Source organism: Kribbella sp. NPDC002412, from assembly GCF_053592935.1.
Genome location: NZ_JBSFBL010000044.1, coordinates 32,101 through 78,615, shown reverse-complemented (window position 1 = coordinate 78,615; position 46,515 = coordinate 32,101). Strand labels below are relative to the sequence as shown.

Below are 46,515 nucleotides of genomic sequence, written 5' to 3'. Positions count from 1 at the left end.
ACTCGGCGGCCAACCACCCACCAGCCGACTGTCACCAACCTCATGACCGAGTACAGCTAGAGCGCGTCCAGCTTGGCGATCAGGGTCTTCGGCGCGATCTGCCGGTAGGCGCTCTCGACCAGGTCCTCGAGGTGGTCCCAGTCCACGCCGTCGACGTCCAGGTAGACCCCGAGCCAGCCGCGATGACCGACGTACGGCGGCCTGAAGAAGTGCTCGGGATCCTCCTCGACCAGCGCCTCCTGCACCCCGGGCGGCGCCGCGCACCAGAACCCGATCCGGTCGTCGTGGTGCTGGTTCGCGAACATCACAAACACTTTCTTGTCCCGCACGAACCACGTCGGCTCCCCGTGGCTCGGCCGCTCCGTCGTCTCCGGCAGCGCGAGACAGAGACCCCGCAGCCGTTCGAGCACCTCCATGCGTCCTCCCTCAGTGGCGTGGGCCCGGTGACACCACGCCGGCTTCGTAGGCGTAGACCACGGCCTGGGCGCGGTCCCGCAGGTCCAGCTTGGTCAGGATGTTGCTCACGTGCGACTTCACAGTCTGCTCGGCAAGCACGAGCTCCGCGGCGATCTGCCGATTCGACAGTCCCCTTGCGACCTGCCGCAGTACGTCGGTCTCACGCGGCGTCAGGTGGACCGGGTTGATCGGCACGACGGGCTGCACGCGGGCGAAGTCCTCCACCAGCCGCCGCGTCACCGACGGCGCCAACAACGCATCCCCAGCAGCCACCACCCGAACCGCATTCGCCAACTCCTCCGGCGTGGAGTGCTTCAGCAGAAACCCACTCGCCCCCGCCCGCAGAGCGGCATACACATAATCATCAAGATCAAACGTAGTAAGCATGACGACCCGAGCGGGTTCGGCGGGCTCGGCGGCCAGGATGTGGCGGGTTGCGGTGAGGCCGTCCATGACGGGCATGCGGACGTCCATCAGGATCACGTCGGGACGCAGTTCGGCGGCCAGCGCGACCGCCTCGGCCCCGTCACCCGCCTGGCCGACGACCTCGAGATCGGGCTGCGCGTTCAGCAACGCGGTGAACCCGGCCCGCACCATCTCCTGGTCGTCAACCACCAGCACCCGGATCGCCACTCGCCACCTCCTCCACCGGTATCGACGCCTCCACCAGATAACCGCCGTCGGGGGTCGGCCCGGTGCTCACACTCCCATCCACCAGTGCCACTCGCTCCCGCATCCCGACCAGCCCCTGGCCGCCCCCGGGCTGTCCTGCGGCTCGTCCCGGACCGTTCCGGACGATCAGCTTCAGCGCGTGGTCCTCTCGCCGTACCGTCACCTGCACCGCCGACCTCGGCGCATGGCGGACCGCATTGCTGAGCGCCTCCTGCACGATCCGGTACGCCGCCAACTCCACAGCCGGATCCAGTCCGCTCGGCACGCCGTCGTCCAGGTGCACATCCGCTCCAGCTCGCCTCGTGGTCGCGACAAGCTCGGGGAGCTGCTCCAGCCCAGGCTGCGGACCCAGCTCTCGCGTCGGCTCGTCATCGCGCAGCAACTGCAGCACTCGCCGCATCTCGGTCAGCGACGCGCGCGCCGCGTCGGCAATCTCCACAAACTCCTGTCTGGCGTCGTCCTGCAATGCCGGAAGCCGGTGCGGCGCGCTGTCCGCGCGGACGACCACAACAGACAAGTGGTGCGCGACGACGTCGTGGAGCTCACGCGCGATCCGCGCCCGCTCCTGCAGGCGCGCCCGTTCGGCCCGCTCCTCCTTGCTGATGACCTCCTGCTCCGCCAACCGGCGGCGCGTCTCGGTCCTCGACCGCAGTAGGTCGGCGACGACAACCGCGACCGCTGACAGTCCTGCCATGACGAGCAACGAGCTCCAGCTGCCACGGTCTGGTGCGAACGCGAGAGCAACGGCACCCACGACCTGCGTGGCTGTCCACCACACCACCAGTTCGCGTCGGCCCAGTCCGCGGGCGCCGGCGATTGCGAGGACGAACGACGTACCGAACGCTGCTGTCGTCCCCCACGGCCACGGCTCGCTTGGTGGGTCGGGCACGGTGATCGCGGCCATGATCGCGGTGACGAGCAGGGAGACAACGATGGCGGTTCGGGGGCGCGACCAGGCCAGCGCCAGCCCGAGGCCTCGCGCCAGAGCCAGCCCGGCTATGGCGCTCATCGGGACGCGGTAGTGCTGGTACAGGTCCAGGGCGGTCAGGAACACCAAGGCGGCGACCCCCAAGCCGGCGACCCACCTCCATCGTCGGTTCACTCTTCGGACCCTAGTCCGCGCGGTGTCACAGCTGCTGAATCCAAGCCCAGATCAGCCACATCCCCGCGCCACCCGCCGCAATAGTTGCCGGCAGCACCCATCTTTCGGCCAGCCCGTACAGCCGCCGCACCGAAGCCACGTGCAACCACTGAATCCCCCGAAACCCGAACAACAACCCGACGATGATCGGCACCGAAACCCCCGCGTGCACCACCCAAGCCCCCGCCTTGGTAGGCCCACCCCAAGTCCCCGCCCCATACGGCCCCTCGGTGACCACCCCGTAAAACGCTCCCCGGACCACCGCCATCCCCAACAGCACCACCAAAAACCAACTCACCACCCCCAACACCGCCGTCATCACCCCATGCCCAAACACCACCCCCGGCGCCAAACCCACACCACTCCCCGGCCCCGGGACCACCCCTGCACCACGCCCCGGCCCCGGCACCACCCCCGCACCACGCCCCGGCCCCGGCACCACCCCCGCACCACGCCCCGGCCCGAGCCCCGGCCCCGGCACCACCCCTGCACCACGCCCCGGCCCCCACACCGCCTCCGGCGCCAAGCCCTCGCCGGACCCCACGTCCCGCACCGCGCCGGGCTTCCGTCGCATCGCAACCTTCGCCGCCGACTTCCGCTCGGCCTCCGCCACCAACTGCTCCCGGCGGCCGGCCGTGCGGTCCTCCCCCAGCACCGCGTCGGCCATCGTCTGGGCGCCGACGAGCACGAGGCGAACGTCGTACCCGATCGACTGCACCAACCGGACGGCAAGCATGCTGCGCCCGGATACCGGTCGGCCCGCTTCGGTCCGCCGCGGGGTGATTGTGTCCGTCATGCCTTCTCCTCAGGTCTCAGCTCCTGAGATCGAGGCTAGAAATCAGCGGCCCGCCAGACATCCGGCCACGGAGCCAACCAGCACCCGCTACCCCGGTAGGGGGTGCGGCGTGATCGTACTGTGATCCACGTCACAGTGACCACCGTCCGTGTCACAGCGTTACACGGTCAGTGCCGGACGGCGTGCACTGGCTCAGTGCACTCCTGGGTGCCCGACGGCGCAAGCGGCCACGCCGCGCCCGACAGGAGGTTCGGACCCACATGCGCATTCGGAACCTGGTGGCGATCGCCACGCTGCTCCCGGCTGTGACGCTGGCCGGCTGCGGCAACGACGGGTCGTCCGACGTCGCGGCCTCCACCCCGGGCGCCAAGAAGGCCTCGAAGAACGAGCTCACCGAGCAACTCGGCAGCGCCGGCCAGGCCGACCCGGTCGTGAACGCCTACTACGAGTACCGCGTCGCCCTCGACACGATGATGCGCAGCGGCGGCAGCAAGACCAAGCAACTCGCGCCGGTGATGACACCGAACCTGTTCCAGGCGATCAGCGCCCAAGCGAAGTACTACCGCACCAAGAAGCTCCACAACACCGGGCCGACCAAGGTCCTGTGGGCCAAGCGCACCCTCGCCTCCAGCGGCGTCATCGTCAGCGCCTGCTACGACACCACCCAGGCGCGCACCGTCGACTCCAAGGGCCGAGCCGTCCTTCCCGCCACCACCCCGACCCGCTGGCTCGACGAGATGCGAGTGGAGCAACACCAGTCCCGCTGGCTGGTCGACGGCGGCCGCACTACCCCCAACGCCTGCTAGCTCACGCGTGCCGCACCATCTGGTGCAAGAGGGCTTCGACCGCATCGCGAAGGTCGCGGTCGTGCTCCGGGCCCGACCACACGACCACGCAGCCCTTGTCGCCCAACTTGCTGGCGACCAACTCACGGGCCGGCGTCGGATCTCCCTGATTCAGTACGACGACCAGCCGCCGACCGTCACGCTGCAGCCGATCCAGCAGCGGCGGCAGCGTCGAGCCGCGGAACACCCCGGGGTCGCTCTTCACTTTCGTCTCAACCATCACGCCACGCCCGCGCACCACCAGCAGGAAGTCGGCCCGGTCCCGGGTGAACTCGCGGTCGTGGTAGATCCGCGCCTTCGGCCAGAGCCGCTGCAGCGCGAGGTCGACGTCGGCGTCGTACCGAGCCGCCAGCCGGCTCACCCGCGAACTCGTCCCGCGCGGGCGGAACGACTCCGGCGTACGGCGACCGGCCCGTCGCCGCCCGAACAGGGGCGCCAACCAACGCCCGAACCTCGTGTCGATCATCGGCGGACCCCTCGACCTAGCCGGCACTTAACCCCAGTGTCCCCACCCGGCCGTACCGCCCAACCACTCCCACCCCGATCGTGATCCCACCGCCACAAACCCACAAAAGACGAGCCCCGCGGATGACTCCTGGTCACCCGCGGGGCTGCACTCTCCACGCCCGATATCCACCGGCCCGCCGCTCGACGCGGCCACCACGTGGTACCCGAGCTTGTCTCGGCGGCTCAGCTGTTCTTGATCGCCGAAACCTCGATCTCCAGCGTCACCTTCTCGCTGACCAGCACGCCGCCGGTCTCCAGCGCCGCGTTCCAGTTGACGCCGAAGTCCTTGCGGTTGATCACCACCGAGCCCTCGAGCCCGACCCGCTGGTTGCCGAACGGGTCCGTCGCCGATCCGGTGTACTCGAACGGGATGTCCAGCGACTTGGTCACGCCGCGCACGGTCAGGTCCCCGGTGACCGTGAAGTTGGCGTCGCCGTCCTGCTTGACCCCGGTCGACACGAACGAGATCTCGGCATGGTTGTCCATGTCCAGGAAGTCGTTGCTGCGCAGGTGGTCGTCGCGCTGGCTGTTGCGCGTGTCGATGCTCTTGGCCTGGATCGTCACCCGCCCGGACGAGTTGGCCGGGTTCTCGCCGTCGAGGTGCAGCGCACCCTCGAACTCGTTGAACGACCCCCGTACCTTGGTCACCATCGCGTGCCGCGCGACGAACCCGACCCGGCTGTGCGCGGTGTCGATCGTGTAGTCACCGGACAGAGCGGCGTACTCGCTGGCCATCTAAGATTCCTCCAGAGGACTCATTAGTTGAAGTTTGCATAGTACAGTTTTCACCCATTGCGTCCGGTTGTCCACCCCGGGTGTCGGCGCGTCTGGCCGTTGCCGGTAGCAACCAGCTGGATATTCGGTTGCAGGTCGCGCGGCGCGGCAGGTGTGATGGGTGGCCGAAGGATCGGAGGACCGTCGTGCAACCGCTCAGCGCCGAGGAGATCAGGCGCTCGTTCGTCAACTCGTCCAAGAGCCTGGTCAAGGCGATGACCCTGCCCCGCGGGTTCACCGAACTGCCCTGGGACTCCCTCGACTACCTCGGCTGGCGGGACCCGAAGGCGCCCAACCGCGCCTACCTCGTCGTACGGCGGGACAGCGGAGCGATCGGGGTCGCGCTGAACACCCAGGCGACCGGCAAGCCGCGCCGCGGGACCGGGCTGTGCGACCTCTGCAACACCGCTCACCAGGTCACCGACGTGGCGCTGTTCGCGGCCCGGCGCGCCGGTTCGGCCGGCCGGGACGGCAACACCGTCGGGCTGTACATCTGCGCCGACCTGGCCTGCTCGCTGTACCTGCGCGGGCTCCGCGAGCTCGAGGTGCCGCAGGGGGAAACCGCATCCCCGGAGATCCGCGCCGAGCGGCTCAGCGCGCGAGTTGAAGGATTCGTAAATCGCGTCCTCGCTTGAGGGCCGGGAGTGGGTACCTGGATCTACGCTGGAGTCAGCGGCAAGTCCACACGGGCGAAGAAGGAGAGCGAGTCGCGATGACCGAGTTCAGAATCACGCACGAGATCCACGAGGTTCACCCGGACGTCCGCGAGCGGCTCACCGCCACGACGATCGAGGCCATCAACGAGTCCAGCGCCCGCTCCCCCGAAGACGCCGCCTTGGTGCTGCGCCACAAACTCGGCGAGATCGGCGTCCACATGAGCGAAGCCGCCTGCCTGGCCGCCATAGAACGCATCCGCTCCGGCAAACAACTCCGCTTCGAAATAGAACGAGAAACCGCGGACGAACCCGAATAACGCCACCGCATCCCGCCACCTCACCCACCGGCAGGCGGGCTTGAACACCGCCCGCGGGCTAACACAGGGTCCGGTGGGCTTGCACGCGCGCCAGTGGGCTTGTACAGGGAATACCTTGTCCCAACACCCCAGAGCGTGTTCAAGCCCGCCGCGGGGTGCAGGCGGCGCAGGGCGTGGGGTGGGTTAGCGGGGTTGGGGTTGGTTGGCCTGGGCGGCTAGGTCGGCTGCGGTGAGGAGTGCGTGCAGCGTGAGGCCGGCGTCGGTGAGGGGTCTCGGGGTGGTGTCGTTGCGGTTGATGACGCAGACGGCGTGGGCGATGTCGGCGCCCCGGGACCGCAGTTCCTCGGTGGACAGCACGATCTGACCGCCGGTGGTAACAACATCTTCGACGATGGTCACCCGCCGCCCCGACGTCTCGGCTCCTTCGGCCAGCCTCCGCGTCCCGTACGCCTTCGCTTCCTTCCGCACAAACGCACAAGGCAACCCGGTACGACGCCCCAGCGCCGTCACCACCGGAATCCCACCCATCTCCAACCCAGCAAGCACCTCGGTGTCCGCCGGCACCAGAGGCACCATCGCCTCCGCAATCGCATCCAGCAACACCGGATCCGCCTCGAACCGGTACTTGTCGAAGTACTCGGTCGCAACCTGTCCCGACCGCAACACGAACTCCCCGGTCAGATGCGCACTATCCCAAACCCGCCGCGCCAACTCCCCAATCTCCACACCCGGACCCTACCCACATCCCACCCCCCACACGGCCTCACCTTCTCGCAACCACCCCCTCAGCCACCGACCAGCGCACCCATGTGGCTCGCGCTGGGTTAGGCGGGGTGGTGTTCGGGGGTTTTGGGGAGGAGGCGGCGGAAGTCTTCGGTGGAGATTATGGGGATGTTGTAGTCGCGGGCGGCTCGGGCCTTGACGGAGAGGCTGTCCACGTCGGCGGCTACGACGAAGGTGGTGTCGGGGCGGACGGCTTCCTGGGGAGCGAAGCCGGCGGCGACGGCGCGGTCCCACCAGACCTCGCGCGGCTCGATCATGTCGCCGGTGAACACCATCGTGCTCCCCGGCGGGAACCCCTGCGCGCCAGGACGAGCGGGTACGACGTACCGCCCGGAGCTCGCCCGTAGCAACGCGTCGTCCACGTCGGACACCCGATGACCGAGCATCACCGCGACCCGGTCGAGATCGCTGCGCTGGTCCGCTGTGATCTCACCATCGCCCCACGACACCGATGCCAGCGCGGAAACGTAGTACCGATGCAGCTCGTGCACCTGCGACCGCGTCAGCCCGAGCTCGGTCGCGACCTGGACGAGCTGGTCGGCGTCGGCCGCGGTGATCTCGCGGTTGGCGAGGATCCCGTCGAGCAGCGCAAGGTACGAGTCGGCCTGCGGCGGCTCGGGAACCCGCGGCAGCTGATCCACGATCCGGCTCATCCACCCATGCCGCCCACCCGCATGCACCGGCCGCACCGTCGGCGTGAACTCGGCCCCCGGCAACGCCGGCCACGGCAACCGCCGGATCTCCTCGTAAGCCCACTGCCACGGCGGCGGCGACGGAAACGCCTGCAAATACCGCCCGAACAGTTCCGCCGTCGCACGCGTGTCCGCCAGCGCCGAGTGCCAGCCCTCGAGCGAAATCCCAGCAGCCGCGCAGCACGCGCCGAGCGTCCGCTTCGCCCCCGGATACAGATAACCGGCCAGCGCCATCGTGCACATCGACCGCTCGGTGATCAGCGGTACGGCGACCCCGAGCCGCCCGAACTCCGCCCGCAGAAACCCGAGGTCGAACTCGACGTTGTGCCCGACAACCATCCGCCCGGCCAGCAACCCGCCGAGCTCCCGCGCGACGTCGCCGAACTCCGGCGCGGCCAGCACGTCGGCCGTCAGAATCCCGTGAATGTGCTGGGGTCCGAGGTCGCGCTGCGGATTCACCAACGTCACCCACTCGTGCTCCACCTGCCCACGCGCGTCGAGCAGCACCACGGCGATCTCGATCACCCGGTGCCGATGAGTGGGCAGCAGGCCGGTCGTCTCGGTGTCGATGACGGCATACATCCGTGGCGCCTCCTCCGGCTCGGTTACCGACCCGGAACAACCCAATCACACAGCGCCGACAGTTTTCAGACCGCCGGAATCTCGACCGCGATCTCCTCGCCCAGCCGGGCGCCGCGCGACAGCTTGAGATCGTCACCGCTCCAGAACCGCCCCGGGTCGTACCAGTTCGGCCTCCGCCCGTGCAGCAACCCCATCGCCTCATACGTCACCGCGACGACCTCGGCGCAGTACGCCGACTCCAGCTCGAGCTCCCGCGACCCGCGCCGGAACGCCGGAACGCGCCCGCGCACCCACCTCGACGCCAGCCGGGCCGTCGACGGGAACGGCGTACCGTCCAAGCGCGCGACGGTCTGCAGCACGGCGTCCTCCATCTCTCGGGTCACGGGGTGGTCCAGCTGGCGCAACCACGCCCGCTGACCGTACTTCCGCGCCCACACGAGCACCGCGTCACGCAGGTCGTGCAGCTGGACGCCGCGGTGGTGCGTGCCGGTCCACACGTCCGGCAGCGACCGGCCCAGCTCGGCGTGCCACATCAGCGGCGGCAGGTCCTCGACGACGATCGCCATCCCGACGTGATTGACCGGGCTGTTCGTGGTCAGCTGGATCGCCCGGTCGGCCGCGCCGGCGCCGCGGAACAGCCAAATGTCACCTGTTCGTGTCAGTTCCGTAGCGTCATCCAGTGAAATCCGCGTCTCCACGTCGCTAGGTTAGTCGCCATGAAGGTATGGAAGGTCGTAGGACTTGCGGGGCTCGTCGGCGTGGCCGCAACGGGCGTGGTGATCGCGCGGGGCGAGCGCAAGCGCCGCGCCTACACGCCCGAAGAGGTGCGCGACCGCCTCAAGACCCGGGTCAAGGAAGCAGCCAACGCCTAGTCCCCGGTACGACGTCAGTCGGCCGGGCGTGCGTGGGACGCCGTAACTCGGTGGTACGGCGGTCGCCACTGCACGCCCGGCCGCGTCCATGTCAAGACCGTTGCATCAGGCAACACCTGTCATAGGTTGTGTAGAGCAACCTCTTCCAGGCGGCCGGACGTGATCGTCGCCGTCTGGTACGTGCAGTACGGCTGGCGGCGGCGGTCCGTCGGCGATCCGGGGTTCAGCAACCGCAACCCGCCGGGGCTCGTCGTGTCCCACGGGATGTGACTGTGCCCGAACACCAGCACGTCCACCCCCGGGTACGCCTTCTCGCACCGCTCCTCGCGGCCCTTGGCCGACCCGGTCTCGTGCACCACCGCAAGCGACAGGCCGTCGAGCGTCACCCGGGCAACCTCAGGCAGCCGGGATCGCAGCTCCGGACCGTCGTTGTTACCCCAGCACCCGATCAGCCGCGCCGCCCGAGCCTCCAGCTCGTCCAGCAGCGCCACGCTGACCCAGTCCCCGGCGTGGATCACCACATCGGCCCGCTCGATCACCTCCCACACCGGCTCCGGCAGCTTCTTCGCCCGCACCGGCAGATGAGTGTCCGAGATCAGTACCAACCGCATGCCACCACTCTTCACGCCCCCAGCGACTCGATCAACTCCTTCTCCTTGGCCGGGCTGAGGCCGGCCTTACGCTCGCGGTCCAGGCCGACCTCGCGCTCCCACGCGAGCACATCCTCCAACAACGCCCGCCGGGACCGGTGGGCCAGACCGGCCGCCCGGGCCGCCGCGCCGCTGCGACTCGACCAGCCTTCGTACCCAGGCGCGGTCAGCCACATCGTCAGCGAGTCCGGACCCATGTACTGCTCGACCTTCTGGTCCTCCAGCCACTCCCGCGGCGCGAGCACCACCGGCCCGGTGTGCCCGCCGACCTGGCGCACCAACTCGATCCACTCCCCGAACGGCACAACCGGACCAAGCGTGTCGAAGGTCCCCGTCTTGCCCTCGGTCGCGCAGTCCAGCAACCAGGACGCCAGGTCCCGCACGTCGAGGACCGCCGTGGAGAGCTCCGGCGTGTCCGGCACCAGCATCGGCTCTTCAGGCGCGCGAGCCGCCCGGGCCACCCACGCCCCGGAGCGATCGCTCTTGTCCCCCGGCCCACCGATCAACCCGGCCCGCGCGATCACCAGCCGGTCCCCGACCACCTCGATCGACGCCGCCTCGCACGCCGCCTTCGCCTCGCCGTACAGCTCCCGGTCGACCACGTCCAGCTCGGTCGGAGCCCGCAGTACGGCGGACTCGTCGGCGCCCGGCGTGTCGTACTTCTCGTAGACGTTGACCGACGACACATAGGTCCAGTGCTTCGCCTTCGCGCCAAACGCAGCCAGCGCACCCCGCACGAACCCAGGCTGCCACGACACCTCGAACACCGCGTCCCAGTCCCGGTCGGGCACTCCGTCGTACGCATCCGGCCGGCTGCGATCGGCCGCGACCAGCGTCGCCCCGTCGGCCACCCCACCGCTCTCGCCACGCGCCAGACAGGTCACCGCATGCCCACGCGCCAGCGCCTGGGTCGCGATCTCACGACCCAGCCAAGCGGTCCCGCCGAGTATCAGAATCTCCACGTCCGCAAGCCAATCAGGCGCCACCGACAAAACCCAGGCCGCTCTGCTGACGGCAGAACCGAACGCTTCGTGATGCCGCGAGGGCAACCGGTCACCGTCGTCCTCGAACCCTTGCGGTGACGCCGATCCGGGCGCAGTGTCGTCATAGGGACCACCGAAAGTGGGGGCCATGGGCAAGGGGGAGAAATGGCTGCTTTCGTTCAGATCATCGAGTACAGGACGCAGAAGCCGGACGAGGTCGCGGCGCTCACCGAGGAGTTCCGCAAGACCCGCGAGGCGTCCGGCGAAGGTGCGGCGCCGACGTCCGCGATGACGTGTGCCGACCGGGACGAGCCGGGCCGGTACTTCGGCATCATCCAGTTCGCGTCGTACGAAGAGGCGATGGAGAACTCCAACCGCTCCGACACCAGCGAGTACGCCGCCAAGATGATGGAGCTGTGCGACGGGCCGGCCAAGTACTACAACCTCGACGTGGCGCAGGCCATGGAGTGACCCGCTGATCCCTCGGGCCCAGTCGCATCGCGAGTCCGGCTGGGCCCGAGTCACGCCCGGGGGTCGCCGTACCCGATGCCTTGGGCAACTGGGTGGGTTCGGTCGGCCGGTGCCGGAAGGGAGGAGTCGGCACCGGCCACCCGATTCAGACCGGGTCCGCGGCGCCGGACCCGGTCCGGCTCATCGGAACACCCGGTACGACGACCAGCCGGCCGGCGGCGCACCGCCGTACGAACCGCTGCTGCCGTCGCTGTGCAGGGGATCGGGGTCCTGTGGCTCGGGGGCGGAGTGCAGATCCGGCCAGGGTCTCGGTGGGAGGGACTCACGCGGTGGCAGTCTCAGGTCGGGGTCGGGCCCCTGCTCCGGGTCGAGCCACTCGACCTCGGTGGCGCCGCCGTGGCCGTGGATGGCGACGACGGACTCGATACCGTCCCAGACCGTCGTGGTCGGATAGTCGCCGTACCAGCGGAGCGCGACCGCTCCGTCGGTGAACTGGACGCCCTCGGCGACGGGCCCGGTGCCGCTGACACCGGAGACGTCATGATGGCGGATCAGCCGGAAGCGACGGGCCGTCATTTCGGGGCTACCTCCCAGAGCCGTTCGCCCGGCAGCGTGCGGTCCGGACCGGGGTCGGCGTCGGGGATCGGGTCACTGGTCACGCGCAGGCCGGCGAACCGGCGCGACATGGCCGCTGCGTAGCGTTCGGCCAGGTCGGCCTCCGCCCGGTAGTCCGCGACGACGTGGTCCCCGAACCACACCCGTACGCGGCGACGTTGAGGAACAGGATCGGACATCTCAATGCACCCGCCTACCCGGCCGGCGCGTTCCCATCAGCGACATCGAAGAACAACCGTCCATGCCAATCACTTCCACTTCCCTGTGGGGATGGGTTCACAGAGGTGACGGCTCACCCAACACTTCATGACGCGCTTCCCGGCCAGCTTTTCCGAACCCGAGAACCACACCGAGGTGATTCAGCCGACGACCCAGGCGCGCCAGGTGTCGATGTCGGAGGCGTCCGGCGTGATCTGTTCGGCGAAGATGTAGGTGCCTGCGCCGGGCAGGTGTGCTGCGACGAGGGTGTAGAGGTTGTGGACCAGGAGCATCGGAAGATCCGGGCGGGAGGTCACGAGCTTGTCGAAAATCAGGCGGGCTTCCGCGTGCAAGACATCCTCCCTGAGCCCACCCCGGACCTGGATCTCGATCGCATAGGGGTCCAGGGCCTGGATGTCCTCGGGCTCCGGATCCACCTCGACGTACCCATTCGGCTGAGCCACCACCCCGAGCCACTCGTCCACCGTCATCGCTCGGGCCCGCATCCGCACCGCGGCGCCGTCCGCACTCCCGCCCTCGAACCCGGCCACCTCACGCAACCACGCCGCCACCTGCCCCGGCGACTCCGCAGTGGCGACGAAGACACTGTCGACGACAGACATCTCATCCCTCCGTCAGCCGACGACCCACGGGCGCCAGACGGCGTCGTCTGGGACGTCGAGGGAAGTGCGAGGTGGGAAGGTGTGCACTCCGGCGCCGGGCAGGTACGACGCCACGACCCAGGACATCGCGTGGCTGAGAACCAGTGCCACCTCGGGTTGCGTGGCAACCAACTCGTCGAAGACAGCCCAGGCTTCCTTCGTCTGCCACTCCTCGTCCCGCACACCGGCAACACGGATGTCGATCACGCCCGTGTACCGGTCGATCGCGGAGACATCCTCAGGCTCAGGATCGACTTCCCCGTAGATGTTCGGCCCGAGCAGTACGACGATGTCGCCGTCAGCCGTCCGCGCACGCCCGCGCAACAGATAGGCGTCGTCCTTCAACTCCGCGTCGTCCACCCGCTCGAGCCCCAGCACTTCCCCCAACCACCCGGCCACAGCTACAAGCGGCTGGCCGGTAGCAAGAAAGAAGTCGTCGTCCATAGCCACCAACTCAGCCGACAACCCAGGGGCGCCAGGTGTCGATGTCCGGGTCGTCGAGAGTGGTTCCGGGTTCGAAGGTGTGGGTGCCGGATCCCGGCAGGTACGACGCGATCAGCAACTCCACGTTGTGCGACAGGAGCGCGGGTACGTCCGGAAGTGCGCCGGTCAGCGCTTCGAATGCCAGGCGGGTCTCGTCGGCCTGGGCTTGCTTCCGCTGGCGCGACTGGATTTCGACGACAACGCCGTACCCGTCCATGGCCTGGACTGCGTCGGGCTCCGGCTGGAAGTAGTTTGCGCCGATGTAGACACCGATGACGCCGTCGAACGTCCGTGCCTGGGACTTGTACTGCAGCTCGCCGGTGTCCGCCCGAAGATCTCCGTTGAACTCCAGCCCCAGAGCAGCGGCAATCTGCCCAGCCGCGTCCTCCAACGGCGCGTCCAGAGCCAGAAAGATCTCATCACTATCGGCCATCAAGACTCCTTGCCATAGGTCACGTCGGTCGTCCGCTCGCGGCTATATTCGCTCTCCTCCGGATCCGACGCCTGGAGCGACTCCGGCCGGAGAGTCCGTGAGAGCAAGTCATCCGCGACGAGAAGATGTCCTAGGTGGTAGGTATCGCTCAGCGGATGCGGTCCGCGATCTGGGCCGCGGTCAGGTTGTCGGAGAGGTCGACCGTTCGCATCGAGCCCGGCTCGATCAGGTGGAGTCCGCGCTGACCAGGCAGCACGCGACGAACGAACCACTCCGCAAACTCCGCAGCCGCTTCCACATCCGCCGGGTCCAAGGTGACCGCCTGCCCCGTCCCGCTCAACGCGACCCCGAGCTCACGTGGTCCCGGCTCGAACGGAATCAGAGCCTCGAGCGCCATCGACGACCCCTGGACCGCTCCTACCTCGATCCGCGCAGCCGGCCACCGCTCCTGCAAGGCAGCCGCAAGCTCCTCTGCACTCACCACCCAATCGGGCTCCTCCAGCGGTGCGACCAGGTACTCCGTCATGAGTCATCCCCTTGCTTCAGCGACACGTGCCCCGGAATGTCCAGCGACTGCATGCGATCCCGAAAGTATGCCGCCGCATCCTCGTCGTTCGTGATGATTTCGAGCCCTTCGACCGGGTTTCCCGTGTCAACGATCACCTCGCGGTACTTGAGCAGCATGTGGTCGTTCTTCTCCTCCGCGATCTTGCGCAGGAACGGCGGCAGCGAACTCGGCCGGTAGAAGGACTGATGCGAGCGGCTGCGGTCAGGTGCTGCCGTACTCCCCTAGATCGTCTTCGACCTCGCCTACGTCGACATCTGGCGCCGACGGTGCCGACTCGTCCGGCAGCCGCGGGTCAGCTCCTTCAATCCCTCGGAACTCAGGAAGATCGATGTCCACGACGATGGGGGCGGGGTGGTCGTCGGGGTAGTCGAAGGTGGCTTCTACGTGGGCGGGGGTGATGGTGAGTTCGGCGTGCTGCCAGGTTTGGTCTGCGGACTCGGCCATGGACGCCAGGAGGTTCTTGATCGGTTCGGTGAGGTCTACCTCGATCTGGAAGTCCTGGAGGAGGCGGTCCTCGCGTTTTCGGTCTTCTTTTTCGTTGCGTTCCTCGATGGTGAGGTCGCCGGTTTCGGCGACGGTGATCTCGATCTCGAGCTCTTCGGGGTCCTCGCGGTCTTCTTCGTCCTTCTCGCGTTGTTTGCGGAACTTCTCGAAGGCTTTGCGGGCGACAGTGACGAGTGGGGACTCGTCGTCGTCCTGCTCGGGGAGTTCGATGTCGTCGTAGCGGGCGGTAAGGCGTTTCGGGCGGCCCTTGGAGTCGCGCTCAGGGACGTCGTCCCGGCCGCGGGTGGCCTTGTTGCGGTCCGCGGAGTCGCTGGAGGGGCGGTTGGTGGTGCGGGAGTCGCCGACGAGGCGTTCGGCCCAGGCGCGAGCTTTCGGGGGCGCCATCGACAGGTAGTGGGCGGCGGCTTCGCAGGCGCGGGCGGCCGCGTCGAGTTGCTGGGCGGCGACCGTGGCGCGGCCGTGGGAGGCGGCGATCGCGGTCGCAGCGTTCTCGCGGCAGCGGTCCGCGGTGCGCTGCAGGTGCTGAACCACCTGCGGCACCTCGTCGAGGCAGTCGACCAGACCTCGGGCGACTCGCTGCAGGTCCGAAACCATTCAGATCTGGTCGGCGTAGCTCTTGCATCCGGCCGAGGCGATCTCCAGCGCCTCGGCGGCCTGCTCGACGGCCTTGCCGGCGGCGTCCAGGATCTCCGAGATGTCCCGGTCGACGCCGGTCGCCGTACCGGCGATCAGGCTCTCCACCTGCTGGCTGTGCTGGGTGAAGCGCAGCTTGAACCCGGCCAGGCCGCCGGCGGCCTGCTTGGCCTCCATCGACACCTGGTGCAGCTGTTCCTTGAGCCGCTGTACGTCGGACACGTCAACCCTCTCCCTCAACCACGCTTCTTCGGCAGCACGATCGCCGTACCGGACACGACCACGGGTACCAGGATCGCCAGCCACCAGGGCAGCCCGGCCGCCATCACCGCGACGACCACGACCGCACCTCCCCAGCCCCACCAGCGTGCGCCAGGCAGCCGCGGCAGCCCCAGCACCCGCGACGCCGCCAGCATCGTGACCGCAGCGATGGCTGCGGCCTCGACCCCGGCCAGGAACGACCGCGTGACCACCCACACCACCACGAACCCGACCAGTGTCAGTGCCGCGCTGATGGTACGGCGCTTGCGGCGCTCCTGCTCGGCCCGGGCCTCAGCGCGGACCTGTTCGAGCTGGTCGACCGCCTCACCGAGCTGCTTGGTGATCCGGGTCGCCGCCGACTCCAGGTCGGTCAGCGCACGGATCTCGGGGAACGCGATGTTCACCCGCTTGCCCTCAGCAGGCAGGCCCGCGCGCTGCAGACTGGCCGCAGCCTGTTCGGCCAGCGCGTTCAGCCGGGCCTCCACCTTGCGGCCGCGCTCGGCCATCGCGTCGGCCTCGGCGAGTGCTGTGGCCTCTGCGTTCGACTTGTGCGCAGTCACCCGGTCCTGCGCCTGCTGCGCGTCCGCTCGGGCTCCTGCGACCTGCCGGAGCGCCCGTGCGTACTCCGCCCACTGCTGCTCTTCCGTCTTCATCGCCGTACCAACTCCACCGCGCGGTCCACCTCGTCGGACCGCAGTGCGGCAAACGGTACGACGACCTGTGCCTCCGGGTGCAGGCCGTCCCACAGCAGTGCGCGGTGTGGTTCGGACGCCCAGCGCACCAGCGGACCGCAGACTGCACGGACGCCGTCCTGCGGGTGCCTGAGGAAGAGGTGCGTCGCCACGTTGGCCCGCCCGTACCCGAGCTGCTCGGTGCAGACGTGCAGCCGGTTCCACCACCCGAAGGTGATGAGCCCCTGCGACGGCCCGTCCCGGACGATGTCCTGCAGCGCGTTCGCCGGGCTCTCGAAGAACCCCTCCGCATGCAGCTGCATCTTCGGCACCCCGTGGAACCCGAACCCGAGCAGATAGGTCTCCCCACCGATCTGCCCGTTCCGCACCTGGTCGCGCAGCGCGAACAACCGCGGCGCAATATCGTCGTGCTTGTCGACGGTCTCGACCTCGCATCCCAGCTGCCGCAACGCCTGGATCAGCGCACCCTTGCCATCAGCAACCGCAGGCGACGAGTTGGTGCCGTCGACGAACACGAACCGCGGTGGGTCCACCGCGGCAGCGGCCGCGGACAACGCAAGCCCGCTCAGTACGCCGAGGGCGTCCGCCGGACCGTCACCCAGCACCAGTACGCCGGCTCCTGGCTCGGGACGCACCTCGACCGGCACCGGCGCCTCGGTGACCGCGATCGGCAGCCCGGTCCACGGCCGACCCAGCTCTGGCTTGACCGCAGCCGCGGTGTCCGCCAGCCGCGCCGGCTCGGCCAGGTGGAAGATGCGCGGCGGATGCGCCGCCTCACCGGCCCGTGTCCACAGCTCGCGCCGCAGCTCGTCCAGCACCGGCTTGTCCGCGAAGCTGACCAGCACGTGCTGGTTGTCGTCCGGCGAGCCGAAGTTCGCGTTCAGCACCGCCTCGCCACGGAACTGCAGCTCCGCCGCCGCCGTGTTCCCGCTCCGTAGGATCGCCTGCGCGTCGGCCGGCGTCGTCTTCAGCGCGATCCGGTACGGCACCTGCCCGAAGATCGAGTCCCGCTTGGTCGACAACCGCTTGACGCCCTCGATCGTCTGCGTCGCCAGGACGACGTGAACGCCATACGCGCGTCCCAGCCGGACCAGCCGCTCCAGCAACTTGGCCGCCTCGTCAGCCAGCTCGTCGTCATCCTCCAGCAGCACCTGGAACTCGTCGAGTACGACGAGGATGCGCGGCGGCCGATCGGGGCCGGCAGCAAGCTCCGCGATGTCGGCAACGTTGCCATGCGACTTGAAGATCTCACTGCGTCGCGCCAGCTCGTCCGACAGATGACGCAGTACGGCGAGACCGAAAGCACGGTCGCTGTGGATCCCGAGCACGCGCACATGCGGCAGCCAGTGCTCCCGCTCCGCCGCCGGACCGAGCGCGGAGAACTCGACACCATGCTTGAAGTCGAGCAGGTACATCTCCAGGTCTGCCGGGGCGTACCGCGCGGCGAGACCGTGGATCATCACCAGGAGCAGATTCGACTTGCCCTGCCCGACCGCCCCACCGACGAGCACGTGCGGCAGCGCGGGGTTGCCGCTGCGCAACCGCACCAGCGCCGGCGTCCGGTCGTCGTACCCGATGACTGTGCTCAGCTCGTCCTTGACCGGTTGCCACCAGGTCGAGCGGTCCGGCAACGTCCGGTCGAAGTCGATCGTCGGCAGTACGGCGATGTCCGCCAGCTCGGCCACCACGTCACAGATGCCTGCGGCAACGCTCGCGTCGAACTGCGGGTCGAGCTTCGCAGGTACGCCGGGAAGCTGAGCGACCTCGACCTTCTCACCGGAGATGGTCACCGGGGTGAGCATGTCGAGCAACTGCTTGGTGTCGACGTCGTTCTCGGGTGTCATCGACGGGTCGTGGTGGATGAGGAAGCAGATGCCCCGCTCACCACCGGTCGCGGCCAGTCGGAGCAGGTCGCGCTGGGCAAGCGTGTCGATGCCGGCTGGGTAGTCGAACAGGATGACCAGCCGATAGGGGTCGGTGACTCGGCCCGTCTCCCGAATGAGGTCCTCGAAGCGCTTGTGCCCCAGTTGTGCCTGCCTGCTGGCGCGCAGCGACGAGACATCGACCAGTCCGGACAGCACTGCGTGCAGCTGCTCGGCGGTGTGCGTTGCCCTCGGCACCAACTGCGGGTACTTCGTGGTCAGATGGCCGAGCAGGCCCATCGTCCCGGTCAGCCGCGGATCGAACGCGTCGATCCGGAGCCGGAAGGGTTCAGCAGCCGCAACCAGGCGCAGTGCGACACTCTGCAGCAGCCTTCGGGCGGACTCGTTGCGATCGGCGGTCACCCGCCAGCCGTTGGTCCGAAGCAGTGGCGCGGCGACCGGCGTACCGGGGTCTAGCTCGCCCACTCGCACGTACGACGGGATGCCTGCGCCAACCAGTTGCCGCGAGCGCCAGCGTGCGTCGTTGGGCGGTATGGACGCCAGCCCGGGCGCCAGCTTGTCCGCCAGCAGACGCGCGGTCGGCTCGGCAGTGGCCAGCGCCTCTGCCGTCTTGGCGTCGACCAGGGCCCGTGACTCGCGTCTGGCGACCGCAGTCTGTTCCTGCAGCTGACGATGCAGCTGCACGGCTCGCTGATGCTCGCCGTACGTCAGCCGACGGGCGTTCTCCAGCAGTTGCCCCAGCGCGTGTTGGAGACCGCGGATCCGGGCCTCCAGGAGCTCCGGTGAAACCGGTCCGGGCGTACTTCCCCCGTCAGGCTTCTCCGTCACGAGCACCGTCCTTCCACTTCTGCCCCGCGACACCACTTGCCTGGAGTAACCATGTCACACCACCAGACCCAGTGGTCACTCCAGGCATACCTAGTCTCACCAGTCAGTCCGGTGCGACGATTTCGAGCTCGTAGCCGTCCTCGTTGTGCAGGAAGGCGGCGTAATGCTGCGGGCCCCCGGCGTACGGGTGCCGGTCGGCGAACATCAGCGTCCAGCCGTGCCCGGCCGCCTCCGCGACGATCGCGTCGACCTCGGCCCGCCCGGCCGCGTTCAGGGCGAGATGGTTCATCCCGGGCCGGAGCCGGTCGTGCTCGCCGGCCGACATGGCCGGGCTCTGCTCGACGACCAGGTAGCAGCCGTCCGGGGCGATCCAGGTCATCCCGCCGGGCCAGCCGTCACCGTCCTTCCAGCCCAGCCTGGTGAGGACCCAGCCCCAGCTGTCCAGTGCCCGGGACAGGTCCGGGACCCAGAGCTCGACGTGATGCACCGCGGCGACCATCGGAGCATTATCTGTGCTCGTCGAAATGGTTCGTCACCGCCACCGAGACCAGCCCGGTCAGCACCAGCCAGACCAGCGCCGCGAGCAGCCACGGCCACCACTGCCGGCCCTGGGCGGCCTCGGCCACCGCCTTGCCGAACAGACCGCCGGCAGGCGCGAAGACGAGCACGAGCAGCACCCGCGCGATCGACGTCTCCCTGGTCATTTCTTCATTGTGGGAGCGGATCGCCCGGCCTGCAGAAACCTTGGCGTTTCGCGCCCCGTCATGTTTCTGTCCGTGGCAGGGTTTAGCGTCTGCGGTGGAACTTGGACAGATCGGGGGTTTGAGGTGAGCGGGACCCGGATCGAGACGACCGCCTACGGAGCGGCCGCTCTGGAGCGTCTGCAGGCCGTCGTCGCGCGGCTGAAGGGCGACGATCCGATGAAGCCTGTCACCTTGCTCCTGCCCAACAACCTGGCCGGCGTGGTCGCCCGCCGCCATCTCGCCGGGTCAGGGATCGCTGGGCTCTACCTGGCAACGTTGGAGCGCCTGGCCGAGCAGTTGGCCGCGGGCGTGCTGTCGCCGCGCCGGCCCGCGACCCGGCCGATCGTGGCGGCGACCTGGCGGACGGCGCTGTCCAAAGCGCCGGGCGTCTTCCAGGAAGTCGCCGAGCACCCGTCAACCATCCAAGCGCTTGCCTCAGCCCACAAGGAGCTCCGCGACCTCACCGATGCGGCCCTCGAGAGGGTCGCGAGTGCGTCCGCGCTCGGCCCCGATCTGGTCCGTCTGCACTGCCACGTGACGTCCGAGCTCGCCCCCGAGTGGTACGACGAGATCGACCTGCTCCGCGCGGCCGCGGCGCGGATCATCACCGATCCCAGCCTGGTCGCCGAGCTCGGCGCGCTCGTGCTCTACCTCCCGCAGGAGCTCACCCAGACCCAAGCAGCGTTCGTCGAGGCGCTGGGGTCTGCGGCGGCCGACCTCACGGTCATCGTCGGCCTCACCGACGTGCGGCGGGCCGACCGAGCCGTCCGCCGTTCCCTCGAACGGATCGGGATCGACCTGCCGTCGTCGATCTCGAAGAACTACCCGGTCGCGACCGAGGTGCTGAACGCGTCCGACGCCGACGACGAGGTGCGCTGCGTCGTCCGGGACGTGGTCGCCGCACTGCAGAAGACCCCGGCCCACCGGATCGCGGTTCTCTACTCGGCCGCATCGCCGTACGCGCGACTCCTGCACGAGCACCTCGCCGCTGCCCGGATCGAGGTCAACGGACCCGGCACCCGGCCGGTGCACGAGCGCGCGATCGCCCGGACGCTGCTCGAGGTGCTTGCGCTCGTCGACCAGGATCTGCCCCGCGCCGACGTCTTCCGTGCGCTCGCGAACGCGCCGACACGTGACTTCACCGGCGAGCGCATCCCGGTGCCGCAGTGGGAGCGGATGTCCCGGGCCGCCGGCGTGATCCGTGGCGACGACTGGGATTCGCGGCTCGCGCGGTACGCCGAGTCCGAGCGTCGTACGGCGAGCCAGGAGGAGGTGGCCGAGGACCCACGGCCGGCAGCGGTACGGCGCGCGCAGTACAACGCAGCCAACGCGGAACGCTTGCATGCGTTTGCTTCCGAGCTTCGCCGCCGGCTGGGCGCGATCGCCGTACTGGAGACGTGGTCCGAGCTGGCCGGTGGTGTGCTGCAGCTCTTCAACGACCTGCTCGGTGACTACTCGTCCCTGCCGGTCGAGGAGCAGTACGCCGCGGTCGCGGTCGAGGGGTCGTTGAAGGGTCTGTCGACGCTGGACGAGCTGGGTACGCCGGCGAGTTTGACGGTGCTGCGCGATGTGCTGGATCTCGAGCTGCAACAGTCGCTGCCCCGGGTCGGGACGTTCGGGACCGGTGTTCTGGTGGCGCCGTTGTCGGCGAGCGTCGGGCTGTCTGCGGACGTCGTGTATGTCGTGGGGCTGTCGGAGGACCTCTATCCGGGGCGGGTGCACGAGGACGCGTTGCTCCCCCATCGGGTCCGGGAGGCGGCGGCGCCCGAGCTGGCGTCGTTCCGGGATCGGTTGGACGAGAAGCAACGGCATTTGCTGGTCGCGTTCTCGGCGGGGTCGCGGAAGGTGGTGGCGTCGTTCCCGCGGGGCGATCTGCGTCGTTCGTCGCGGCGACTTCCGTCTCGGTGGTTGCTCGGGACGATGCGGTCGTTGACCGGGGACCACGCGCTCGCCGCGACCGAGTGGGACCAGGCCTCGTACGGCGATCGGCTGCTGACCTCGGCGTCGTACGCGGGATCGTTGACGACGGCAAGCATGCCGGCGACCGAGCAGGAGTGGCAGGTCCGGGCGGTGTCGGCGCAGTTGTGGCTCGACGACGAGGTCGTGGTCCGGGCGCGGGAGCTCTTGCGTGGGCGGGCGAGTAACGCGTTCACGCGATTCGATGGCGATCTGTCCGGGGTGTCGGGTCTGCCGGAGTACGCGGTGCAGGATCGGATCGCGTCGCCGACGTCGCTGGAGGCGTACGCGACCTGCCCGCATGCGTACTTCGTCGAGCGGCTGCTTCAGGTGGAGCCGCTGGAGGCGCCGGAGGACCTGCTCGTGATCTCGCCGATTCAGGTGGGGAACCTGATCCACAACAGCCTGGACGCGTTCGTATCGCGGTTGGCTGGTTCGCTGCCGTCGTACGGCGAGGCCTGGTCGGCCGAGCAGAGGTCGTTGCTGCTGGCAATCGGTGCGGATCTGGCCGATCAGTTCGAGGCCGAGGGGCTGACCGGGCATCCGCGGTTGTGGCAGCGGGAGCGGTTGCGGATCCTCGGCGACCTGATGGTGCTGCTGAACGACGACGATCACTGGCGGGCCGACCGGGACGCGTCGGTGGTCGCTTCGGAGCTGCGGTTCGGGTTCGACGGTGAGCCGCCGGTGGAGATCCCGGTCCCGTCGGGGCGGGTGCTGCTGCGCGGCAGCGCGGACAAGGTCGACCTCGGTCGGGACGGGACGATCTACGTGACCGATGTAAAGACCGGAGGCTTCTCAAGGTACGAGGCGATCGAGTCCGATCCGGTGGCGGGTGGGACGAAGCTGCAGTTGCCTGTTTACGCGTACGCCGCGCGCGCCCGGCTGGGTGAACAGTCGACACCGGTCGAGGCGTCGTACTGGTTCGTCCGGCGCGGTGGCAAGCGGATCCCGGTGCCGCTGACGCCCGAGGTCGAGGCCCGGTACGTCGAGACGCTCGACGTGATCGTGTCGTCGATCGCGGCCGGGTACTTCCCGCCAAAGGCGCCCGAGGTGCCGGACTTCCTATGGGTGCAGTGCCCGTACTGCAACCCGGACGGGATCGGGCACAGCGAGGTGCGGGCACGGTGGGACCGGAAACGGCTCGATCCGACGCTGTCTCGCCTGGTGCGGCTGATCGACCCGGGTGCGCTCGCGGAGGCCGGCGATGACCTCGAGGGTGGCCGGCGATGAGTGAGTTCTTGCTGGACAGTGCGGCTCGGGAGCGGATCCAGTCGGACACGTCGGCGACGTTGTTCGTCGAGGCCGGGGCCGGGTCGGGGAAGACGCACGCGCTGGTCGACCGAGTGACCACGTTGGTCCTGCGGGACGGCGTACCGCTGCGGACGATCGCGGCGGTGACCTTCACCGAGAAGGCCGGGGCGGAGCTGCGGGACCGGTTGCGGGTCGAGTTCGAGAAGGCCCGCAAGGGGCCGGCCGGGAAGCTGGCGGACGCGGCGCTGGACGATCTGGACTCGGCGTCGATCGGGACGCTGCACGCGTTCGCGCAGCAGATCCTGCTCGCGCACCCGATCGAGGCCGGGCTGCCGCCGCTGATCGACGTACTGGACGAGGTGGGTTCGTCCGTCGCGTTCGAGGAGCGGTGGGCGGAGCTGCAGCAGCTGTTGCTCGACGACGACTCGATCGCGGAGCCGCTGCTGCTCGCGATGGCGGTCGGGGTTGAGCTCAAGCACCTGCGGTCGCTGGCCCGGCTGTTCGGGAACGACTGGGACTTGATCGCCGAGCGCGTGTTGGTCGATCCGCCCGAGTTGGTGGCGATGCCGGATCTCACCGGACTGGTCGCGGCGGCCGCGAAGATCGGCGGGATCGCGGAGTCGTGCCTCGACGCGGAGGATCGCCTGCTGCCGAAGGTGCAGCAGATCCGTGAGCTCGGGGTGATGCTGGACGCCGCGACCGACCAGGAGACGCAGCTGTCGATTCTGCAGACGCTGCGCGGGCTGAAGGTCGGCCGGATCGGGCGCAAGGAGAACTGGCCGGACATCAACCGGGTGCGCGGCGACTGCACCGAGGTCGTGGAGGTCGCCGGATCGCTCGTCGAGCTGCTGCTGGACGCTTGCCTTCGGCATCTTTCCCACTGGATCGCGGAGCGGGTGCTGGAGTCGGCGGAGTTGCGGCGGGCCGAGGGGCGACTCGAGTTTCACGACCTGCTGGTCCTTGCACGTGACCTGCTGCGGCGGGACGCGTCGGTGCGGTCGGCGTTGCAGGAGCGGTTCGAGCGGCTGCTGCTGGACGAGTTCCAGGACACCGATCCGATCCAGATCGAGCTGGCGGTGCGGATCGCGGGTGGCGCCGAGGCGTCGGCTGAGGACTGGCGTGAGGTGGAGGTGCCGGAGGGCCGGCTGTTCGTGGTCGGGGACCCGAAGCAGTCGATCTACCGGTTCCGGCGGGCGAACATCGCGACGTACCTGACCGCTCAGGACCTGCTCGGCGAGACGGTCGCATTGACCACCAACTTCCGCACGGTGTCGCCGGTCCTGGACTGGATCAACGCGGTGTTCGGGTCGCTGATCCAGCCCCAGGAGGCGGCCCAGCCGTCGTACCAGGCCCTGGCGCCCCATCGTGCCGGTCCGTCCGCGGACTCTCCCCGAGCCCCCGAGCCGCAACCGGCCGATGTCAGCGGCGACCAACTCTCACTGCTCGGCGACCTCTTCGACTCCGTCGACGAGCCGGTGAACGACCTCGCGACGGTGCTTCCCTTCCGGCGCGCCACCTCTGACGACGCCACCCCTGTCGCCAACTTTGACTCCTACGACGAGCAGCTGTCAGGTCCGGCCGTCACCATCCTCGGCGCCGAGCCGCACGACGACCTCCCCCGCGCGCAGGCGTCCGTCCTCCGCGAGCGCGAGGCGATCGACGTCGCCGCCACCATCGAGCAGGCGTTGACCGACGGCTGGCTGGTGTACGACGACCGCACCCGCGGCTGGCGTCCAGCGGCAGCCGGCGACATCGCCGTACTGGTTCCGGCCCGTACGTCGCTGCCCTTCCTCGAAGACGCCCTCGACCGCGCCGACATCCCCTACCGCGCCGAGGCCAGCTCGCTCGTCTACCAGACCGCGGAAGTGCGCGACCTCCTCGCCTGCGCCCGTGCCCTCGGCGACCCGAGTGACCAACTCGCCCTCGTCACCACCCTGCGCTCGCCGCTCTTCGGCTGTGGCGACGACGACCTCTACGTCTGGAAGCGATCCGGCGGCTCGTTCACCCTGACCGCGCCGGTCCCCGACTCGCTGCTCACTCATCCGGTCGGCGAGGCGATGGAGTGGCTGCGTCGTACGCACTACGCCGCCCGCTGGATGACTCCGAGCGAGGTGCTGGCGAAGATCGTCGCCGATCGCCGGATGCTCGAGGTCGCCGCGATCGGGCCGCGGGCGCGGGACGCGTGGCGCCGGGTGCGGTTCGTGGTCGATCAGGCGCGGGCGTGGTCCGAGGTGGAGCACGGCGGTCTGCGTTCGTACCTGGCGTGGGCCGCGCACCAAGGCGAAGAGGCGTCGCGAGTCGCCGAGGCCGTCCTCCCGGAGACCGACGCGGACGCCGTACGCGTGATGACGATCCATGCCGCGAAGGGCCTGGAGTTCCCGATCGTCATCCTGTCCGGCATGACCGCCGCGCCGAACCGGCAGCGCGGTGTCCAGGTGCTCTGGCCGCCGGACGGCGGGTACGCGGTCAAGCTGAAATCGTCCGTGCAGACCGAGGACTTCGACCTCGTGCAGCCGGTTGACGAGCAGATGGACGACTACGAGCGCCGTCGCCTGCTGTACGTCGCAGCCACCCGGGCGCGCGACCACCTGGTCGTGTCGCTGCACCGGTCCGGCAACCGCCGCCACTCCAGCAACGCCGAGCTCATCGCGTCCGCCGGAGGTGTCGAGGCACCGCACGCCACGCTCTTCGACAGCCCACCTCCGGTCGAGCGCGAGCCGCGCTCGTCGGCCGACGTCACGCCGCCGATCGCCCGTACCGATTGGGAGAACCGCGTCGCCGCCGCCCGATCCGCCAGCCGGCAACGCTCGGCCCAGAGCGCCTCCGGTCTGGAAGGAACCGGCCCGGACGTCGCGTTGGCCGACGTCGATCCCGGCACGGCCAAGGCAGCCCGCGATCTCGAGCTCCCGCCGTGGTCGAAGGGCCGTTACGGTACGGCGATCGGTCGTGCAGTGCACGGTGTCATGCAAGTCGTCGACCTGAGCACCGGCGCCGGGCTCGACGCCGCCGTCGCTGCCCAGTGCGTCGCCGAGGGAGTCCTTGAGTACGCCGACGTCGTCGCGGCGCTGGCGCGGTCCGCTCTGGCATCCGACGTGGTGAAGCGGGCCGCCGTACGCGAGCACTGGCGTGAGTCGTACGTCGGCAGCCTGCAACCGGACGGCACGATCCTCGAGGGCTTCGTCGACCTCATCTACCGCGAGGACGACGGCCGTCTCGTCATCGTCGACTACAAGACGGACGCCGTACCCGCAGCCGCGTTGGACAACCGGGTCACCTACTACGCGCCGCAGCTCCAGGCCTACGCAGCCACGATCCCGAACTCCGGGACCCCGGTGCTGCTGTTCCTGAACCCGGCCGGCGCCGTCGAGCGTTTGCTCTAGGCAACCAGTCGCAACGCCAGTACGGCAATCACGACACTCGAACCGAGCGCGGTCAGCAACCGTCCGCGGTGGCCGGTCAGCACACGCCCGAGCAGCGCGCCACCACCGGCGAGTAACAGTTGCCAACTAGCCGAGGCCACGAACGCCGCCGCGACGAACACTGCGCGCTCAGCCGCGGTCATCGAGTTGGATCCGCCTAGCACCAGGGCGGCGAAGTAGATCACGGTCATCGGACTCAACAGCGTCATCCCGAGCAGGCCGACGTACGCCTTCAGCGCACCGACTGGCATCTCCTGCGCGATCCCGGTCAGCCGCTGCGCCCGAGACCGCCGTACCGCTCTCACCGCGCCGGTCAATGCGAGCGCTAGAAGCACCACGACCGAGACCCACCGCAACGGCACGACGATCGGCTCGAGCAACGGCGCCAACGCCGAGCCCGCAACCGCGGCCACCAACGCGTAGATCCCGTCTGCCGACGCGATCCCCAACGCCGCACAGGCCCCGACCCGCCACGAACTCCGCGCAGTCAACGCCACCAGATAGGTCCCCACGGGCCCGACCGGCATGGCAATCCCATACCCAGCCAACAACCCGGCGACCACCACCCCGATCACAACACGACCGGAACAGCCCCCCAACCACGGCCCACCTGCTGCTGCGCCGAAGCCGCCCACCCAGCAGCCCGCCGCAACAACATCACTCCAAGGGTCGTGTCCATACCCGCATCATCAGCGCCGGTCCCGAACCCAGCAACCCAATTAGACATTGCGCCGCCCCGTCACAGCACCCAGCCCGGTCACGGCAGCCCACCCCAGCCACCTGGCCGCACCGGCTGCTGCACCGCCTGGCGTTCACCCGTGACGACTCAATTGGATCGGTCAGGAATCGAGAAGCACCTGTATCGGGCCCGCTCATAGCGTTGCCACCAGAGAAACCACCGACTCTGGAGGCAGAAATGACGACCAACCAGCAGACCGCGAAGCGCAAGCCCGGCACACCCGGCCCGTTCTCCCGCTGGCTTCAGCGGACGATGAACGCCCGTACCTCCCGCAAGATCCACGCCGGCCGCGACAAGATGATGGGCATGGACGTCCTCGTCCTCCAGACCGTCGGCCGCCGCAGCGGCGAACCGCGCGAGACCCCGCTGGCCTGGTTCCCCGACGGCGACAACGCCTGGCTGGTAGTCGCCTCCGGCGGCGGCAGCCAGCACCCCGACTGGCACGCCAACCTCATGGCCCACCCCATCCAAGCCACCATCACCTTCGCCGGCGGCGCCCCCCTCCCCGTCACCCCCACCCCCCTCGAAGGCCCCACCCGCACCGAAGCCTGGCACCGCATCACCACCGCCCAACCCCGCCTAGCCAAGTACCAAGCCAAGTCCCCCCGCCAATACCCCGTAATCCGCCTAACCCCCCGCTGACCCTCACCTCGTCGCCCCAACAGAAAGCAGCCCAAATGTGCACACCAGGCCACGCCGGCCCACCCCACACCACCACTCCCCAGCCTGCCAACCAGCCAACCGCTACAGCCCTCCCCGAGGACCTACCGCCCCACCCCCTCAGCCCCCACTCACCCGACGCCCCCGCGCCCCTCCCCGCCGCTGCCAACGGCACCCGAGTCCCGAGCCACTGACCTCCAGCACCGCTCGCCCCCGACCACCAGCTCATCCACGGCAGTCGCCAGCCATTGGGTAGACAGCACGCTCCGATCCCGGCCACAAGGTGCCTCGGATGGGCGCGTAGGTGCAACTCCGCTCCGCAACTCCTGCACCGACCTCAGCTCCCGGTCTACCTCAGCCGCGCGAGGTGTCGCCACCTCACATTGTGATCGTCCGCGCACTCGGTCCCGCACAGATGACGATCCTCGCGCGACGGCACTCCGGAGGCCTCCCCTACTGCGCTTCCGTGGCCGTCCAGGAGGTCTTCGAGCGCCACCACTCGACGTCGCGATCGGCATCGCCTAAGCGGTCCAGGTACTCAAGAGCATGATCCACGAACTCAGCCGGCAACCGGACGTCGTGGTCAGCGACGTAGTGAACCAGTCCGTCAGGCCAGTACCAAACACCGTCACTCAATTCGAGCGCGCCGTTCTGACGACCACAGAACCGGCAGGTCGAGACTCCTCCAAAGGCTCGGAACACGAAGCCGCACCGGAGGTAGTCGGCGATCGTCTCGCGCTCCTGCGGGTCCCAGGACGGATCGATGAAACCCTCCGGATCCGGCCAGTCCGGCGCGGTCGGGCCAGCCCAATAGCCGATCAGCTTCAGCGTCGACGGACCGGTGTGAACCATCGCCATTCACCTCCGTCATAGATGTCCAGGGTCCTACCCGATCCCGAGGCGCCGATCTCGGTTGTCGGAGCCATGACCGTCACGCCGAGTTCATTCGCGAGATCCTGCGCAAAGGTCCCGCTGGGGCAGCCCGTCCAGCACGAGAGCAGCCGGATGTTCTGTCCGCCGGCACTCGGCGCGATCTTACGCGCTATCTCACTCGCCGACTGGCCTGCGATGTCGTCGGGGCCGCCGTGTCCTATGACGTCGTAATAGCCTTCCATCGGGTTCCGCTCCGAGTACTTCAGCATGTTCTTCACGGCTGTATCCCGACCGCCGAACATCGCGTGCCCGGACATTGTCGGCAATCGGCGACTGGCGTTTCCCACAACTGGGAGGCGACTCGCTACGGCGCCTACAGCTACGTCGGCGGCTAGTTGGGAGCAGTTGCCCTTCAGGACGCAGGCCTGGGCGTCGAGGACGCCGGCTGTGCCGGCGGAGGCTACGCCAGTGACAGCGCTTACTTGCAGGAGGATCGGGACGGCCGGGGCGCAGGGGCGGGCGATGGTGCAGATGACGGCGCCGGTGAGGGCGGCGGTGGAGGCCCAGCCGGTGAGGTGGGAGACGTCGGTGAGGGTGCCTTCTATGTCGGAGAGGCCTTGGAGGTCGGTGGTTTTGAGGGGGTTGCCGGAGGTGTAGGCGTACGGATTGGGGGATCCGCCTTGGTCTGGGGTGAGGAAGGTGCCTGTGGAGGGGTTGTACTCGCGTTGGCCGAGGAGGTAGTTGCCGCTGGGGAGCTTGAGGGCGCCGATGTAGCCAGGGCCGCCTGATGTGGTGCCGTTGGTGGTGGCGTCGGGGGTACGTGCGAGGCCGTACGGGTCGTAGGAGTGGTGGGTGGGGGTTGGGGTGGCGGTGGTTAGGAGGGTGCCGGTGGGGGTCGTGGTCAGTGGGGTGAGGGATGGGCCTGTCGCGAGCAGGCCCTTGCCGTAGAGGTAGCGGTCGGTGTTGGTGGAGAGGATCTGGGGTGAGAGCGGGTCCCAGAGGTAGGTGGTTGTTTGGGGGCCGGTGGTGGAGGTGGCTCGGCGGCCGTCACCGGTGTGGGTGTAGGTGGTTTTGGTCGTGGCGGTGGTTGAGGTGATGGGTTTGCCGGCGGCGGACCAGGTGTAGGTGGTTGTGCCGTCGGACGTCAGGTTGCCGTCGGCGTCGTAGGTGTAGCCGCGGGAGTTCGGCGGGTCGAGCGGGTACGTCGCGGGGGCGGTGACGGATGCGAGGAGCTCGCTGCCGGGGCCGTACAACGACCAAGTGCTCCCGGCAGGGCGTTGCTCCCAGGTGCGGTTGCCGATCGGGTCGTAGTCGTAGCGGATGAAGTCCCGGGCCTCGTCGGTGCACTCGTCGACGCCGTAGCAGACATCGGTCAGCCGGCTCAGGACGTCATAGATGTACGACGACTTGCCCGCAACCGAGTCGTTGGTGCGGACCACGTTGTCGGCGGTGTCGTACGACGAAGTGATCGACCGGACCGGGCTGCCACCACGAGTCACCGTCAGCGAGGTGGTTCGGTCCCGCAGGTCGAACGAGCGGGTCTCGACGAGTCCGCCCGGGCGCGTTGTCGTGATAGTGCCGCGCGGGTCGTAGCGGTACGACGCCAGCGGCTTCCCGTCGACCGATGCCGACGCAAGGCGGTCGACTGCATCCCAGGTGTAGGTCTCGGTACGACCGGCAGCGGTTCGCCTGATGAGATTGCCAACGGCATCCCACCGATACGCAACCGAACCGGCAGCGGTCAGTTGGTCGAAGGCGTCGTACCCGAAGCGGGTCGTGCCGAGTGCGTCGGTAATCGAGGTACGGCGGCCGACCGCATCCCACGTGAAACTGACGGTCGGGGTCTTGTCCGAGTACACGATCTTGGTCACCGCGCCACGCGGGTCCAAGGTGAACGACGCGGACTTGCCTGAAGGCAGGATCGTGCGGATCAGCCGGCCGGCCTTGTCGTAGTTGAAGCGCCAAGTACGACCGCCGAAAGTCGTGTCAGTCGTGCGTCCGGCGGCGTCGTACGTGAAGGTCTGCTCCCGGCCGCTCGCGTCGACACGCTTGGTCAGGCGCCCGGACGCGTCGAAGGTGGCGGTGGCCTCCGGCAACGATGGCCGGGTGACGCCGGCCAGGGTGCCGGCGTCGTCGTACCGAAACCGGGTGGTGTTGCCCCGGCCGTCGACCACCGTCGCCAACTGGCCTTGGCCGTTGTACGACTGCCGCGTCGTGACGTCCAGCGGCCCACGTTGCTCGAGCGGCTGGTCATCCGGTGTGTACGTGTAGGTGCTGACGCCGCCCCGCGGCGAGGTCGCCCTGACCAGTCGGCCCCAGCCGTCAACCTCATACCGAGCGACTCGCCCGGTCGGATCGGTGACGCTGACGAGGTCGCCATCCGCGGAATACGCGAATCGTGTGACCCGCCCTAGCGGATCGCGCGACTGCGTTACCAGGCCTCGGCCGTCGTACGCGACCGACGATGCCCGACCGCCGTACGTCACACCGACTGGGTTGCCACGGACGTCGTAGGAGTACGTCGTACTGCGGCCGAGCGGATCGATCGTCGCGACTACGTCGTTCAAGCTGTTGTAGGACCGCCGGGTGACATTGCCGCTGGCATCCGCCGACGAGACGACCCGGCCGAGGACGTCGTAGGTGTGGCGCGCGCCGTGGCCGAGGCTGTCGAAAACTCGGATGAGGTTGCCGGCCGAGTCGTAGTGGAAAGTGACCGTGGCGCCGGTCGGGTCGACCTGACGGACGAGCCAGTTCCGCTCGTACTCGTTGATCCACTTCCCACCGGTCGGGTCGGTCATCGTCGACGTACCGCGGACCCCGGCAGGGTCCCAGGACCAGGTCGACCTGCCGCCCTTTGCGTCCGTCTGGGCCACGACCCGCCCGTCACCGTCGTACTCGGTCACGAAGGATGGCTTTGCCGAGTCGCCGACTGTCTCCGACTGCAGGCGACCGTCGACGTACGCGTACCGCGTCCGCACACCGCCAGGCGACGTCACCCCGGTCAGCCGCCCGTCGTCGTACTCGTAGCGCACGGTCCGCGGCTCGACTCCCGGTCCGGACAACTGGACCGACGTGATCAGGCCGACCTCGTTGTAGTCGTACGACAACGAACGCCGGCCGTTCGTCACGGTTGCCACCCGGCCGGAGACGCGCTCGATCGCCACGCCCTGACCGTTCCGGTCGAGGATCGACACCAGCTCACCGGCCGGCGAGAACCGCATCCGCAACTGGTCGAAACTCGTCAGCAAGTACTCGTTGCCGACGCGCGCCAGGCGGAACCGTGCAACCCCGCGCTCGACGACGAACCCGGTCCCCTGCCGATCGAAGCCGATCTCCCGCCCGTCCGACGCCACGTACCGCGCCCCACGCGCGTCGAGCGTCAGCCGATCCGAGTACGACGGACGCCACCCACGACCAAGTGGACCAGCGGCCGGGTCGTTGGAGTTGTAGGTCCGCGTCACCGTCAGCGGGACGCCCAGCCCGTTCACGGAAGCATCTGACTCGGAAGCGACCAATGCGCCAGTCAGCGTGTTGACCGGGTCCGACTGCAGAGCAAACGGCCCGAAGAGACCCCGCGCCTGCAGATCCGGCAGGACGAACCCAGGAGCACCCGCGTAGATCATCACGTTGCCGCTCGCGGAGCCCTTGCCGTTGCTCAGGGACGCACTCAGCAACCCCGGCGAGCTCGTCAGCGCACAGTCGACCGGCACCGTGATCGACCAGGTCAGTGACTGGGTCCGCGCAGGTCTGGGCGCCGGATGGTTCTCGCACGGCCAGGCGGTCGCCGTCCAGGTGCGCAGGTCGGCGAGCTGGATGGTGCAGATGTTTCCTGACGGCGCGAAGGTTCGCGCCGTGAAGGTGAACTTCTGGCCGGTTCCTGCGTGGGCGAAGCCGGCGTCGTGGGCGAGCTGCGGGCCCTTGGTCAGGAGCTCGCCGCCGGCGGTCACCGCGACGTCTACGTGGACACAGGTGCCCGGCGGTGCAGCGGGCGCGGTTGGAGCGGGCGGGACCACCAGGAGCACACCGACCAGCGAGGCGAGCAATCGCCGGACAGGGTTCATGGTCGCCTCCGCTCGGTTGATCTGTTGTCACTGAGAGTTTACGGAGATTGGAGGCTCTCCGGAGCGGATGATTACCGGCTGTGGATAGCGGGAAGTGACCCTGGGGTGTGGGTGAGCGGGGTGTCGCCTACGATCTGCGGGAACGTGGTCAGGGAAACGTTCGGATGATGGTCTGCCTCCTGGCGGGTCTGCCACCAAGAGTGTGAGGGTGTGGCTCATGAACATCGGTACTCGGAAGATCGTCGTCGACGAGGCGATTGCGCAGTTACGGCTGTACGCCGAGACGAACGGCGCCGTGCTGCAGTACTACGACGGTCTGCCGGGGATGACGTGCGTCGGAGGGTCCGACCCGAACCGGATCACGCTGGAGGACCTGGCCCGGACGATGGTGGTCGGCGCCGACCTGCGCGCGATGGACATCCCGTGGCTGCTCGAGGTGGAGGCGGAGAAGGAGCTTGCCGCGATCCCGGTCGAGGCGCGGCTGGAGGACGCGACGCCGGGCAGCGAGCTGTTCGAGGCGGCGATGGCGCTGGACGAGAAGTTCACCGGCCACCGCGGCTTCGGCCACGCGAAGAAGTCGAAGTTGCTGCACCTGAAGCGGCCGTTCCTCTACCCGGTCACCGACAGCTTCATCCGGATGACCTACGGCTCGGCGTCGGCCGGCGCCGAGTTCCTGACCGCGGTGCACAACGACCTGGTCAACCCGGCCAACGTCCGCGACTTCAAGCTGCTGCAGGTCCGCCTGATCGCCGAGCCGCCGACGTCGGCCGCGCGGCTGCTCGGCGAGGTCCCGACCCTCCGCCTGCTCGACATCCTGGCCTCACTCCTGGGAGAGGCTAAATAACCCCGAGCCGCGCCAGCGGTTCCACCAGCTCCCGCTCCTCGTAGGACAGATGCGAGAGCAGCGTGTCGTCCAGTAGGTCCACGGCCGCCCGCAGACCGTCGATGCTGCCTGATCCGTCAACCAGCGCAACCAGTGCCTTGTCGACACCTTCCAGTACGTCGTGGATGATCCGGTGCTCCTCTTCCAGCCGGTCCACGACGGGCGCCAGCGCCGGATCGGCCCGCCGCAGGTGCGGGAACAACGACGCGTCCTCCAGCGAGTGGTGAGTGGTCACCAGCCGGCAGTACGACTCGCAGTACGTCCCCAGCGTCCAGTTGTTCTGCCGCATGGTCATCGTGTTGATGTGCGACCGCGCCTGCCCGACACCGATCGAGCCGGCGGCCACCTGCTCCACCAAGTCCCGCACCTGCTCGAGCTCTGCACGCAGATGGTCGTGTACGTCGATCAGATGCTGACCAGACTGCAGTTGGTACGGCGTATACGTCCGCCCCGGGTCCAACGCCGGCCCAGTCGGCCGCTCCGACTCATCCAGCACCTGTACGGCGCTTCGCCGTACAGCAGGCGGTGGAGTCGGCACAACGCCGAAGCCACCTTCGACAACCGGAGCACGCTCAACAACCGCACCGGAGCGAGCAGCGGACACAGCCTCGCGGACACCACTGGCGACCTCGGCAAAGCGCCGGATGTCATCGGGATTGTCTGAGCCCAGGATGTAGGTGCTCATGCCCTCGCCCAGCGTCAGTTCGGCGAGCTGGTCGATCCACAGCTCCTCTGGACCCTGCAAGAACCCGCCACCACGCCCGTCGAACCGTCCCGACAGGTTGTAGAGCCGCCGTACCGACGCAGGATCCCGCCCTGCCTCCACAGCGGCCTCGTCGATGATCTTGTTCATCGCGGCCAGCTGGTCCGGGCCGGCGTACGCGCTGCTCGGCAGCCAGCCGTCGGCAAGCCGCCCAGTGACCGCGAGCATGCGCGGCTTGTAGGCACCGAGCCAGATCTCGACGTCGTGTGCGGGCTGCGGACCACGCTTGGCGCCGGCGACGGTGTAGTGCTTGCCAGGAAGGCGGATGCCACCGCCCTCCGGTGTCCACACCTCGCGCATGATCGCAATGGCCTCTTCCAGCGCGGCGATGCTCTGCCCAGCCGTCAGCCGCGGACCGGCGTTCGCAGCGACCGCGTCCAGGAAGCCACCGGCACCGAGACCGAGCTCGACTCGACCACCGCTGATCAGGTCCAAGGTGGCGACGCTGCGGGCGAGGACGACCGGGTGGCGCAGCGGGAGGTTGGCGACGTTTGTGGCGACCTTGACCCGCTGGGTCTGGGCCGCGACGACGGACAGCAGGGTCCAAGCGTCCATCAGGCGTGGCTGGTACGGGTGGTCCTGAAAGGTGACCAGGTCGAGCCCGACCTGCTCGGTCAGTTGTGCGAGTGCGACCACCCGGGCCGGGGTGTCGACCGCCGGGGTCAGGAACGTGCCGAAGACCAGCTCGTGGCCGTAGTCCATGGTTCACCTTTCACCGTCTGTGTGACCACCAAACTACTTCGGCGCACAGATAATCTCAAGCACAGAATATCTGCAAGAGATCAGAGCAGGCGGAAGGCTTGTTCCGGGGACAGGGTGGTCCCTGCGGCGTGGGCGAGCTCGTAGTCCCCGTCTCCCAGCACAGCACGAGCAGCCGACTCCGCCCGGTCGTGGTCTCCCGACTCGGCCGGGGTGACCAGAAAGCCCTCAGCAGCGCGGGTGGCGTCCGCCGCGCCCAGCAGCTGTGCGGCAACACGCTTGTCCGGCAGGCAAGCTGCAATGCCCTCCAGCGACCAGCACATGCCGCGCACGGACTCGTACTCCTCAGAGATGCGGAAGGCCTCGAGGTGCAGCTCAAGGGCCGCCAAAGGCTCGCCACGTAGCTCCACGACGTACGCGAGCTCCGTCAACACCATCGACAAGTAGAGGACGGGGTCCTTCTGCCGGCGCGCAGCATCCACCAGCGCACGCAGACGCGACTCTGCCTCGTCCAGTGCGCCGCTACGGCGGGCCGCATAGGCCAACACGATCTCCGCAAGGGCCTGCGTCGACCGCTGGTCCTGCTCGGTCGCCAGGCGCAGCGCACGCTCGCCGTGCGAACGAGCGGCCTCGTAGTCGCCCTGCCTGATCTCGGTCCAGCCCAGCATGCCCAACGACCCGGCGAGCTCCGGCCAGAGCCCAAGCTCCTCGGCCAGCTGCGCACCTTCCCGCTGCAACTGCGCTGCCTTGTCGAAGTCGCCGACAAACTCCGCATGCGCACTGAGCCAACTGGTCGCCTGCAGCACACCCCACCGGTCCCCCAGCGTCCGGAAGATGCGCGCACTCTCGGCTGCATCAGCATGCAGCGCGGTGGCGTCCGACCGGACGTGAGCATGCTTGGCACGCGCCGCCAGCACAGCTGCGATACCCCACTGATCGCCCTCCGCCTCGAAGGTCTTCAACGCGACCTCCAGCAGCGCCTGACAGGTGACCAGGTCGCCGACATCGCTGCCTGCAAAGGCGATCCACCACTGCGCGCGAGCATCTGCCCCATCAAGCCAACGGTCCCGCTCCGCGGCAGCAGCACTGTCGCCCTGCACGTACATGAACCCGACTCGCCAAGCTCCGGCGCGAGCAGAGCCCGGCACAGCCTCCAGCGACCGCAACGCCTCGGCGATGCGCCCACGCAGGTACCAGTACCAGGCCAGTGCATCCACCAACCGCTCAGCCAACTCGACCTGGTCGGTGGCAACAGCACGGTCCAACGCAGACCGCAGGTTGGCCGCGTCCTCGTCCAGCAGCTGCAACCACCTCCCCTGCGCACCGCCGTACAGGTGCGGCCGCGCCTCCTCGGCAAAGGACGTGTAGTACTCCAGATGCCGCTGCTGCACGGACTCCAACTCGTCCGCCGCACGCAGCTTCTCCAAGCAGTACGCCGCCACAGACTCCAGCAGCCGGTACCGCGGCCCCTCCACTCCCTGCACCGGTACGACGAGCGACCGATCCACCAGCCGGATCAGCACGTCCAGTACGTCGAAGCCGCACACCACCGACGCAGCCTCCGCCGTGCACCCATCCGCATGTACGGCGAGCCGCCGCAACACAGCCTGCTCGTCCGGGCTGAGCAGCTCCCAGCTCCAGTCGATCATCGCGAGCAGCGTCTGCTGACGCGGAGCAGCCCCACGGTGTCCGGTCGCCAGCAGTCGGAAGCGATCGTCCAGCCGCGCAACCAGTCCACGCACACCGAGAGCGCGTACGCGCGTCGCAGCAAGCTCCAGCGCGAGCGGAATGCCGTCCAGCCGTCTGCAGAGCACGGACACGTCAGCAGCGTTCTCATCGGACAGAACGAAGTCACGAGATGCAGCCGATGCCCGGGCAACGAACAGCTGCACTGCACTGCGCTCGCTCAGCACCTCGAGCCCGTCATCCCGCGACGGCACGTCCAGCGTCGGCACACTCCACACGACCTCGCCGGCCAGCCCCAGCGGCTCGCGGCTCGTCGCCAATACCCGCAAGCCCGGAGCCGCTGCGAGTAAGCGGTCCGTCAGGTCAGCGACCTCCGACACCACCTGCTCGCAGTTGTCGAGCACTAGCAGCCGAGAGCCCATCACAGCCGCCAGCCGCTCCACCACGGTCTCAAACGGTCCGGCGATGTCCCGCACGTCCAGGGCAGCCTGCACGGCGTCCGTCAGCGAGCTACTCACCGACAGAGCAGCAGGAGTCACCGCCGCCAGCTCAACGAAGACGACACCGTCGGAGAACCGGTCAGCCACTTCTGCGGCCGTGCCCAGAGCCAGCCGTGTCTTGCCCACTCCCCCTGGGCCGGTCAGCGTGACCAGGCGCGCCCCGGCCAGACACGAGCTGACGTCAGCCAACGCCTCGGACCGACCGATCAACTCGGTCAACTGCGCAGGCAGGTTGGACCGCCGGCTGGGAAGCTCCTGCGTGAGGATCGACTGATGGAGCGCAACCAGCTCTGGACTGGGATCCAGCCCCAGCTCGTCCGCTAGCAGCCGCCGCAGCTCCTCGTAGCTGTCCAGCGCCTCACTCTGCCGACCACTCCGGTAGAGCGCACGCATATGACTCGCACGCAGCCGCTCACGCAGCGGGTGCTCAGCAACAAGCGCAGCCAGCTCATCCAACGGCGCATCGGCCCAGGTCTCGACCGCACTGAGCCGCTGCTCGTCCAGCCGGGCGACAGCCGTCTCCACGAACGCCTCGTCCGCGAAGTCGGCGTACGCCGGTCCACGCCACAACGCGAGCGCCTCGCCGAGCTGTCCCGCGCCGACACGGTCTGCAAAGGTCAGAGCGTCGTACGACGAGCTGTCGACGGTCAGTGAGTAGCCGGCCGGGCCGGACTTCACCAGTGCGCGGCTGCCGGGCTCGGCGTCCTCGAAGGCGCGGCGGAGCTGCGACACCTTGGCCGACAGCGTGCCCGCCGGGTTGCCGGGCAGCTGCGCGCCCCAGAGGTCGTCAATGAGGCGGTCGGCCGGGACCGGGCGGCCCTCGTGGACGAGCAGGTCGGCCAGCAGGGCACGGACCTTCAGGCCCTGGATCGTCACGGGCTCCCCCGCGTCCGTCCAGGCAGTGACCGGCCCCAGCACCCCGAAACGCATGGCCGCACCCTAACCGCTGTACCGGCCTTACGGCGCCACCGCGGCCGACCGGAAAGAAACCGTAAACGGGTTCCGGCAGAGTCAGGGACATCAGGAAGGAGGCAGCAAATGCGACTGGCAGTGATCATCGGCAGCACCCGCAACGGGCGATTCGGACCGACCGTCGCCCACTGGCTCGCCCAGCAGGCCGGCAAGCAGTTCGAGGTGGATCTGATCGACCTGGCCACCGCGGACCTGCCGCCCACACTGCCCGACACCGACGACGAGACGCCCGCCGAGGTCGCCGTACTGGCTCCGCGGCTCGCCACGGCAGACGCGTTCGCCGTGGTGACACCGGAGTACAACAGCAGCTTCCCGGCACCGCTGAAGACCGCACTGGACTGGTACTACGAGGAGTGGCACGCCAAGCCGGTCGCGATCGTCAGCTACGGCCGGGAGACCGGCGGCCTGTACGCGACAGCGCAGTTGCGGCAGGTCTTCACCGAGCTCCAGGCCGTCGCCATCCGCCAAACGGTCGCACTGCCCTGCTACTGGGAGCAGTTCACCGCCGACGGCGGCTGGCCGCGAGTGTCGGCCGGCTACGAGGCCCAGGCCAAGCTCATGCTCGACCAGCTCGTCTGGTGGGCCCAAGCGCTCCGGGACGCGCGCACCAAGCGTCCCTACCACCACTGAAACCACTGAAAGACCACAGCGAAGAAAGCAGGAAGAACCATGCGCAAGCTGATCGAGACCACCTTCATGACCACCAACGGCGTCATCGAGAACCCGCAGAACTGGTCGCCGCCCTACTGGGACGACGAGCACGCCGCCTACTCGCAGGCCCTGATGGAAGGCGTCGAGGCCCAGGTGCTCGGCCGGGTCACCTACGAGGGCTTCGCGGAGGCCTGGTCGCAGCGCAGCGGCGACCCGTTCACCGACAACTTCAACGCGATGCCGAAGTACGTCGCCACCCGCACCCTCACCGAGTTCACCTGGAACGCCCGCCCGCTGGAGGGTGACGACGCGGCCGAGGCGGTCAAGCGGCTCAAGGCGGAGGACGGCGGCGACCTGATCAAGTACGGCACCGGGTCGTTCTCGCAGACGCTGCTGGAGCACAAGCTCGTCGACGAGTACCACTTCTGGATCTTTCCGGTCGTCGCGACCGGGGAGAAGCTGTTCGAGGGCGCCGACCTCGACATCACGCACCTGGAGCTGCTCGGCACCACCACCTTCAAGTCCGGCATCGTCGTCCACAAGCTGGCCCCGAAGTCCTGAAACCCGCACCCGTCCAGCCGGCGCACCGCAGTCACGGTGCGCCGGCTGGACGCTTGTCCGCGCCCTGTCTGGGTACCGGCTGTGCCTCGGGGATGTGAGGCGGCGCTGGGGACCGCCTGCCTAGGGTCCTCGCGATCGATTTCCGGATCGCCAGGTCTGCACAGTGAATTCGGACTGGAGGTCTGATGGATACCGTCCTGACAGTCGTCATCGTCGCCGTCGTGGTGCTCGCGGCGGCCGCTCTGCTGTTCATGTACCAGCGCAAACGCTCGGGTGAGCTGCAGCAGCGGTTCGGCCCGGAGTACGAGCGCACGCTCGAGGAGTCGGGCGACCGGCGCAGCACCGAACGCGAGCTGCGCGAGCGCGAGCGCCGGGTGTCGAAGCTCGACATCACTCCGCTGAGCCATGACTCGGCCGAGCACTACCGCGCCGAGTGGGCCCAGGTGCAGCTGAGCTTCGTCGACCAGCCCGCGGCTGCCGTCGCCGACGCCGACCAGCTGGTACTGCGGATGATGCGTGAGGCCGGCTACCCGGTCGACGAGTTCGACCAACGGGTCAACGACATCTCGGTGGACCACCCCGAGGTCGCCGCGCACTACCGCGACGCGCACCGGGTCGCCGTGGCCCAGGCCAAGGGCGAGACCGACACCGAGGAACTGCGCCAGGCCGTCACCGCCTATCGCTACCTGGTCGACGCACTGCTGGCCGACAGCACGCCCTCAGCAGACGTGAAGGAGCAAGCATGAGTGCACGGGATGACCGTCCGACGGACCTGCGCGACGACGCGATCACGCCCGAGCAGCGCGAAGACGACCTGCGTACGCCGGGTGCCCGTGAGGACGAGCTGCGTAGGCCGGACGCCCGTGAGGGCGGCGTGAGCACGACGGGCGACCGTGGCGCGGAGTGGACGGCGCCCGACGGCACCCAGCCGTTGCTGGCCGAGGACCGGGTGGTCGACTTCAGGACCCGGTGGGAGGTCATCCAGCAGGGGTTCGTCGACGATCCGCACAGGTCGGTGAGCGAGGCCGACCAACTGGTCGACGAAGTGCTCAAGCGCCTGTCGATGAGCTTCGAGGAGCAGCACAACGGCCTGGAGAAGCAGTGGTCCGACGGTGAGCCGTCGACCGAGGACCTGCGCGCCGCGCTACAGAAGTACCGCGCCTTCTTCCATCGCCTACTGGCCATGTAGGTACGGCACGCGCCGGTACGACGAACCGTCGTACCGGCGCGGTGCCGTCAATGCCCGGCTGCAGCCTCCCGGAGGGCGGTTGCGACCGCGGCGACGACCGGTGTGCGGCTGCGGCGGGTGAGTAGGAAGACCTCGCGCCCGACCACGCCTTCGGCAGGCAGGCAGAGCGCGACTCCGGGAGCGCCGTACCCCAGAACCAAGTCAGGCAACAGCGCAGCTGCCCCGGTGGTGCGGACCAGCTCCAGCAGGATCAGGAAGTCGTCGGAGTGATAGCGCACGTCAGGCTCGAACCCACCGAGCTCTCGGCACACCCGCACCTGCATCTCGTGCTGACCGGTGCCCGGGTGGCAGGCAGCCCACGGTACGTCGGTCAGTCGCCCGAGCTGCACGCGATCGGCACCGGCCTCGGGGTGGTCGGTGGGCAACGCGACGTGGATGCGTTCGCGCAGCAGGCGCTCGCGATGCAGGTCCGCGTGCACTGGCCGTGGCTGTCCGTCGTACTCGTCACCGACAACCACGTCCAACTGCTGCAGCCGCAGCGCCGGCACGGCCTGCTCCACCTCGATCTCTGCGGCCTCGATGCGGATGTCGGGATGGCTCGCGGCCAACGCCCGTACCGCCGGAGCCACGATGCGCAGGAACGCCGACTGGAAGGCAGCGACCCGCACCACGCCGGCAGCACGCCCGGCCGCGACCGTGGCGAGCTCGGCTTCGGCCGCCTCCACCCCTTCGAGCAGTACGGCGGCATGCCGCACCAACACCTGGCCGGCCGGCGTCAGCCGGACGTTGCGGCCGATTCTCTCGAGCAGCGGCGTACCGGCTTCTCTCTCCAGCACCGACAGCTGCTGGGAGATCGCACTGGGCGTGTAGCCGAGCGCACGGGCGGCGCCGTGCACGGTGCCGCGACCGTGGACCTCGCGGAGCAGTCGAAGGCGGTGCAGGTCCAGCATCTGTTCAGCATAGCTACACGATCCTGTACATGAAGCCGCGATAGACCTGAACAGTCCTGAGCCGGGACCATCGATGCCGTGGGACGCCTCTTCTGCTTACTTTCCGCCGCCGGCTTCGGGGCGATGGCTGTGTTCGGCAAGCTCGCCTACGACGCGGGTGTGTCGGTGGATGCGCTGCTGCTGGTCCGCTTCGGGCTGGCTGGTGGGCTGCTGATCGCTATAGCGCTCGCACGCGGCGCACTACGCCGACTGCCTCGCAGGGCCGTGCTAGCCGGGCTGGGCATGGGCGTGTTCGGCTATGCGGCGCAGGCAGGGTTGTACTTCTCCGCACTGGCCCGGATCGACGCCTCACTGGTCGCGCTGATCCTGTACGTGTACCCGGTGCTGGTCATGGCCGGTGCGATCGCGCTGAGGCGCGAGCGGGCGTCGCGGCGGCGGGTGTGGGCGCTGGGAATCGCGCTGACTGGGATTGTGCTCGTGCTCAGTGGCGCGTCGACCGGGCGGTTCGACTGGCTAGGCGCGCTGCTGGCGCTGGGGGCTGCGTTCACCTACACCGGCTACATCCTGGTCGGCGACCGGGTGACTGCGGACGTGCCCCCACTCGCGTTGAGTGCGCTGGTGTGCACCGGGGCGTTCGGCACGTTCCTGGTGGCCGGCTTCCTGCGTGGCGGGACTGACCTGGGGTTTGCTCCGGTGGGGTGGCTGTGGCTGGTTGCACTGGCGGTGGTGAGCACAGTCGGCGCGATCCTGCTGTTCTTCGCCGGCATGGCGCGGGTCGGTCCGTCGGTGGCGTCGATCCTGTCCATCCTGGAGCCGGTGGTGACGGTGGTTGCCGCGGCGGCTGTGTTCGGGGAGACGCTCACGGTGACCCAGTGGCTCGGCGGGTCGCTGGTGCTGGCCGCCGTACTGGTCGTGCAGTGGCCGCGCCGTCAATCGTTGTCTGGACTTTCGGCGGGTTCGGCAGAACGGGCGGCAGACTTGACGGTATGAACCGGCGGATGACGTGGACGGGAGTCGTCGCGCTTGTGATGACGGCTGCGATCGCCTGTACCTCCGAGGACGACGCGGCACCCCCTGCGTCCACTCCGAGCGCCACCTCCTCGACCCCCACCACGTCGTCCGCTCCGCCGGCTGTTCCCTCGGCCACTCCGACTCCTTCGGTGAAACCAACTGCGGAGCCGCCGCACCCGGTGTCGCTGCAGGCGATGATGGCGAAGAAGTACGACGGCCGGAACCTCCGCCTCGGCCGGGTGCTGGCCCGCAACTCCGCCTACACCCGGTACTACGTGACGTACTCCAGCGGCTCGCTGACGATCTCCGGCATCATGAACGTCCCGCGCACCCCCGGCAGGCACCCCGCACTGGTCCTGAACCACGGCTACATCGACCCGGCGATCTACACCAACGGCCGCGGCCTGATGCGTGAGCAGGACTACCTTGCGCGGCGCGGGTACGTCGTACTGCACACCGACTACCGCGGACACGCGCAGTCCACCGACGACCCGCGCTCCGATCTGAACCTGCGCCTCGGCTACACCGAGGACGCGATCAACGCCGTACTCGCACTGCGCACGTCGCCGTCCGTCGACCCGAACCGGATCGGCATGCTCGGCCGGTCGATGGGCGGCGGAGTCACGTACAACGCATTGGTCGCGCAGCCCGGACTGATCAAGGCCGCAGTGGTCTTCGCACCGGTCAGCGCCGACGCTGCGGACAACTTCAACCGCTGGCAGCGCAACGACCGCCCGATCGCCTCCACCATCCTGCGCACGTACGGCGAACCCGCCCGCAACCCCACGTTCTGGCGCAACGTGTCGGCGGTGAACTTCTTCGACCGGGTCACCGAGCCGGTGCTGATCCACCATGGCGAGTCCGACTCGACCTGTCCGATCGCCTGGTCCCACGAGGCGCTCGCCGCCCTCAAAGCGGCCGGCAAGACCGCGACCATGTACAGCTACCCCGGCGAAGAACATGCCTTCGGACCAGCCTGGCCGACCTCGATGGCGCGCACTGTCACCTTCCTCAAACAGCACGGCGTCTAACGGCCGGGCCGTGACCGCTTGTACAGGTGGATGCCGCCCAGTGCCAGGCTTGCGCCGGCTACCGCAGTGCAGCTGGCCAGCAACGCTGCGACGCCGTCGTCATCGGTCGTGGCGCTCGCGATGACAGTGTCCGGCTCCTTCGGATAGTTGTGTTGGTACGCCGCCGGCGGGTCACGGGGTACTACAACGCCGGGCGTTTGACGCTCCTGCGGGGGCCGGGCTGATGCTGTCGCCGCAGCCAGTGGGCTGAGGCAGACGACGATCAGGATTCCGGCGATGACGGACGTCCGGTGGATCATGGCTCCTCCTCGTGGTGATTTCTCCGTGTCTTCACGGTCGATCACCAGGCCGGACGGCCACATCGGGCGTGCGCCCATAGATCAGGGCGGCGGGGCCTTAGGTCCCACCCTCAGGTTCCTTAGGCGGGCTTGCGCGCGCTGACGCCGTACATCGTCAGGGACAGGTGGAACGCGCCGCGGTCGGCGGCGTCGGCGAGGTCCTTGGCGAAGGTCTCCGCCTCGGCCGGGGTGATTACGCCGGCCTGGAGGGCGGTGAGGTGCATCATCGAGGCGAAGCCCTGGCGGGCGCCTTGCTGGGCCTCGATCCAGGTGGCTGCGGTCTCGCCGGTGATCTCCAGGCCGGCGGCGGCGAGCTGGCCGCGGAGCCGGCGGCCGGAGTACGGGTTCGCCGAGTCGGCCAGGAAGTAGTCGACCATCTTCTGCAGTACGACGGGATCCGCGGGATGCACGATCGCGGTCGCCCAGTCCGTGTCGATCAACACGATCCGGCCACCGGGCCGCAGTACCCGAGCCATCTCCCGCACCGCTCCCGCCGCGTCCGCCACATGCTGCAGGACCCGCTCACACCGGATGACGTCGACCGACTCCCCCGCAAACGGCAACGCCCGCACGTCACCGTCGACGAACTCCACACCGTCGACAGGCGCCACCAGAAGCAGCTCTGCGTCGCCACCGGCGTCCGCCCCACCACCGGCCTCCGCGTCACCGTCGTCCGCCTTGGCGACGGCTGATGCGTTGGCGACGGCTGTTGCGTTGGCGACGGCTGTTGCGTTGGCGATGGCCTTTGCTGCTCGCTGGTGAGCCTCGGCTCGGAGTCCCGGGCTGGGCTCGACGCCGATCGCGTGGCCTTGCGGGCCGACCAACCTGGCGAGGGCGACGACGTCCTCGCCAGTCCCCGAGCCGACATCGACGGCCGTCTCCCCCGCGACCGGCGCCAGCTGGTCCAGCGCCCACGCCCGCAGGGTCTGTACGGCGGACCGCTGCGCCATCAGGTCGAGCACCATCGCCAGCTTCTCGGCGTCCTGCGTCTCCACGTCCGCGATCTTGAAGCTCCCCCGCGACGACATGTCGATCCCGGACTCGTCCGTCTCCGTCATCCCACTCCCCCTTCAGTGCGATCGAGCGTAACGCCGTACGTGTCCGGGACCGACTCCGTTTGCCCGTTAGGGCAGGTAGGTCAGGGCATCCAGTCCTCGTCGCGCATCCGGAGGATCGCCCACCCCGCCGCGGCGAACCCGGCCGCCTGCAGACCCCAGCCGAACAGGTCGAGCGTGTGGCTGACCAGCACGATCGCGGCGATCGCGTGGATCGGCTGCGAGATCGCGGTCGCGACCGCCGCCCACCGCGGCACCAGCTGCGACCTCCACATCGCGATGCCGAGCAGGATGGTGCCGATCACGTGCCCCGCGACGAACACGAAGCCGGCAAGATCCATCGACCCGTGCGTGACCTCGGCTGCACGGGTGATCGCGGCCGGGTCGAGTCCCGCCGTACCCGCGGCCCAGACGAAGATGTCGCTGGACGCCGTCCACGGCAGCGCCAGATACCCGGGTACGACGAGCAGCAACGCGATCGCGGTCAGCCAGGGCGCACGACGCCGGGTCAACCGCCCGACGAAGTACGCACCCGGGACCAGCGTCAGGATCCCGATGAACCCGAGCCACAACACCAGCGAGCTCCGGTCGAGATTGTCGACAATCTTATTGGTGATCGTCGACATGTCGTCGACGGTGTCGTACGGCAGGAAGTACCGCAGCAGCGCGATCGCGGCCGGCCCGACCGGCAGCAGGATCGCCGCGAACCACCGCGACACCGTCCGCACGTCGACGCGCGCCGTACTCGTCATCGTCTGGCTCATCGCACACCCGCCAACTCACGCGACGGCAGCAGTACGGCGACGGTGCCGAAGACAGTCGCTGCCACGCCGACTCCCGCAGCGGCGACCGCCCCCGCGGGGACGCCGGACTCGAAGAACGCCGGTACGGCGAGCAGCGCCGACGCGAGCCGGAGCGTGATCAACGGTGCGAGTGCCCACCGCTTGCCCTGCCACGCGAACCCGACCAGCACCAGACTCACCAATCCGACCACCGCCACACCGATCGCAATCACCATCGGCGGGTGCTCCCCGTCGGTCAGCACCGGCAGCAGCAGATCCCCCACGGACACCAGGCCGAGTACGGCCAAACCCAGCTTGTACATGTTGTTCCCCTCTCTCAGGCCACAACCGTCCGCCGCCCACCCCACCCACCACCTGAGGCCGAGTTCCCCCACCGCCGGGAAATCCCCCCGCCTCCCCCAGGACCCCATTCCCGAGACGCCAGGCCCCACCCAGGCGCACACTGCCGCTATGAACGCCACACCGGGCGAGGCCACGAACCCGCAAACCACGCGGCCAACCACCCACGCCCCGGTCCCGACGAACAACACCCCAGCCCCCCCGAACACCCCACCACCGGACCAGCCCCCGCCCACCACCGCCCACACCTCCACCACCCAGCCGACCAACAACACCCACCCAAGCCCGCCGCCCACGGAAACCAACCCGACGCGGACCTTGGACTCCGGCTCGCCAACCCCCGACGGCACCACGTCCCCGGGCACCACGGCGCACGAGCGCCGGCGCGAGCCGGACCGTGGGCTCGGCGAGCCTGCGTACGACGT

General features: G+C 68.8%; 49 protein-coding genes and 1 pseudogene. 16 read left to right on the top strand and 34 right to left on the bottom strand.

The window, feature by feature from the left end; genetic code table 11:
- Positions 1-56: 56 nt before the first annotated feature.
- From ACWCOV_RS30185 to ACWCOV_RS30170, 4 genes are read right to left on the bottom strand one after another with little or no spacing between them, the layout of a single operon-like run.
- Positions 57-416 (bottom strand): MmcQ/YjbR family DNA-binding protein, encoded by a 360-nt coding sequence (locus ACWCOV_RS30185; protein WP_449832713.1) that lies wholly within the window; start codon positions 414-416, stop codon positions 57-59.
- A 10-nt stretch (positions 417-426) separates the two neighbouring features.
- On the bottom strand, positions 427-1,089 hold the full coding sequence (locus tag ACWCOV_RS30180) for a response regulator (protein WP_449832712.1): 663 nt from the start codon (positions 1,087-1,089) through the stop codon (positions 427-429).
- Entirely contained in the window at positions 1,064-2,230 is a 1,167-nt protein-coding gene (locus ACWCOV_RS30175; protein WP_449832711.1) for a histidine kinase, read from the bottom strand. The genes ACWCOV_RS30180 and ACWCOV_RS30175 overlap by 26 nt, the downstream gene beginning before the upstream one ends.
- Before the next feature lie 25 nt (positions 2,231-2,255).
- A complete protein-coding gene (locus tag ACWCOV_RS30170; protein ID WP_449832710.1) occupies positions 2,256-3,065 on the bottom strand; it encodes a hypothetical protein in 810 nt (269 codons plus the stop codon).
- Positions 3,066-3,325: 260 nt separating this feature from the next.
- Between ACWCOV_RS30170 and ACWCOV_RS30165 the strand changes: the two genes are divergently transcribed.
- Positions 3,326-3,871, top strand: coding sequence for a hypothetical protein (locus tag ACWCOV_RS30165; protein ID WP_449832709.1), 546 nt, complete (start codon positions 3,326-3,328; stop codon positions 3,869-3,871).
- 1 nt (position 3,872) lies between these two features.
- Here ACWCOV_RS30165 and ACWCOV_RS30160 read toward each other — a convergent pair whose 3' ends face one another.
- Complete coding sequence (locus ACWCOV_RS30160; protein ID WP_449832708.1) at positions 3,873-4,376, bottom strand: hypothetical protein; 504 nt, start codon at positions 4,374-4,376, stop codon at positions 3,873-3,875.
- Between the two features lie 224 nt (positions 4,377-4,600).
- A complete protein-coding gene (locus tag ACWCOV_RS30155) occupies positions 4,601-5,152 on the bottom strand; it encodes a YceI family protein (RefSeq protein ID WP_449832707.1) in 552 nt (183 codons plus the stop codon).
- A 185-nt stretch (positions 5,153-5,337) separates the two neighbouring features.
- Here ACWCOV_RS30155 and ACWCOV_RS30150 point away from each other — a divergent pair, with 185 nt between their 5' ends.
- Positions 5,338-5,826: an FBP domain-containing protein gene (locus ACWCOV_RS30150; protein WP_449832706.1), complete on the top strand. Its 489-nt coding sequence runs from the start codon at positions 5,338-5,340 to the stop codon at positions 5,824-5,826.
- A gap of 77 nt (positions 5,827-5,903) precedes the next feature.
- A complete protein-coding gene (locus tag ACWCOV_RS30145) occupies positions 5,904-6,164 on the top strand; it encodes a hypothetical protein (RefSeq protein WP_449832705.1) in 261 nt (86 codons plus the stop codon).
- Positions 6,165-6,347: 183 nt separating this feature from the next.
- Here the strand turns inward: ACWCOV_RS30145 and pyrE are convergent, their stop codons facing one another.
- From pyrE to ACWCOV_RS30130, 3 genes are all read right to left on the bottom strand, one after another.
- Positions 6,348-6,890 carry an orotate phosphoribosyltransferase gene (pyrE, locus tag ACWCOV_RS30140; RefSeq protein ID WP_449832704.1) on the bottom strand — a complete coding sequence of 181 codons (543 nt, stop codon included), beginning with the start codon at positions 6,888-6,890 and terminating at the stop codon, positions 6,348-6,350.
- A gap of 98 nt (positions 6,891-6,988) precedes the next feature.
- A complete protein-coding gene (locus ACWCOV_RS30135) occupies positions 6,989-8,221 on the bottom strand; it encodes an exonuclease domain-containing protein (protein ID WP_449832703.1) in 1,233 nt (410 codons plus the stop codon).
- Between the two features lie 65 nt (positions 8,222-8,286).
- The gene (locus ACWCOV_RS30130) at positions 8,287-8,919 is read right to left on the bottom strand and encodes a hypothetical protein (protein ID WP_449832702.1); all 633 of its coding nucleotides are present in this window, start codon (positions 8,917-8,919) and stop codon (positions 8,287-8,289) included.
- Positions 8,920-8,937: 18 nt separating this feature from the next.
- Here ACWCOV_RS30130 and ACWCOV_RS30125 point away from each other — a divergent pair, with 18 nt between their 5' ends.
- Entirely contained in the window at positions 8,938-9,093 is a 156-nt protein-coding gene (locus ACWCOV_RS30125; protein WP_165546543.1) for a hypothetical protein, read from the top strand.
- Between the two features lie 119 nt (positions 9,094-9,212).
- On the opposite strand, the gene ACWCOV_RS30120 is transcribed toward ACWCOV_RS30125, so the two are convergent.
- Positions 9,213-9,704: a metallophosphoesterase family protein gene (locus ACWCOV_RS30120; protein ID WP_449832701.1), complete on the bottom strand. Its 492-nt coding sequence runs from the start codon at positions 9,702-9,704 to the stop codon at positions 9,213-9,215.
- A gap of 11 nt (positions 9,705-9,715) precedes the next feature.
- The gene (locus ACWCOV_RS30115; RefSeq protein WP_449832700.1) at positions 9,716-10,705 is read right to left on the bottom strand and encodes an NAD-dependent epimerase/dehydratase family protein; all 990 of its coding nucleotides are present in this window, start codon (positions 10,703-10,705) and stop codon (positions 9,716-9,718) included.
- A 186-nt stretch (positions 10,706-10,891) separates the two neighbouring features.
- On the opposite strand from ACWCOV_RS30115, the gene ACWCOV_RS30110 reads away from it, so the two are divergent.
- Positions 10,892-11,197, top strand: coding sequence for a hypothetical protein (locus tag ACWCOV_RS30110; RefSeq protein WP_449832699.1), 306 nt, complete (start codon positions 10,892-10,894; stop codon positions 11,195-11,197).
- A gap of 180 nt (positions 11,198-11,377) precedes the next feature.
- On the opposite strand, the gene ACWCOV_RS30105 is transcribed toward ACWCOV_RS30110, so the two are convergent.
- The 13 genes from ACWCOV_RS30105 to ACWCOV_RS30045 form a co-directional block, all read right to left on the bottom strand.
- On the bottom strand, positions 11,378-11,773 hold the full coding sequence (locus ACWCOV_RS30105) for a hypothetical protein (RefSeq protein ID WP_360535123.1): 396 nt from the start codon (positions 11,771-11,773) through the stop codon (positions 11,378-11,380).
- On the bottom strand, positions 11,770-11,991 hold the full coding sequence (locus ACWCOV_RS30100; RefSeq protein ID WP_449832698.1) for a hypothetical protein: 222 nt from the start codon (positions 11,989-11,991) through the stop codon (positions 11,770-11,772). The genes ACWCOV_RS30105 and ACWCOV_RS30100 overlap by 4 nt, the downstream gene beginning before the upstream one ends.
- Before the next feature lie 180 nt (positions 11,992-12,171).
- Positions 12,172-12,633, bottom strand: coding sequence for a hypothetical protein (locus ACWCOV_RS30095; RefSeq protein ID WP_449832697.1), 462 nt, complete (start codon positions 12,631-12,633; stop codon positions 12,172-12,174).
- Between the two features lie 12 nt (positions 12,634-12,645).
- On the bottom strand, positions 12,646-13,116 hold the full coding sequence (locus ACWCOV_RS30090; protein ID WP_449832696.1) for a hypothetical protein: 471 nt from the start codon (positions 13,114-13,116) through the stop codon (positions 12,646-12,648).
- 10 nt (positions 13,117-13,126) lie between these two features.
- Positions 13,127-13,588, bottom strand: coding sequence for a hypothetical protein (locus ACWCOV_RS30085; RefSeq protein WP_449832695.1), 462 nt, complete (start codon positions 13,586-13,588; stop codon positions 13,127-13,129).
- 148 nt (positions 13,589-13,736) lie between these two features.
- Positions 13,737-14,114, bottom strand: coding sequence for a hypothetical protein (locus ACWCOV_RS30080; protein WP_449832694.1), 378 nt, complete (start codon positions 14,112-14,114; stop codon positions 13,737-13,739).
- On the bottom strand, positions 14,111-14,296 hold the full coding sequence (locus ACWCOV_RS30075; RefSeq protein WP_449832716.1) for a restriction endonuclease fold toxin-2 domain-containing protein: 186 nt from the start codon (positions 14,294-14,296) through the stop codon (positions 14,111-14,113). The genes ACWCOV_RS30080 and ACWCOV_RS30075 overlap by 4 nt, the downstream gene beginning before the upstream one ends.
- A 61-nt stretch (positions 14,297-14,357) precedes the next feature.
- A complete protein-coding gene (locus ACWCOV_RS30070; protein ID WP_449832693.1) occupies positions 14,358-15,254 on the bottom strand; it encodes a hypothetical protein in 897 nt (298 codons plus the stop codon).
- Positions 15,255-15,515: a hypothetical protein gene (locus tag ACWCOV_RS30065; RefSeq protein WP_132209572.1), complete on the bottom strand. Its 261-nt coding sequence runs from the start codon at positions 15,513-15,515 to the stop codon at positions 15,255-15,257. It lies immediately after the preceding gene.
- Positions 15,516-15,529: 14 nt separating this feature from the next.
- A complete protein-coding gene (locus ACWCOV_RS30060; protein WP_449832692.1) occupies positions 15,530-16,207 on the bottom strand; it encodes a hypothetical protein in 678 nt (225 codons plus the stop codon).
- Complete coding sequence (locus tag ACWCOV_RS30055) at positions 16,204-18,957, bottom strand: FtsK/SpoIIIE domain-containing protein (RefSeq protein WP_449832691.1); 2,754 nt, start codon at positions 18,955-18,957, stop codon at positions 16,204-16,206. Before ACWCOV_RS30055 ends, ACWCOV_RS30060 begins: the two co-directional genes overlap by 4 nt.
- Before the next feature lie 103 nt (positions 18,958-19,060).
- A complete protein-coding gene (locus ACWCOV_RS30050; protein ID WP_449832690.1) occupies positions 19,061-19,456 on the bottom strand; it encodes a VOC family protein in 396 nt (131 codons plus the stop codon).
- A gap of 7 nt (positions 19,457-19,463) precedes the next feature.
- The gene (locus ACWCOV_RS30045; protein WP_449832689.1) at positions 19,464-19,661 is read right to left on the bottom strand and encodes a hypothetical protein; all 198 of its coding nucleotides are present in this window, start codon (positions 19,659-19,661) and stop codon (positions 19,464-19,466) included.
- A 123-nt stretch (positions 19,662-19,784) separates the two neighbouring features.
- On the opposite strand from ACWCOV_RS30045, the gene ACWCOV_RS30040 reads away from it, so the two are divergent.
- Together ACWCOV_RS30040 and ACWCOV_RS30035 are read left to right on the top strand one after the other, a co-directional pair.
- The gene (locus ACWCOV_RS30040; RefSeq protein WP_449832688.1) at positions 19,785-22,886 is read left to right on the top strand and encodes a PD-(D/E)XK nuclease family protein; all 3,102 of its coding nucleotides are present in this window, start codon (positions 19,785-19,787) and stop codon (positions 22,884-22,886) included.
- Positions 22,883-26,287 (top strand): UvrD-helicase domain-containing protein, encoded by a 3,405-nt coding sequence (locus ACWCOV_RS30035; protein ID WP_449832687.1) that lies wholly within the window; start codon positions 22,883-22,885, stop codon positions 26,285-26,287. The genes ACWCOV_RS30040 and ACWCOV_RS30035 overlap by 4 nt, the downstream gene beginning before the upstream one ends.
- On the opposite strand, the gene ACWCOV_RS30030 is transcribed toward ACWCOV_RS30035, so the two are convergent.
- Complete coding sequence (locus ACWCOV_RS30030; protein WP_449832686.1) at positions 26,284-26,853, bottom strand: LysE family transporter; 570 nt, start codon at positions 26,851-26,853, stop codon at positions 26,284-26,286. The genes ACWCOV_RS30035 and ACWCOV_RS30030 overlap by 4 nt on opposite strands.
- A gap of 389 nt (positions 26,854-27,242) precedes the next feature.
- Between ACWCOV_RS30030 and ACWCOV_RS30025 the strand changes: the two genes are divergently transcribed.
- Positions 27,243-27,707 carry a nitroreductase family deazaflavin-dependent oxidoreductase gene (locus ACWCOV_RS30025; RefSeq protein WP_449832685.1) on the top strand — a complete coding sequence of 155 codons (465 nt, stop codon included), beginning with the start codon at positions 27,243-27,245 and terminating at the stop codon, positions 27,705-27,707.
- Positions 27,708-28,178: 471 nt separating this feature from the next.
- Here the strand turns inward: ACWCOV_RS30025 and ACWCOV_RS30020 are convergent, their stop codons facing one another.
- Positions 28,179-28,577, bottom strand: a complete 399-nt coding sequence (locus ACWCOV_RS30020; protein ID WP_449832684.1) for a hypothetical protein — start codon at positions 28,575-28,577, stop codon at positions 28,179-28,181.
- Positions 28,550-32,659, bottom strand: coding sequence for a DUF6531 domain-containing protein (locus tag ACWCOV_RS30015; protein ID WP_449832683.1), 4,110 nt, complete (start codon positions 32,657-32,659; stop codon positions 28,550-28,552). Before ACWCOV_RS30015 ends, ACWCOV_RS30020 begins: the two co-directional genes overlap by 28 nt.
- 217 nt (positions 32,660-32,876) lie before the next feature.
- Between ACWCOV_RS30015 and ACWCOV_RS30010 the strand changes: the two genes are divergently transcribed.
- Positions 32,877-33,503, top strand: coding sequence for a DUF6308 family protein (locus tag ACWCOV_RS30010; protein WP_449832682.1), 627 nt, complete (start codon positions 32,877-32,879; stop codon positions 33,501-33,503).
- On the opposite strand, the gene ACWCOV_RS30005 is transcribed toward ACWCOV_RS30010, so the two are convergent.
- Positions 33,496-35,007, bottom strand: a complete 1,512-nt coding sequence (locus ACWCOV_RS30005; RefSeq protein ID WP_449832681.1) for an LLM class flavin-dependent oxidoreductase — start codon at positions 35,005-35,007, stop codon at positions 33,496-33,498. The genes ACWCOV_RS30010 and ACWCOV_RS30005 overlap by 8 nt on opposite strands.
- 80 nt (positions 35,008-35,087) lie before the next feature.
- Positions 35,088-38,120 (bottom strand): BTAD domain-containing putative transcriptional regulator, encoded by a 3,033-nt coding sequence (locus ACWCOV_RS30000; RefSeq protein WP_449832680.1) that lies wholly within the window; start codon positions 38,118-38,120, stop codon positions 35,088-35,090.
- Positions 38,121-38,228: 108 nt separating this feature from the next.
- Here ACWCOV_RS30000 and ACWCOV_RS29995 point away from each other — a divergent pair, with 108 nt between their 5' ends.
- The 4 genes from ACWCOV_RS29995 (at position 38,229) to ACWCOV_RS29980 (ending at position 40,563) form a co-directional block, all read left to right on the top strand.
- Positions 38,229-38,792 carry an NADPH-dependent FMN reductase gene (locus ACWCOV_RS29995; protein WP_449832679.1) on the top strand — a complete coding sequence of 188 codons (564 nt, stop codon included), beginning with the start codon at positions 38,229-38,231 and terminating at the stop codon, positions 38,790-38,792.
- Between the two features lie 39 nt (positions 38,793-38,831).
- Positions 38,832-39,374 (top strand): dihydrofolate reductase family protein, encoded by a 543-nt coding sequence (locus ACWCOV_RS29990; protein ID WP_449832678.1) that lies wholly within the window; start codon positions 38,832-38,834, stop codon positions 39,372-39,374.
- Between the two features lie 185 nt (positions 39,375-39,559).
- Entirely contained in the window at positions 39,560-40,120 is a 561-nt protein-coding gene (locus ACWCOV_RS29985; protein ID WP_449832677.1) for a hypothetical protein, read from the top strand.
- The gene (locus ACWCOV_RS29980) at positions 40,117-40,563 is read left to right on the top strand and encodes a hypothetical protein (protein ID WP_449832676.1); all 447 of its coding nucleotides are present in this window, start codon (positions 40,117-40,119) and stop codon (positions 40,561-40,563) included. The genes ACWCOV_RS29985 and ACWCOV_RS29980 overlap by 4 nt, the downstream gene beginning before the upstream one ends.
- A 47-nt stretch (positions 40,564-40,610) precedes the next feature.
- On the opposite strand, the gene ACWCOV_RS29975 is transcribed toward ACWCOV_RS29980, so the two are convergent.
- On the bottom strand, positions 40,611-41,513 hold the full coding sequence (locus ACWCOV_RS29975) for a LysR family transcriptional regulator (RefSeq protein ID WP_449832675.1): 903 nt from the start codon (positions 41,511-41,513) through the stop codon (positions 40,611-40,613).
- A 78-nt stretch (positions 41,514-41,591) separates the two neighbouring features.
- Between ACWCOV_RS29975 and ACWCOV_RS29970 the strand changes: the two genes are divergently transcribed.
- Both ACWCOV_RS29970 and ACWCOV_RS29965 read left to right on the top strand, forming a co-directional pair.
- Positions 41,592-42,503 carry a DMT family transporter gene (locus ACWCOV_RS29970; protein ID WP_449832674.1) on the top strand — a complete coding sequence of 304 codons (912 nt, stop codon included), beginning with the start codon at positions 41,592-41,594 and terminating at the stop codon, positions 42,501-42,503.
- A 170-nt stretch (positions 42,504-42,673) separates the two neighbouring features.
- Positions 42,674-43,555: an alpha/beta hydrolase family protein gene (locus ACWCOV_RS29965; RefSeq protein ID WP_449832673.1), complete on the top strand. Its 882-nt coding sequence runs from the start codon at positions 42,674-42,676 to the stop codon at positions 43,553-43,555.
- Here ACWCOV_RS29965 and ACWCOV_RS29960 read toward each other — a convergent pair.
- The 4 genes from ACWCOV_RS29960 to ACWCOV_RS29945 all read right to left on the bottom strand — a co-directional run bounded on the left by ACWCOV_RS29960 (position 43,552) and on the right by ACWCOV_RS29945 (position 46,053).
- Positions 43,552-43,854 (bottom strand): hypothetical protein, encoded by a 303-nt coding sequence (locus ACWCOV_RS29960; RefSeq protein WP_449832672.1) that lies wholly within the window; start codon positions 43,852-43,854, stop codon positions 43,552-43,554. The genes ACWCOV_RS29965 and ACWCOV_RS29960 overlap by 4 nt on opposite strands.
- 119 nt (positions 43,855-43,973) lie before the next feature.
- On the bottom strand, positions 43,974-44,951 hold the full coding sequence (locus tag ACWCOV_RS29955; RefSeq protein ID WP_449832671.1) for a methyltransferase domain-containing protein: 978 nt from the start codon (positions 44,949-44,951) through the stop codon (positions 43,974-43,976).
- A gap of 80 nt (positions 44,952-45,031) precedes the next feature.
- The gene (locus ACWCOV_RS29950; RefSeq protein WP_449832670.1) at positions 45,032-45,712 is read right to left on the bottom strand and encodes a hypothetical protein; all 681 of its coding nucleotides are present in this window, start codon (positions 45,710-45,712) and stop codon (positions 45,032-45,034) included.
- Positions 45,709-46,053, bottom strand: coding sequence for a hypothetical protein (locus tag ACWCOV_RS29945; RefSeq protein WP_449832669.1), 345 nt, complete (start codon positions 46,051-46,053; stop codon positions 45,709-45,711). The genes ACWCOV_RS29950 and ACWCOV_RS29945 overlap by 4 nt, the downstream gene beginning before the upstream one ends.
- Positions 46,054-46,201: 148 nt before the next feature.
- On the opposite strand from ACWCOV_RS29945, the pseudogene ACWCOV_RS29940 reads away from it, so the two are divergent.
- A pseudogene (locus tag ACWCOV_RS29940) lies at positions 46,202-46,515 on the top strand (hypothetical protein); the annotation flags it as partial.

Coding starts and splice junctions, on each gene's coding strand:
- ACWCOV_RS29995 (WP_449832679.1), top strand. CDS start 38,229: ATGCGACTGGCAGTGATCATCGGCAGCACCCGCAACGGGCGATTCGGA.
- ACWCOV_RS30025 (WP_449832685.1), top strand. CDS start 27,243: ATGACGACCAACCAGCAGACCGCGAAGCGCAAGCCCGGCACACCCGGC.
- ACWCOV_RS30015 (WP_449832683.1), bottom strand. CDS start 32,659: ATGAACCCTGTCCGGCGATTGCTCGCCTCGCTGGTCGGTGTGCTCCTG.
- ACWCOV_RS30070 (WP_449832693.1), bottom strand. CDS start 15,254: ATGGTTTCGGACCTGCAGCGAGTCGCCCGAGGTCTGGTCGACTGCCTC.
- ACWCOV_RS29980 (WP_449832676.1), top strand. CDS start 40,117: ATGAGTGCACGGGATGACCGTCCGACGGACCTGCGCGACGACGCGATC.
- ACWCOV_RS29985 (WP_449832677.1), top strand. CDS start 39,560: ATGGATACCGTCCTGACAGTCGTCATCGTCGCCGTCGTGGTGCTCGCG.
- ACWCOV_RS30155 (WP_449832707.1), bottom strand. CDS start 5,152: ATGGCCAGCGAGTACGCCGCTCTGTCCGGTGACTACACGATCGACACC.
- ACWCOV_RS30010 (WP_449832682.1), top strand. CDS start 32,877: ATGAACATCGGTACTCGGAAGATCGTCGTCGACGAGGCGATTGCGCAG.
- ACWCOV_RS30105 (WP_360535123.1), bottom strand. CDS start 11,773: ATGACGGCCCGTCGCTTCCGGCTGATCCGCCATCATGACGTCTCCGGT.
- ACWCOV_RS30095 (WP_449832697.1), bottom strand. CDS start 12,633: ATGTCTGTCGTCGACAGTGTCTTCGTCGCCACTGCGGAGTCGCCGGGG.
- ACWCOV_RS30035 (WP_449832687.1), top strand. CDS start 22,883: ATGAGTGAGTTCTTGCTGGACAGTGCGGCTCGGGAGCGGATCCAGTCG.
- ACWCOV_RS30060 (WP_449832692.1), bottom strand. CDS start 16,207: ATGAAGACGGAAGAGCAGCAGTGGGCGGAGTACGCACGGGCGCTCCGG.
- ACWCOV_RS30005 (WP_449832681.1), bottom strand. CDS start 35,007: ATGGACTACGGCCACGAGCTGGTCTTCGGCACGTTCCTGACCCCGGCG.
- ACWCOV_RS29975 (WP_449832675.1), bottom strand. CDS start 41,513: ATGCTGGACCTGCACCGCCTTCGACTGCTCCGCGAGGTCCACGGTCGC.
- ACWCOV_RS30050 (WP_449832690.1), bottom strand. CDS start 19,456: ATGGTCGCCGCGGTGCATCACGTCGAGCTCTGGGTCCCGGACCTGTCC.
- ACWCOV_RS29955 (WP_449832671.1), bottom strand. CDS start 44,951: ATGACGGAGACGGACGAGTCCGGGATCGACATGTCGTCGCGGGGGAGC.
- ACWCOV_RS30125 (WP_165546543.1), top strand. CDS start 8,938: ATGAAGGTATGGAAGGTCGTAGGACTTGCGGGGCTCGTCGGCGTGGCC.
- ACWCOV_RS30100 (WP_449832698.1), bottom strand. CDS start 11,991: ATGTCCGATCCTGTTCCTCAACGTCGCCGCGTACGGGTGTGGTTCGGG.
- ACWCOV_RS30000 (WP_449832680.1), bottom strand. CDS start 38,120: ATGCGTTTCGGGGTGCTGGGGCCGGTCACTGCCTGGACGGACGCGGGG.
- ACWCOV_RS29945 (WP_449832669.1), bottom strand. CDS start 46,053: ATGTACAAGCTGGGTTTGGCCGTACTCGGCCTGGTGTCCGTGGGGGAT.
- ACWCOV_RS30165 (WP_449832709.1), top strand. CDS start 3,326: ATGCGCATTCGGAACCTGGTGGCGATCGCCACGCTGCTCCCGGCTGTG.
- ACWCOV_RS29960 (WP_449832672.1), bottom strand. CDS start 43,854: ATGATCCACCGGACGTCCGTCATCGCCGGAATCCTGATCGTCGTCTGC.
- ACWCOV_RS30090 (WP_449832696.1), bottom strand. CDS start 13,116: ATGGACGACGACTTCTTTCTTGCTACCGGCCAGCCGCTTGTAGCTGTG.
- ACWCOV_RS30085 (WP_449832695.1), bottom strand. CDS start 13,588: ATGGCCGATAGTGATGAGATCTTTCTGGCTCTGGACGCGCCGTTGGAG.
- ACWCOV_RS30145 (WP_449832705.1), top strand. CDS start 5,904: ATGACCGAGTTCAGAATCACGCACGAGATCCACGAGGTTCACCCGGAC.
- ACWCOV_RS30045 (WP_449832689.1), bottom strand. CDS start 19,661: ATGACCAGGGAGACGTCGATCGCGCGGGTGCTGCTCGTGCTCGTCTTC.
- ACWCOV_RS30170 (WP_449832710.1), bottom strand. CDS start 3,065: ATGACGGACACAATCACCCCGCGGCGGACCGAAGCGGGCCGACCGGTA.
- ACWCOV_RS30110 (WP_449832699.1), top strand. CDS start 10,892: ATGGCTGCTTTCGTTCAGATCATCGAGTACAGGACGCAGAAGCCGGAC.
- ACWCOV_RS30160 (WP_449832708.1), bottom strand. CDS start 4,376: ATGATCGACACGAGGTTCGGGCGTTGGTTGGCGCCCCTGTTCGGGCGG.
- ACWCOV_RS30080 (WP_449832694.1), bottom strand. CDS start 14,114: ATGACGGAGTACCTGGTCGCACCGCTGGAGGAGCCCGATTGGGTGGTG.
- ACWCOV_RS30030 (WP_449832686.1), bottom strand. CDS start 26,853: ATGCCGGTCGGGCCCGTGGGGACCTATCTGGTGGCGTTGACTGCGCGG.
- ACWCOV_RS30020 (WP_449832684.1), bottom strand. CDS start 28,577: ATGGTTCACACCGGTCCGTCGACGCTGAAGCTGATCGGCTATTGGGCT.
- ACWCOV_RS29950 (WP_449832670.1), bottom strand. CDS start 45,712: ATGAGCCAGACGATGACGAGTACGGCGCGCGTCGACGTGCGGACGGTG.
- ACWCOV_RS30135 (WP_449832703.1), bottom strand. CDS start 8,221: ATGTATGCCGTCATCGACACCGAGACGACCGGCCTGCTGCCCACTCAT.
- ACWCOV_RS30185 (WP_449832713.1), bottom strand. CDS start 416: ATGGAGGTGCTCGAACGGCTGCGGGGTCTCTGTCTCGCGCTGCCGGAG.
- ACWCOV_RS29990 (WP_449832678.1), top strand. CDS start 38,832: ATGCGCAAGCTGATCGAGACCACCTTCATGACCACCAACGGCGTCATC.
- ACWCOV_RS30120 (WP_449832701.1), bottom strand. CDS start 9,704: ATGCGGTTGGTACTGATCTCGGACACTCATCTGCCGGTGCGGGCGAAG.